Below are 57,671 nucleotides of genomic sequence, written 5' to 3' on the forward strand. Positions count from 1 at the left end.
TGTCATCAACTTATGGTAATGGAAAATGGTCAAATTGTTGAAACTTCAATGGTAAAAACGCCTTTAACCTTACATTCGAAGACCGGCAAGGCACTACAGAATGCTGTTTTGCCAGCGTTTCCTGTACGTCATATCAATTCCACAGCAGAGCTACCTTTTTAATTTAATCACAACCTGTCCAGGTAAACTTTCAGCAAATCCATAATGATTTGCTGAAAAATCTTTTTTTAATTTCCCTTCTTTATTGATTTTCCTTACTGACAAATAACAAGCTAATTTATTTAATAATGGACTTTGACAAAAATTAGCATATTATTAAATAATAATACTTAACACTTTATTAACCGTTAAGGATAAAAAATATGGCTTATTATGGCTGGGTTCTTATCAAATTTATCATTGGATTTGTCATTGTTATTACGCATTTAAACCTTTCAGGTAAAACACAATTATCACAAATGACGCCGATTGATTTTATAGGTAATTTTGTTTTAGGAGGCATAATTGGTGGGGTAATTTACACAGATTCAATTCCTCTGTATCAATACATTATGGTGTTGCTGATTGGGGTTTCATTGGTTTCCTTATTGAATTTTATTAGCAAACATATCCACTGTATTCGTTCTGTCACCATTGGTGATCCAATTCCAATTATTAAACATGGCAAATTTTTAATGGAAAACATTCTGCAAAACAAAAATAAAATTGATATTTTAAAAATCTCCTCACAACTAAGAGCACAAGGAATACATTCTTTTCAAGAAGTTGTTTATGCGCAAATAGAGCCAGACGGACAGATGACCGCTGTTTGTGAAGGCGCAAAAATGCCATCGGTGATCTTAATGAAAGAGGGTGAAATAAGAAAAGCCGGTCTTAACGAAATTGAAAAAGATAAAGATTGGCTATTAAAAAAAATAAAAAAATTCAAAATCCAAGAAAAAAATGTATTTATTGCTGAATTCTGGCAAGGTAATTTACAATTTATATTAAAAAATGGTGATATTAAAAAACTACCTGCTGACTTACTTAAAAAATAGCTAAAATAATTTATTGGCACGACAATAAGCAACCAGATTCTATTTTTAATCTTCTAAAAAAAATTTTCTAAAAAATCAATCGTGCAAGCATCAAAAATACTTTTTAATTAACCGACTGATTAAAATTTTTTAGCTTACAATTAAGCTAACTTAAAAATAGTTATAAAGGATACGGCTATTTTAATATTTTCATTAATTAAAATTTATATCATGATTATAAAACTTAAATTCATCAAAATCTTGTTAATAGAAAATAGCAAATCAGATTAAATGATGAATTTTATTTCATAAAATGTATGTTTAAAGAACAAAAATAACAATAAATTAAATTAATTAACCTCAAAACATTAAACACTAAACAAAAAAATAATGTTCTACTCTACTAATTACAACTGATGAATTTATTCAAAAAAAATGAAATATTCTATTTTTCAAACAAGTAAATAAAGAATAAATATAATATAAAATATATAATATAATTTTTTAAATTATTTTTATTATACATATATCATTCTCTCTGTTAAATATATCTAGTAAATATATAGCCTATCATTATTTATATTAAATATTTGCATATATAAAAAATTAAATAGCAATAGATATATTTATCTTAATAAGATTATTTATTAAATAAATATTTATTATAAAAAAGGATAAGTTTGATTATGTTTAATTTAGATATTTCTATTATGAGTGTAACACCAGACAAATATGCACCCATTGGCGATCCTACCGTCGGCTACCCTCAATTATGTATACGCACAAATCGCACAGCAGAGCGAACAAATTTAGATGAAGTGATAAAAATTTTAGACGCAGCGGCAGACCAATACCCTATTCATGAAAAAGAAAAACGCGCTAAAGTGGTAATGGAAGCATTAGTGACAATATTTAGTAGTGGAAATTTAGGCCACGCTTGAATAATTATTTTTAACAGTGATCAAAAAGGAGATTACACCAGCTACGCATATCATGGTGATCATGGATTTGTTAAGAACGCAGACTCAGAAGAAATTAATGATAGCCCTGAACGTAAATTTTATATTCAACGTTGCATCCGGTTAACAAATCCAGAGCATTGCCCTGATAAACTAGAACAAACCATCATTCCCAGTTTAAATAGAAAAAGTTATCTAATGGCCAAGCTGATGGGGATGACAGTAAAAAATCCTGCTAATGGCGCTTATACTCCAATTAACAACTGTACCTGGTTTGCCGGAGAGCTATGGAATAGTATTACTGACGAACAGCTAATCTATGAACAAGCGTTTAATGGTGCAGCACATGCTGAAAAATGGGGAATTGATTATCTTGCACTAATTACAAAAATTGCTGACCCTGGCATGTTAGCCGAAAGTCTTAGTAAAATAAAATAGACAGACTAAAAAACAAGTAGAGAAAATATCATTAATCATATATAGCTTATTCTTAATGCCATCTTTCGGGTGGCATTTATCGCTATCAAATGAATAAGTTATTGTGAGAAATGAGCTATAGTAAAAAATTTATTTAACAACTAAGTCTCAAAAACATCCAGCTTGTTAATATCGTTTAAATAGCGTCACTTTTCCCTTAAATTTATTTTAATAATATTTATCAATAGATTAGCACTATTTTACTAACGCTGTTTTGCTAACTCATTAAATTCATTGACATAGCTCACTTTAAATCAACAACCAGCAATTAATCTTTTTCATTACCATTAAAATATTATGCTCATAAGCCGATAACGACACCGCTGTCTATTTAGGCGTCACTTTTCTTAAGAGCAAAAAAAGCCAGCATTCAAGCTGGCCAACACCAGGGAAAACAACAACTTCGACAATAAGTTAGCTAATTATAATACAGAAAAAAAATATTAAATATAACCAACATAAGGTTTAATGTTCAATTAATAACCATTACTTTAACTACTTTGATGTTAATCAAAATGTAATATGTGGTTAGCCAAAAGTGAACAATAAATAATTTAATTTAAAATGACAAACCGACATTAGGATCACAGGGCTCTACTCTAGTTGCGATAAGAAATTTAACTGAATATTGCGACAAATTGCCAGATATATGCCACTCGCGCTGGAATGTTATATTAGGTAAAGTAAAACACTTTACCTCGGGTACATCTTGAGAAATTTTTTGGCTAAAATATGTTCTAAACTATAGCTAAGGGAAAAATAATTACATTTAAAAAATTTTTTGCTATAAAAAACAGCCTAACATATAACTAAAAGAATAATAGTTATACTTAAAGTAATAATGCGCAAATAAGGTTCTCACATAACAATAAATAGCTATTTAACAATCGATTTGTTAACAATAGAATCAAAATAAAGATTTACAAGTAAAACTTGAATAACGTACGATGATAAATCGAGGTAGGCTATGTCACAAGAACAAGAAAAAAATAAGAGAGCTCCTAAAACTATTAAGCGTTCTGCTGAATATAAAAAGGCTAAGTCTAATGCCTTTAAAATAGCAGCAAAGGAAAGGGAAAAAGTGAGATAGGAATTGATGGCAGTAAAAATAACTCGAAGCTTTCATGAAAAAAAATTTCTCAGATCTCGTTGTTAATTTAGGCTCTATAGCAGAATCATTTATCCCTGAATTCGAAGAATATAAACAAAAGTATATTGAGTTTACTGATATTCCTAGCCCCACGTATCATGTCTAACTGGAACATCCTTCACATAATGAAATTATTGGCAGAGATAAACCAATGGAAAGGCCTCACCCTGCCAGGCACGAAGAGTCACATCATACTCATCTATGGCAAAAACTGTATCAGGGAAGATGGCGGCAGTTAGCTAGTGCCATCGAATAGCACAAGTGATTTGCTCATGGTTTATTGCTACTTTATTGACAAAATTGGTGCCCATCACTTTTATATAATTGATTTAGGGTATGACAAAGCACATACCCTAATAGAAAATAACTGCCAAGCTCTAAAATGGGTCACTACTACTAAACAATTTCGGCTGCAAAATATCTGATATAGTGTTAAGAATACCAAAATCTCTTGCTTACCTTGATCTATTGGACGATAAAAGGGCCTAGATTTTGCTATACTAATTGAAATAAAATTACTCCAATCCGTTATTGACTATCGTATCAGTGCTCAAATCGGGCAATACGGTTATCTATTTTAATAAGAATAAATTCATGCGCACATCCAGTTTGTCAAAGTCTGAACGTATACTCTTTCCGTTAAGTTTAACCTTATTTGAATTTAGCGTGTATATTGCTAATGATATGATCCAACCCGCCATGTTAGAAGTGGTAGCAAATTTCAATGCTGGGGTAAAATGGATCCCCACTTCCATGACCGCTTATCTGGCTGGAGGCGTCTTCTTACAATGGTTGTTTGGCCCGTTATCAGATAAACGTGGTCGACGTCCCATTATGCTTATTGGCGTCTTGTTCTTTACTATTAGTTGCTTAACCATTTTGCTGGTTTCAAACATCGAGCAGTTTATTGCTATGCGATTCTTACAAGGTATCGGGCTATGCTTTATCGGTTCGGTTGGCTATGCAACTATTCAAGAAGCATTTAACGAAACAGTGTGCGTTAAAATTATTGCACTAATGGCCAATGTGGCTTTGATCGCGCCCTTATTGGGGCCATTGGCCGGTGCTACATTAATTAATATCCTTCCCTGGCAAGGCATATTTATTATTTTTGCGGTTTTAGCGTTGATCTCCTTTGTCGGTTTGTTCTTCTTTATGCCGGAAACAGTAAAGCAAAAAGGGGAAACATTATCTTTTCCCCATCTATGGTGTGATTATAAACAAGTGTTAAAAAACCGACGTTTTATCAGCGGCGCACTTGCGATAGGATTTGCCGCCGTACCGCTCCTTGCCTGGATAGCGCTCTCCCCTGTTATTCTTATAAGTGGAGAACAACTGTCAATGCTCACCTATGCGTTGTTACAAATACCGGTTTTTGGTGGATTAATTATTGGTAACCTAACACTAAGCCATTTAACTGGGAAAAAAACTTTAGTTCAACTGATTAAATTTGGTGGTAAACCGTTAATCATTGGTTTAATTGTGGCGGCTAGTTCAGCATTTTTCTCATCGGGCACTTACCTATGGATAACAGTAGGTTTATCTATATATGCCTTCGGGCTTGGTATGACTAACGCCTGTCTAATCCGACTCACTTTATTTTCCAGTGATGTTAGCAAAGGCACTGTCTCTGCCGCTATGGGCATCATTAACATGGTAATATTTATTTTAGGCATAGAGCTTGCCAAAATAGTTTATCTATGGAGAGATGAAAGTGCTTTTAATCTGCTAAATTTATTTTGCGGCTTATGCTGGTTGCTGCTAGTCATGTTTTTTACTTACAAACTCCCCCAACAAGAAGAAGCATCCACAATTAAACAACTCTGACGATTTTCTCTTATTCGGATAGCCACAACTGCATGCTGCTGTGGCTAATGATATTTTTATAACCAACGATTTCGCTAACTTATTTTTCAATCAACTAGATAACCAACATAATTTTTTTAGCACTAAAAAATATAACAGCAAAATTTAAAACTAATAAAAATACTATAAATTTAGACATTGATTGAATGAATTCAATAATAAACCCTAACGAATACAGAGTAACCTCTCAAAAATTAGGCATCATATCCCTACAATTAATCGCCGCTATTAAATTTAATTAGGCAGGGGCAAAAATCACCAATAATTTACATATGAATCATAATCATATATCAATTTAAGCAATATTAATTAATAAATTAAACAATTTTTTTCATAAAAAACATCTGTTATGATTAGTTTCTATTAAAGACCAGATAACAATATTATCGGTGAATATATGTTCAATAAAGTATTAAATATTTTCCATCATAATAAATTCAGTATGTCTGTTGCATTATTGGAAAAAAATGATATAGAAAATAAAAATATTAAACTAGGCAAGTTAATTGGAAGTGGTACAGAGGGAAAAGTATATCAAGATGCCAATAATAAACATTTTTATATAAAAAAACCCTATATTAATGATAGCTATATAAAATCCAAAATGAGAGAACAGGTAGACTGTTTTAATAAATATTATGGAGAAAGAGCAGCGGCTTTCATAGAAAATGATGGTATATTTTATATTAGAATGTATAAAGTACCTGGAGTACCAATTAGTAACATTGATGATAAAATATTTCCACCTAGTGCGCAGGAGCGCTTTCAGCATATGATTTGCGATTTAGGGGATGCAGGCATTATGCATGTTGATTTAAACTTTAAAAATATTCTTTATGATAAAGAAACAAATACATTTTATCCAATAGATTTTTCTAATGGACACGAAACATACCACAATGGAAGCAAAAACATCAAAAACTCAATAAATAGTGTTTCAGAAATGATGTATGATTGGGCACTTAAGTATATTATCAAACATACATACTAACCTGCCAAAAATCGAAAAAAACCACTATCAATCTCGCTGAAGATAAGCAATAATAAAATTGATTTCTCAGCGTTTTTACTATATCAATTCAACCAACTTTTATACTAAAGTGTTAGATTAACAACAGCAATAAAACTTAATAATACCTCAATCATTAGTATCCCTCAAAAATTAGGTGTCACAGCCTGCGGTCTCCACCAATAGGTTGGGTTAAACTCTTGCTTTTATTTTACAGTCATTGCTAATCATTTTCTTTTCAATCACTACATTAATGCGGGTAACTTCTCCCACCGTATGTGATAACCGCGTTGATGATGACTTTTAGCTTATGAATGGGTTTTCCTGCCCGCTTTAGTTTGCCTCACAATCACCACTGCATTCGGCAGTTGTCTTAGTGCAAGCGTGTTTACCTCAGTTAGTGCGGATATGAGGTGATAAAAGACTTATCATTTATTTTATATTTAGCATTAAGAAAAATTTTGTTTAATATTCAGCCGATAAGTTTTAACCTTAACTGAGTGAAAACTTATATAAAAAATACAATACTTACATCTCGACACAATTTTATTGCCTTTACACTAATGCTATTGAGTTACTACATAAATCGGCTATTGTTAGTAATTGTTATTTATATTTGGAAAATAAAATATGAAATCATTATGTAAAATTGTTACTATTATGGTTTTTCTATCATTTAGTTATTTATCATCAGCAGAAAATAACAATATAACGACTGATACAAATAAAAAACCAACCAATAAATGTTTTATACGTTTTGACGCCCCTAGTAAATGTGCTCCTATAAACTCCATCATCTATGGTTTACCTGATAATGAGTGATTTTCATTTTCAACCGTAGCAAACTGGCAAAAAGTATTTTGTAATTAATTTTAAATATTTTTTATTTAATAATGAAAGGATAAATGATGAAATTGATATTCAAGGCATTAACTATCATCTCACTTTTAGTACTTAGCTTTCTTTCTTTAGCAGATAATAATGATGAGACTATACCGAGATATGAGTTATGAAGGTTTGATTGAAGCACATTTACCTGAAGCACATTTTCCTGAAACCAATTTAATTAAAGCTTATTTACCTGAAGCATATTGACCATGAGCCAATTTGCATAGCTACGAAATGATGTTACACCAGTAACGATAATCCTACACACTTTGTATCGACCAATAGAAATTACGAAACAAGTTTTCGTCTTTCGTTCTTAGCACAACAGCTAAATAAACATACCTCTTCACATTAGGAAGAGGTAAATAATAAACCGCAGCTATTTTACCAAATATAAATCTATTTAGTTTCTTACTACGTTTAGGTAATTATTTTTTATAAACCTCTCTCACCCTTTTTCTCAATTACAAAAAATCAGACTGCTAAATATTTTTAAGAGAACTTTGGCTTAATATCTAGTCGATAATTTTTAACTTTAACGGTCTGATGAATTATATAAAAAATCAAAAATATTTTATTTATAATATTTTATCGCATTTACATTAATGCTATTGAATTGTTAATTATTAAGATTAATATTGATAATGATTTTCATTAACAGTTAAGGGATAAATTATGAATAAACTATTTAAAATATTTACTACGGCATTTATTCTAGGGTTAAGTTCTTATTCGTTCGCTCAGGATGGAAATTCATCTGATGATAAAACTGATTTCGGAAAAGTAGACTTTCCAAGCGGAATCAAATCAGAACCCCTAATAACCGACTATTCTGTAGACGAAAATGATCAACTTATATCTGTAGCGCCAAGAAGGTAAAATTATTGCTGTTTTTTATAAAGCATATATTAAGGTTACTTCTTCATAATAGAAGAGGTAACCTTAAAATTACTTCTTAACCAATACCACTCTATTTACCAATCTCTTTAAAACAAATAGATAATTATTTTTTTGCTGATATACCTCCCCCCTAACAACCGTACCTTTAAAATTCAGAACTGAGTTCTGAGACGAAAATAATTTCGTTCAACAACAGGCGCCAATCGATTGAGTCTTGTCTCATCCGCAGCGACGTTATATCGCTGACCTTTTCATGCGCACCGAAGACAAGCAACCGGATGAAACATTTTTTGGTTGGCGACAAAACATATAGCATGAATAGGTGAAAAGTGAAAAACTCAGCCAGTCACTTGACTTGCGGCGTTAATAAACAATTTATTTATTTTTTAATATGATCCATGAATTAACTGGCATGCCAGACAGGATTGGAAGCTGTGCTCTACAGCTGAGAAATGAGCTGATTTATCTTATAATTGATAGAAATATGGCATCTTTTCTCACTCACATGTTAATAGGTGCTTGCATAAATCAATATATAGTACATCATACTGGCGACTATTTGTTTCTAGTTTTTCCCACCATAATATACTAACCCTGGTAAAAAGTTATTAGTCAGCTTCGATAAAATTAGTTATTTAATCTTTATTAAATCTTTTTGCTATGTCTTATCTTAGTTTTTAATGCTTAAATTGACTACGCCAAAACCACTCTATGCATTCTTTAACTAAAGCGTATTTTTTATTATTAAAATCGACTAAGAAAAAACGCTGTCGCTATAATCAATTTCATATAGCGACAGGCTCAGTTCATATTACTTTTAGCTAGTAACTGTTAGGGGAATTTATAGGTTAGTTATTTTTACATCTAAAACACGATATGAAAAAAAATTTTCATCATTTGAATATTGAAATTTTATTATAGTTTCCCAGTTATTATCTTTTAACTCAAAAACTTTGATTTTTTCGCCATAATTATCATGGTAACAGTATTCAATGAAACGGTTTTTATGTTCTTCAGATGCTAGATCTTTTAATGTCAAAAAATGTTTTTTTGCTTCTTTAGAATTTAATTCTGTTAGAGCGTTATTTAATTTTGCTATACAAGAATATGCTTTTTCTTTGCCAGTAGAAAAAAAGAAATCTTTTATTTTTTCCCATAAGGTTAATTGAATAGGTGAATTACTTTTCTGTATTTTTTTAATATCTTCAATATTGATCTTTTGTCTTATAAAAAAACTATTTCCAATAGATAAACTCATGATTAAATACCTACTAATTCTCTGATGTTAAACTTGTATTCTTTATAATTTAAAACAAATTAATTTTAATTAAATAAACTGTTTTATTTATACAGTATTACCCTATCTATATTCTATGTGGTGTTCAACCAAAATTGGTTTTTATTGGCTTACCTGTTGCATCAATCATGCCAGTGCCATCTTGTTTTCAATAAACCAATCAGAAAAATCTACTGCTTTTAGCCGACTGAAAACCGGTTCATCATTTTTTAGCCCAGGTTTACCTGGATTGCCTGCCAGCTTTTTTTGACTATCAGTTTTGGGCGACGACTCGATTTTCCCGGCGTGCCTGCCATAGTGATAGCTTTTCCATCCTTAATTTCGATTTACTTCAAAATAGCTACTGCGTTCGGTGGTTGTCTGTCTTAGCCTAGCCGCTTTTTATAGCATGGGGCGTGGGTGTAGCATGAGATCTATCCTCAGTTTTACTTTATCTGCTAATTGTATTAATAAATTAGCGATATTTTTTGCTACCTATTTATATAAAATTCTATTAATTAAGCTTTGGGGGAAATTTTTTATTTACACAAACGTTACTTAAATGTTAAAAATAAAAGATGTTATAAGTAGTACTTTTCACTTACACATGAAAAATAAACTATGAATAAATTACTCAAAATATTTATTATATTTTTTCTGAATGTTGGCTTTGTCAGTATTTGCCATGCTATGGCTTCATCTACCCCTATATATGTTTGTCAGAATATCGTTATCCAAAAGGAAGATGGTAAACGCCACTGCTATACATTTGACACTAAAGGCCAACTCTATGACATTATTTTGCAAGATGATAATTGATTTATTTTTTACCAGATACCATACCGCCCACTTCTTAGCGACCTCAAGGCAGTTAGCCATCAATTTACCTTGTTATATTGTGTTGATCTGATTTCCGGTAATACCTGATGATTTGACTCAAAGCTTTACTGCTATCGATGAAGAAATGTCCTCACCAACACCTATTGGATGGCTCTTGTGCCCTGCATGACGGCACTAATATATTGATTTAAAAATAAAAATTATAATTTATTATTATGTTATTGAAATGTTAAATTTATTGTCTATTATTAATCATTCTTATATATCTTTGGAGAATAAATTATGAAATCATTACTTAAAACAGCTATTGTTATATCGTTTTTTGGGTTTAGCTCATTTTCTATTGCTGATACCAATAGACCCTGGCAATGTGATGTACATACTTTACAAGTAAGAAATGCTGAAGAAATGAAAGCTGATGCACAATGGTACAAAGAAAACTGTCTGCCACCATCAAACAAATCTACATCCCAAACTTCAAATGAAATAAATACATTCAATACGTATGGATAAATTTACTTTTTCAAATTCGTTTATCGATCTATAAATTTCTTTTTACCCTTTTTCGAAACGCAAAAACTGCGGCTCTAAGGTTTCAAGCTGACGTCTGAGACGGCGATTATTTCACTCAGCGTCAGCCGCCAATTAGGTGGTCTTACATCACCCACATTAATATCTATTAATATCGATTAAGTCCAATTAGTTTGAATACTTATATAAAAAATTAAAAAAAATCTATTTTTTGATATTTTGTTGCATTTACAAAAATTTCATTTCATTTTTAATAATAATTTTTAATATTGTTACTGCTTTTATTGTTTACATTTTTTATATTTGAAGGATAAATAATGAAACCATTATTCAAAACTCTTGCTATCACCTTTCTATTTGGATGCAGCTTTCAATCCATTGCCAATGGAACAGTTTAACCTAAATATATATTTATACCAAGCGAAGGCAATGTATTTTTAAACTGCAAATGGAATGGAGGTCAATATATATCCTGTCCCAGTCTTGAGACTCCCTTAAAAGTGAATGATTAAACTTGAATAATTAATATTTATAGTTAACTCTATACTTATTATTAACTATTAAAATACAACTCATATAAACAAGCTCTTAAGGCCAAATACTGCGCCTCTAAAGTTTAAAGCTGACGTCTGAGACGGAGATAATTTCGCTCAGCGTCAGGCGCCTATCGAGTAGTCTTACATCATCCACATTGATATTTATTGATACCGATTAAGTCTAATTAGTGTAAAAACTTATATAAAAAATTAAAAAAATTCCATTTGAGATATTTTGTTGTATTTACATAAATGTTATTGAATTGTCATCAATAAGTATAAATACTAGAAATGATTATTATTTACTTCCGGAGAAACAATTATGAAATCATTATGCAAAGTATTGACTATTACGTCGCTTTTAGGATTTAGCTCAATTTCTATCGCGCAATTTGAATGCACTTTAGTAAATGATTTGGTTGGGAGGACTGCTGAAGAGTATAATGCTGAAAAACAATGGCTAAAAGAAAACTGTGAATTGCAAAAAATTTGTCGTAACATATCCCACGCAGGAAGATAATTTGAGGTATGTGGTTCAGACCTTGTAAAAAAAACCTCTACCGATAAAAGACAATAGTATGCATTTTTCAGATTAATTTTTTGCTTATAAATCTCGCCCAGCCTTTCCCTTAACCAAAATACTGGGTTTCTAAAGTTTTGAGCTGACGTCTAAGACGGAAATAATTTCGCCAAGCGTCAGGCCGCCAATTGGGTGAGTCTTGCATCATCCAGGCTGGGGCGGTGGCGATAATATTGTCGGACTTTGCACATAACACTTTGACCGACAACTGCTTAGTACCATTGTCTAAATCGTCAGCAAGCTTGGTAATTTCAGCTTTCGCATGATTAAGTTCCTGTCTCCGTTTAGTATCCAATTGATGTAGTAATTTGATTTCTTTTAAATAGCTGTTTTTAAATTCGGTCTGCTTGTCTAATTCATCCACCAGCTGGTTATATTGATATTTACGTTGGACATAATGGTTATATAAAATAGCCACTAACACTGAGACTAATAAACAATTAGCCATAGTCAGGTATTTAATTTTATATGCTGCCTGCACACAATTGATTTAATATCTCGACGAGTCATTAAACCCTGCCACTTTTAACCATCAGCATATACTCAACGTTTCATTTGACACAGACACTATTTAAACAACCGGGATTAAGTTTTTTCAGTCGTGTTGAACGAGAAAAATTACCTACATCAAAGTTATCAACAAATCAATAGATCGCCGCCTAAATTAGCTCTGTTGTTTCTATTTTGATAAGCTGATTAACTTGCTTTTTAACTCTATTAAGATCTTTTCAAGCAATGCTTCACACTTTTCTTTTAAGTAGCAAACTATATATTACCATTCTGGCACATAGCAATTTAACCTAAAATCTCATCCATTATGTTAAATTTTGCAAAATGCAAATTATTTTTCTGCCAATTTTCTTCTATTTTTATACCTCTGCCATAACACATCTGGCTTGAGCAATCGCATATTCTGTTCTCAAATGGTCACAAATTGACATGCAAAGAAAAGTTGCCTGGATAGAGCCTGAAGAGAGTAAAGCGGGAAAAGCGATAGGCGTCGCACTAAACGATACTGCTTGCTGTATTTTAAAGCGACAATTAGGTAATCATCAAAAAAGGGTATTTGTTCATACAGAAGCAGTTAAACGAGCTGATGGCGCGAAAAAAAACTATCAGAAAGATGTGTATTGATTCTAATACTGCCTGGAGAGCCGCACTAAACCGAGCCGGTATTGAAAATTTCCGCTTTCACGATCTGAGACACACTTGGGCTAGCTGGTTAATTCAGTCAGGTGTCCCGCTTTCCGTATTACAAGAGATGGGAAGTTGGGAATCTATTGAAATGCTACGCAGGTACGCTCACCTAGCACCTAACCATCTCACTGAACATGCAAAACAAATCGACAATGCTTTCAATAAATTCAAAAATCGTGTCCCAAATTTGTCCCACTTAAAAAAGCTGAAAAGTTAGATCTGATGTAACCCCTTGAAATAACTGGCACGCCCTACAGGATTCGAACCTGTGACCTACGGCTTAGAAGGCCGTTGCTCTATCCAGCTGAGCTAAGGGCGCATATAAAGATGCTGATCCAATAATAAAATAATGTCGTTGGATTATACGGTTGCTGAGCACTGAGTCAACGTCTTTTCAGTGACAAATGATCTATCTGCTCATTTTCTGGCTACTAATAAAACTGACAGCATCGCTTTCTTCTGACAAAATAGCAATATCGCAATGTTTTTATGGATTAACTAAATAAATGTCAGCAAAAATTATTGATGGAAAAATGATTTCCGAAACAATCAGACAGGAAGTTGCCGAAAAAGTTAAATTGAGACTTTCACTAGGCAAGCGAGCTCCCGGGCTTGCAGTCATTTTAGTCGGTAATGATCCGGCTTCACAGATCTACGTCAACAGTAAACGTCGTACCTGTGAAGCAGTTGGTTTTGTCTCGCGCTCATATGATTTAGCGGAAAAAACCACCGAGTCTGAACTATTACAATTAATTGATCAACTTAATAACGATAAGGCAATTGATGGGATCCTGGTTCAATTACCGCTACCTAAGACTATTGACTATATCAAGATATTAGAGCATATCCATCCAGATAAAGATGTTGACGGTTTTCATCCTTATAACATAGGCCGCCTTTGTCAGCGTGCCCCAAGATTACGGCCTTGTACACCTCGCGGTATTATTACCTTACTTGAGCGCTATCAGATTACTTTACTTGGTTTAAATGCGGTTATTGTTGGTGCTTCAAATATTGTAGGCCGTCCTATGAGTCTGGAATTGCTTCTGGCCGGTTGTACAACTACCGTTGCCCACCGTTTTACCACTAATTTACGTCATCATGTAGAGCAGGCTGATTTGCTAGTCGTGGCTATTGGTAAAGCAAATTTTATTCCAGGTGAATGGATAAAACCTGGCGCCATTGTTATGGATGTGGGTATTAATCGGCTTGAAAATGGCAAAGTCACTGGCGATGTTTGTTATCAAGAAGCACAACAACGTGCTAGTTGGATCACCCCTGTGCCTGGTGGTGTTGGGCCAATGACAGTGGCTACACTAATGCAAAATACCTTACAAGCTTGTGAGGAATATCATGATATTCAGAATACTAACTAATAGGCAATAAAATGGAAATTTTTCATCTTGAGGGCCACCCCTATATTAAATTATGTGATTTATTAAAATTGCAAGGTTGGGTCGAAAGTGGAGCCGCAGCCAAAGCGCTTATCGCCCAAGGTGAGGTAAAAGTTGATGGTGAAGTTGAAACCCGCAAACGCTGTAAAATTAGCAAAAATAATATTGTCACTTTAGCTAATAACTGCGTCATAGTTAAAGAGTAATCATCAATTATAAAAAACATCTAACAATGCCCCTAGTAACGGGGCTAAATTTTTGCTCAATTTTCACTCGTTTTTAAATGATAACTTGCTGCTTTATTAAGCTAATAAATGAATATTTTATAATTTTATTCTTATTAGGTAACAATAGTAATATTCTCTTCTGTCTCTGGAGCAGAAATTATTCTGGCTAAACTTTCTAATGTTTTAAAGGTACAAGAACATCTTATGTTTTGACATTGATAATAAGATTCCTTCGTTTTGTTAGTTAAGTAACGGCTCGTTCTAGTATGAGCGTTATTTTTACGAACTGGGCAACGCATCATATACACCTCCTAAAACTTAAGATTGAATAATTTATATAGAGGTAAAATGATCTGTTTTCTTTATAACTCCCTACCTTTTACTTCAGTATTAACATTATTCAAACCAATATCCATTGAAAAATGGAACATCAGTTCGTTATACCAAGGTTAGTTAACAAGAACCATCTATTTTTTGTTATTTTTTGTTGATTATTTGATATTTCAAAATATTTACCACTACCTACATCACTACTCACTTTTCTTCCTTTAAGCAATAAACGGGCGTTTTTATCCCTTCTTGTTGTGTGGTTGACGACAGATTTTTTTAACGTTAAATATTTATTTCTTTATTGTTAAATTAAAGACTCCTATAAAGAAAGGAGATTAACTTAAATTATGGACATATTAAGAGACAGGGTTATTACTAGTTGTTGGACTCGAGCTGAGGCACTTAAGGTTCATTTCGATGATCCCACTACAACGCAACCCAAGGTTAGTATTGACTTTCCCGTTATGAGTGAAAAGTTGTTTATCTGGGATACCATGCCATTACGAGATCTTGACGGCAATGTTGTTTCAGTTAATGGTTGGTCGATTATTTTTCTCTTACGGCAGTCAAACAACCCGACCGATTTAAAGACAAAAATGGTAATTACGATATTGTAAAAGACTGGAATGATCGACATGGTCGAGCTCGCATGTGCTTTTGGTATGCCAAAGATAGCAAGAGTTGGCAATACGGTGGACGAGTAATGAACGATGGTGTTTCACCAACAGAGCGTGAATGGGCTGGTACTCCTATTTTACTAGACGAAAACGGGGATATTGATCTTTATTATACTTGTGTCACCCCTGGCGCCACTATTGCGAAAGTGAGTGGTAAAGTGCAAACTGACAAAAATAGTGTAAAACTAAGTGGCTTTGACAAGGTTATTTCGCTTTTCTCTGCCGATGGTGTTTATTACCAGACAGAAGAACAAAATGAGTATTGGAATTTCCGCGACCCCTGTCCTTTTATCGATCCCAATGATGGCAATCTATATATGGTCTTTGAAGGTAATGTTGCTGGCGACAGAGGCTCTCACATTATTTCTAGCGATGATATGGGCGATGTGCCACCAGGTTTTCAGGATGTGGGTGGTGCTAAGTATCAGGTTGGTTGCATTGGGTTTGCGGCTGCAAAAGACAGCGCGGGAAATAATTGGGAAATACTTCCTCCGTTAATTACTGCTGTGGGTGTGAATGATCAAACTGAGCGCCCACATTTTGTGTTTAAAGATGGAAAATATTATCTTTTTACAATTAGTCATCAATACACCTATGCCGATGGTTTGAAAGGCCCGGATGGTGTTTATGGTTTTGTTAGCGATTCATTATTTGGCCCCTACATACCCCTTAACGGCTCTGGTTTAGTGTTAGGTAACCCATCTTCCCAACCATTTCAAACTTACTCACATTATGTTATGCCTAATGGTCTTGTCACTTCATTTATTGATAATGTTCCTGGTCGTGGTGACAAATTTCGTGTAGGTGGTACCGAAGCGCCGACTGTTCAAATTAAAATTGTCGGAAATAGAACTTTTGTCGTCAAACAGTTTGATTATGGCTTTATTCCACCCCTAAAAAATGTGGTGGTAAGGTAGATCAAATGTACCTATATTAAGCAATATTTAGCTCTGTTTTTTATTATAAAATATCAAGAAAGTAATAAATATTGCTACATTGCTTTAAAGTAATTAAATCTCATTAATATACTTAACCACCTATTTCGATGGTGGTTTTAATTTCACGATAAAACAGATAAAAACTTATTGCTCTAATTATTAACAATGTAAAAAGCAGATATTAGAACCATTATTTTTATCATGTTAAGCATCAAAAAATAGCAACATTATTATCCATCAATTGTTAATTACAGTTTAAATTAATAATAGTATGATTATCTATTGAATAATAAATACAAATGCGCTAGTTACTTACGACGCCATACAGTTCCTTGCGCGCTATCTTCTAATATAATGCCCATTCTCGTCAGTTCATCGCGCGCTGAATCAGCTTGTGCCCAGAGTTTGTTTTTGCGAGCATCATTACGTTGCTTAATTAATGCCTCAATTTTTTCTATTTCAGCACTGTGAGAAACTTGTGCGCGACTTTGTAAGAATTGTTCAGGATTTTGCGTTAACAACCCTAATATATTTGCTAATTGACGTAATTGTACGGCTAATCCATTCGCCATTACCATATCATCGACTTTCAATCGGTTAATTTCTCTTGCCAAATCAAATAGCACAGAATAGGCCTCTGGCGTATTAAAATCATCGTTCATGGCTGCCATAAAACGCTGCTTAAATATTTCATTATCAGCAGATTTTGTATTATTAGAATCGGTATCGCGTAAAGCGGTATAAAGACGCTCAAGTGATGTGCGAGCTTGCTTTAAATTTTCTTCGGTATAATTTAATTGACTACGATAGTGTCCTGATAATAAGAAATAACGCACCGTTTCGGCATCATAATGCGCCAATACATCACGGATGGTAAAGAAATTATTCAATGATTTTGACATTTTCTCCCGATCAACCATAACCATTCCAGTATGCATCCAATAGTTTACATATGGCCCATCATGAGCACAGGTTGATTGCGCTATTTCATTTTCATGATGAGGAAACATCAAATCTGCCCCTCCGCCATGAATATCAAAATGTTCACCCAGTTGTTTACCATTCATGGCAGAGCATTCAATATGCCAACCTGGTCGCCCATCACCCCAGGGAGAAGACCAACTTGGCTCATTGGGTTTGGACATTTTCCATAATACAAAATCCAATGGGTTACGCTTGGCATCAGCGACTTCAACACGCGCTCCTGCTTGTAATTGCTCAAGATCTTGGCGGGATAACAGGCCGTAATCTGGATCGCTATTAATAGCGAACATGACATCACCGTTATCAGCAATATAAGCATGGCCGCGTTTAAGTAGTCGCTCGGTCAAAGCAATAATTTCTTTAATATGGTGCGTTGCACTTGGTTCAAAATCGGGCCGCAAAATATTTAAGGCATCAAAATCTTTATACATTTCAACCAACATGCGTGATGTTAAAGCGTCACATGTCTCATTATTTTCTGCGGCCCGTTTGATAATCTTATCATCCACATCAGTGATATTACGTACATAGGTCAAATCATAACCTAGATAACGTAAATAACGGCTAATCACATCAAAAGCAACAAAGGTTCTGCCATGGCCGATATGACATAAATCATAAATAGTAACACCACACACATACATACCAATTTTGCCTGGCGTAATCGGTCTAAACTCTTCTTTTTGACGACTTAGTGTATTATAAATTTTCAACATTGGGACTTTTTCCATCATCAGCGCTACATGCAGTAAATGGTTTACTTTGATTACAAGGCGATACAAGATGCCATTGCTACCAATAAACACGGCTATTGGCGCCCTATATTCTGAGTTAAGCAACTATGGGGCGCAAGGAAATTATTCAATATTCCACAAATACTGACGTAATCAGCCTAATATGGTATAAAATAGTTGATCTACTTTAAATTGTGATTACTTTACTTTTTGATTTTTACATTATATATAACAATTTATCAGGATAGTGATTATGGTAACTTTTCACACTATTTTTGGCGATATTGTCATTAAAACTTTTGATGAAAAATCGCCAATAACGGTAAAAAATTTTTTAGACTATTGTCGTGATGGATTTTACGATAATACGATTTTTCATCGCGTTATTAATGGATTTATGATCCAAGGTGGCGGTTTTGAACCTGGAATGCAGCAAAAAACGACTAAGGATCCTATTAAAAATGAAGCGAATAACGAATTAAAAAATAAACGTGGCACGCTCGCGATGGCCAGAACCAATGATCCGCATTCAGCAACAGCACAATTCTTTATTAATGTTGTCGACAACGACTTTCTAAATTTCCGTTCAGAACAACATGATGGTTGGGGTTACTGTGTCTTTGGCGAGGTAGTTGACGGAATGGATATTGTTAATAAAATTAAAGAAGTAAAAACAGGTCGTAGTGGCTTACATCAAGATGTACCCATTGAAGATGTTATTATTGAACGCGTAACAGTTAACGAATAATTAAACTATGGCAATCTTATTTATTGCTGACTTGCATTTAAGTGAAAAAGAACCGGCTATTACTGCCGGTTTTCTGAATTTCTTACGCGAACAAGCGAGTCAAGCTAAAGCTTTATATATTTTAGGTGATTTTTTTGATTATTGGATTGGTGATGATGATCCCAGTCTACTACACGAAGCAATAGCGCACGAACTCAAGGAATTGCAAAGTAAAGGCGTCCCTTGCTACTTTATTCATGGTAATCGTGATTTTTTACTGGGGAAAAAGTTCGCCAAAGAAAGTGGCATGACCTTACTACCAGCAGAGAAAGTGTTAACGCTACATGGCCATAATATCCTCATTTTACACGGTGATACACTTTGTACTGATGATATTTCCTATCAGCGTTATAGAAAACGAGTACATAATCGCTGGTTGCAACGGCTATTTCTAGCGCTTCCCTTATCTACCCGCCACCGTATCGCTGAAAGAATGCGTAAGAATAGCCAATCTGCCACTCGACTTAAGCCAGAATATATTACAGATGTCAATGAACAAGCGGTAATTGAAAAATTTCGTAAATATCAAGTCGATTGGATGATCCACGGTCATACGCATCGACCTGCGATCCATGAAATTAATGTTAATGGTAAAATATTACACCGAGCAGTGTTGGGTGCCTGGGATCAAAATGGCTCGGTAATCAAAATAACGCCTAAAACCATCGAGTTGCTTCATTTCCCTTTTTATTAACATTTCCCATCTCAGCTTAATCCTGCGATGAAAAAACTAGGCAAACGTTTTCCTTATTTATTAGCCATGATATGATCTCACTTAATTTGCCATCAATAAATGACTTAAAGCAGGAGCAACAAATTAATGAGCGCTCAATTTGATGCACAAAAATCGTCACATTCTAATCCCAAAATTGCCATCGTAATGGGTTCCAAAAGCGACTGGAGCACGATGAAATATGCTGCCGATATACTCTGTGAACTCACACTACCTCATCACGTAGAAATTGTTTCTGCTCATCGCACACCTGATAAACTCTTCACATTCGCTGCAGAAGCAAAAGAAAAAGGATTTCAGGTTATCATTGCTGGTGCTGGCGGGGCCGCACATTTACCCGGTATGTTAGCAGCCAAAACGTTGGTTCCTGTTTTTGGCGTCCCGGTGGTAACAGCGACGCTAAATGGTATTGATAGCCTTTATTCCATTGTGCAAATGCCAAAGGGAATTCCGGTGGCTACTTTTGCAATAGGTAAAGCGGGGGCAGCGAATGCGGCATTATTGGCAGCTCAATTCCTAGCTGGCACAGATAGCGAGCTTTATGAGCGTTTATCAATCTGGCGTTTAAAACAAACTAATGATGTCTTAAGCCATCCCGATCCACGGGAGGGGGAATGAAACCGATTTGCGTCCTTGGTAATGGCCAGTTAGGCCGCATGTTGCGTCAAGCGGGAGAGCCGTTAGGTATTAGCGTCTTTCCTATCGGTATCGATGATAAATTAGAGACTATTCCTTATCAAGACAGCATCATAACAGCCGAAATTGAACGCTGGCCAGAAACGCCGCTTACATGTGAATTAGCTCGCCAGCCTAGCTTTATTAATCGCGATATCTTCCCGCAACTGGCCGATCGATTGCCACAAAAAAAACTATTAGATTCTTTATCGTTAACGACAGCTCCCTGGCAGCTTCTTAGCAATCAAACACAATGGCCACAATTATTTGCTAAGCTAGGCGATTTTGTTATTGTTAAATGTCGTACTGGTGGTTATGACGGCCGTGGGCAATGGCGTATCACACCTGACAATCTATCACTACTGCCCGCTGAAATTTATGGCCAGGCGATTGTTGAAAAAGCTATTCCCTTTTCAGGCGAAGTTTCACTTGTTGCTGCACGTAATATACATGGCCAATGTGTCTTTTACCCGCTAACATACAATCTGCATCAAGAGGGCATGCTACGAGCCAGTATTGCTTTGCCTCAGCCCGATAAAAAATTGCAAACTGAAGCAGAATTGATGCTGTCGACCATTATGACAAGATTAAATTATGTGGGTGTGATGGCAATGGAATGTTTTATTTTAAATGATAAACTACTCATTAACGAATTAGCGCCACGAGTTCATAATAGTGGTCATTGGACGCAAAATGGCGCGTCTATTAGTCAATTTGAACTCCACCTGCGAGCCATTTCAAATCTGCCAATACCTACTCCTAACATAGAAACTACGTCAGTTATGATTAATTTGATAGGTACAGTATTAAATCCTGCATGGTTGTCATTACCTTTAGTTCATCTACATTGGTATGAAAAAGATGTTCGTCCTGGGCGTAAAGTAGGTCATCTAAATTTGTGTAGTAATAACTGGCAAGCGATAAATAACTCACTAAATACAATACAACCCTTACTTCCTAATGAATATAAGGATAGTATTGCATGGCTAAACACAAAATTAATGCATTTTCCACGACATAATAAGTGTAAATAAAACAACTAGCATATTGAATAAACCAGTATATTGTTAAGCTTACTGTTTTCATGCGATAGTTGTCTGCTTTGGAGTCATAATGCCTGCACAACAACAAATGTTTGGTCCTGTTTATCCATGGTATATGTTACTTTTATTGGGATTAATTTATTTCTTATCAACAGCAACCACTTTTACTTCACTTGGCGTCGTGCTACCTAGCATTATCAATGAATTCAATTGGAACTGGGCAGAAGCAGGACTGGGATTCACGATTTTAGGATTAACCTGTGGTTTATCAAGCTATCTGCCAACCTTAATGATCCGTGGGCTCGGGCTTAGAATGACACTATTATTTGGCCTTGCTATTTTTACCCTTGGCTTTTATTACCTCTATTCTATAACCAGTTTATTTGATTATTTTTCCGGTACTGCTCTGTTAGGTATTGGCTTTACATTTTTAGCAACGGTACCCGGTACTTATGTTATTTCTCGATTGTTTGAAAAGCAATCGCTCGCTTTTGGCTTCTACTTTACCATTGGTGGTTTAGGCGGTGTGGTCGGCCCTTGGATCTATTTTCTGGCAACACGTGTCTGGGGTTCATGGCGCATCCACTGGGTTATTTCAGCGCTTTGTTTGGCCATTATTGTCTTTATCACACTATTAACTTTACGCGAAGGCCAGCGTGAAATTTCACATGCCAAAGCGATCGCTAACAAGTTGACACAACACTCATCAGAAACAATCTACAAAACCAAAGAAATATGGTCTACCAGTGGAGCTTTACGCACCTGGCAATTTTATATCATAGCCGCTAGCTATACCGCCTTCCTTTGGTGTGGTATTACCGTTAATAGCTTTGCCGTTGCCCACATCATAGAACAAGGTTTTAGCGAAACAATTGCCGCAGGCTCTTTAAGTGTAATGGCTTTTATCAATGCTTTCTCGCGCCTGGCTGGCGGCGCAGTTGGTGAGCAGCTAGAACCAAAAAAATTATTAATAATCAGCCTAATAATTATTATCTGTGGGCTTATTGCCCTCAGTATGGCGACAACTTGGCTATGGCTAATTTTATTTACTCTGGGTATTGGGATCGGTTATGGCATGACCTTTCTAGCCTCAAGTGTTTTACTCGCTAATTATTTTGGCCGAGGCCCATACCTAGAACTTTTTTCTGTTATGAATTTACTCTCTACTTGCGCCTGTTTTGCCCCCTTTTTCGGCGGAATAATAAAGGATTATACAGCCAGTTTTACCCCTACATTTTTAATTATTGCGCTTCCTGTTTTCATCATTTTATTGTTAACACTATTAATGAAACCGCCAGTACAACGAGTCGCTCAAAATTACAAATTGTAATTAAAAACATTCTTATTTTACTTATTTAGCGCTTTATCTGTTGGCATTAAGAATCAATACTAATAGCTAGCATAATAATTTTATTGGGATCGAGAACCATGAAAAGAGTGATTTTTATTACTGGAACTTCAAGTGGTATTGGATTATGCGCGGCCAAAATTTTGCTAAGCAAAGGCATCGAATATTAGCGGGTTGTCGGAAAGAAGCGGATTTAATCGCTATGAAAACACTAGGCTTTGAACCAATCAAAATCGATATGGATAATGTAGAAAGTGTAAAACATGCCGCTCAACAAGTTATCGAATTAACTAATGGCCGATTATATGCCTTATTTAACAATGCCGGTTATGGGGTCTATGGCTCACTTAATACCATTAGTCGACAACAACTTGAACAGCAGTTTTCTACTAATTTTTTTAGTATCCATCAGCTTACCACTTTATTGTTACCAGCGATGCTTGCTCATGGTGAAGGACGTATTATTCAGACTAGTTCGGTATTAGGGATTGTCTCTTCTCCTGGTCGTGGTGCCTATGCAGCAAGTAAACATGCTTTAGAGGCTTGGTCAGATGCACTTCGGCTTGAATTAAAAGGGTCAGGAGTACAAGTTTGTATTATCGAACCTGGGCCAATTGAGACGCGTTTTACTGATAACGTCGAGCAAACCAACAAAGATAGTCCAGTAAAAAACCCGACTATTGCTGCAAAGCTAGCATTAAGGCCAGAACACGTTGTCAAACGACTACTCCATGCATTAGAGAGCCCTAAACCAAAAATTCGCTATCCAGTGACACTATTAACTTACGCTATTGCCTTTATGAAACGTCTTTTACCTGATCGATTGATGGATAAATTTTTAACGTAACAAATCCCTTTTCCCCCTTGAAATAACCAATTTTGATCTTATTTTATAGGGTTCACAGAACACAATTTAAGAGAACCATCATGCTTGCAACTGCTTATGCCATCGACGTAAATGAATCTAATCTACAACAAGTCATCGAACAATCAATGATGCAACCGGTTGTTTTCTATTTTTGGTCACCACAAAGTCCGCATTGCCAAGCACTTGGTGCCACACTGGATAAATTAGCGGCTGAGTACGCAGGCCAATTCACCCTGGCCAAGGTCAACTGTGATACAGAGCAAATGGTTGCCGCTCAATTCGGATTAAGAGCAATTCCAACCGTTTATTTATTACAACAAGGCCAACCGATTGATGGTTTTCAAGGACCTCAATCTGAAGAATTTATCCGCGATATGTTAACGCATGTCCTGCCGACGCCAGAAGAATTAAAAACTGCTCAAGCAATTGAGTTAATGGCCGCTGGAAAAACCGCGGAAGCTTTGCCATTGTTAAAAGAAGCCCATCAACTAGCACCTAATAATAGTGATATTAGCCTAACCTATGCAGAAGCATTGATTAGCCTCAACCAATTAGATGAAAGCCAGAAAATTTTGAACACCGTTGCTATTCAAGATCAAGATAGCCGTTATCAAGGTTTATTAGCGCAAATTGAACTACAAAAAAAAGCAGCAGATACACCGGAAATTCAGCAATTACAAGAGACATTCGCTCAACAGCCTGAAAACACGGAATTAGCTATACAGTTAACACTTAAACTACATGAAGTTAATAGAAATGAAGAAGCATTAGAAATTTTGCTAACATTTCTTAAGAAAGATTTATCGGCAGGAAATGTTTCGGTGAAAAAAACGATGATGGATATTTTATCTGCCTTAGGGCCTAGTGATCCTTTAACAAATCGCTACCGTCATCAGATTTACTCACTACTTTATTAACATCAAGCAGGAAAAACGCGATGGACTTATTTTCTTTTGGTGCCATACCTATCATTATTTTTGTCGCTATTGTCATTGTCTTAACTTGTGTCAAAACCGTACCACAAGGTTTTCAATGGACGGTTGAACGTTTTGGCCGCTATACCCGTACTCTACTACCGGGATTACATTTCATTGTCCCATTTATGGATAAAATTGGACGAAAAATCAATATGATGGAACGTGTTTTCGACATTCCATCGCAAGAAGTCATTTCTAAAGATAATGCCAATGTCACGATTGATGCCGTCTGTTTTATTCAAGTCGTTGATCCTGTTCGTGCCGCATACGAAGTAAATAACCTTGAATTATCAGTGATTAATCTCACCATGACCAATATTCGTACGGTATTAGGTGCCATGGAACTCGATGAAATTTTGTCTCAACGGGATGTCATCAATAGTCGTTTATTACATATTGTTGATGAAGCAACTAATACCTGGGGACTAAAAATTACTCGGATAGAAATCCGTGATGTTCGGCCGCCGAAAGAATTAATTAATGCCATGAATGCCCAAATGAAAGCCGAAAGAACCAAGCGCGCCGATATTCTTGAAGCCGAAGGGGTACGCCAGGCAGCGATACTCAAGGCAGAAGGTGAAAAACAGTCACAAATTTTAAAAGCTGAAGGTGAACGTCAATCAGCATTTCTACATGCTGAAGCACGAGAGCGCGCCGCAGAAGCCGAAGCCAAAGCAACCCAAATGGTCTCTAACGCCATTGCCAATGGTGACATGCAGGCAATAAACTATTTTATCGCACAAAAATATACCGAAGCATTAACCAATATTGGTAAAGCGGAAAATAGCAAAGTGATTATGATGCCACTTGAAGCAAGTAATTTAATGGGCGCTATTGGCGGCATTAGTGAACTATTTCAAGAAAACAAAAAACGCTATAGCCAAAAAAGTAATCAAACATAAATAGAGGTGTTAAACGATGCCTGAGCAAATAATTGCGCAACCGGCCTGGTTTTGGCTCTGCTTAGGTGGATTACTGCTGGTTGCTGAACTACTCGGTGCCGGCGGTTATCTACTCTGGTCTGGCGTTGCCGCTGTTATCACGGCGTTTATAACCTGGCTTATACCTGAGATGAGTTGGGATTGGCAAGGTCTATTATTTGCCATTATGATCATTCTTTCTGTATTGGGTTGGCGCAAATGGCTTAGCATACGTAACAAATCATTGCCCGATGAACCTAACCAAAAGCAACATCAATTAATTGGCACAAAAGCACGTTTAATCTCAGATACTAATAATGGCTATAGCAGAATACGGCTGGCTGATGGTAGTTGGCGTGTTTATTGTTCTGAGCAATTATCAGCTAATAGTGAAGTCGAAGTGATCGCTGTCGATGGTATTACACTAAAAGTCAAACCAGTTTGGTCTAATCAACATGATGACCAACTAGATGATCAATAATCGGGCATTTTGCATTGTTGTCCCCTGGACACGATGCAACCAATGTAAGTAAGCTATCTCGCATGACATTAAGAGCGGTAATGTTTTTTTCAATTTCACTAATTTTATTTAACGTCGCCGCTTTTATATCCGCACTATGGCGACGTGGGTTACGGAAAAGTTCAAGTAATTGCCGACACTCTTTTAACGTAAATCCAACCTCCCTAGCCTGCTTTAATAAGGTTAATTCATCCAAATGAGGTGGTTGATAATGACGATAGCCATTTTCACTTCTCATAGGTGGAGTAATTAATGACTTTTCTTCATAAAAGCGAATTGTTTTGGCACTTAATCCCGTTTTCTCTGCGACTTGAGTAATATTCATCATTTCACCTTGACCTTACCCTTACTAGAAGGTTTAACCTTTATAATATTCCAGGTTATTTCAGCCATAATGTTAGGAAGTAATTAGCATTATACCAATTAATTTATTGTATGCATTAGGAGAGTCAATTATGCCTAATATTACCATTCTAGCGCTACAAGGACTGACTTGCTCCCATTGTATTAACAAGCTAACAACAGCGCTGAAAGCACGGCCAGACATACAACAAGTTGCCGTTACACTTAATTATGCCAAAATCACCGGTTCTGCCTCCGTACAAGACATTATCAAAACCATTGAACAAGCCGGTTACCAAGGCAAAGTAGCGACACAGCCTGACATCAAACTACAACTTACAGGGCTTAATTGCCGCAATTGTGTCAATAAAACACAAAAAATACTGGAAAATATCAGCGGTGTTAGCGCCGCAATAGTGACTACTCAAACAGCCCAAATTTTTGGTACCGCCGATCCAGCAACGCTAATGGCTGCAATTAAGGCGATTGGCTACCAAGCGACATTGGAAACCAAAATCGCCCCTTCAATTCACCAACAATCAGCCATATCTTCGCCTGAGATAGCCCAAACCGCTAGTAAGCAAACTGCAGCGAATCAGCTTGAGAAACCGAATATTGATAGTGATACGATACAATTACTCATTAATGGTATGAGTTGCGCCAGTTGCGTTAACAAAGTACAAAAAGCGTTACTTAGTACGCCAGGTGTACAAAATGCTCAGGTTAATTTAGCCGAACGCAGTGCCTTGATCACTGGACAAGCTCAACATCAGGCATTAATTCAAGCGGTACAAAAAGCCGGTTACGATGCCGAAGTCATTGATAATGAAATGGAACATCGAGAAAAACAACAACAGTTCACTAAGGACTCTATACGCAAATTTCGTTGGCAAGCAGCTTTAGCGCTACTAGTTGGTATTGCCTTGATGATTTGGGGCATGATTGGCAACAATATGATGTTAAATGAAAAAAATCAGTATAGCTGGCTGCTTATTGGTCTGCTAACTCTGATTATTATGATTTTAACTGGTGGTCATTTTTATTACAACGCCTGGAGAAGTCTAATCAATGGCAGTGCCACAATGGATACTCTCGTTGCCCTGGGAACAAGCACCGCCTGGCTATATTCAATTAGCGTTAATTTGTGGCCAGATAAATTTCCTATCCCAGCCCGTCATCTTTACTATGAAGCTAGTCTAATGATTATTGGCTTAATTAATCTTGGACATGCATTAGAACAAGGGGCACGTCAACGTTCATCAAACGCCTTAAGGCGATTACTTGATCTCACACCACCCACTGCTCTGGTTATTAGTGAAAAGGGTGAAAATAGAGTGCCACTGTCTCAAGTTGAACAAGGTATGCTATTACGTCTGACTAGCGGTGATCGTATTCCTGTTGACGGTGAGTTGACTTATGGTGAAATTTGGCTAGATGAATCAATGTTAACTGGCGAAGCTGTTGCACAATATAAGACCGTAGGTGAAAAAGTACATGCAGGAACGGTGGTACAAGATGGTACCGCATTATTATGCGTCTCGGCAGTCGGTCAACATACGACCTTAGCGCGTATCATTAAATTAGTGCGCCAAGCTCAAAGCAGCAAGCCAGCAATAGGACAATTGGCCGATAAAATTGCCGCTATTTTCGTCCCTGGCGTGATCATAATAGCCTTAACTGCCGGGGCTATCTGGTATTTCTTTGGTCCATCACCACAAATCAGTTATGCATTAATTGTTACCACCAGTGTACTCATAATCGCTTGCCCTTGTGCGCTGGGTCTGGCAACACCAATGTCAATTATTGCTGGCGTCGCACGTGCCGCGGAATACGGTGCTTTGATACGCGATGCTGAAGCTTTACAACAAGCTAGCAACCTAGATACCCTGGTTTTCGATAAAACCGGAACCTTGACGATGGGCAAACCTGAAGTTATAGAAATTCATACTTTTAATCAATTTGAGCAATCCCAAGTACTAACCATTGCAGGCGCACTGGAAAAAGGTGCTAATCATCCATTAGCCAATGCGATTTTAGCGCAGAGCGTCGGGTTATCGCTACCAGAGGTAAATCAGTTCCGGACTTTAGCCGGCGCCGGAGTAAAAGGAGAAATCGACAATAAAACGATTTTGTTAGGTACTCAAGCCCTGATGTCACAATATTCGATTAACAGCCAACAAGTCGAGCAATTAATTGCTAAACAGGCTAACAAAGGGATCACGCCCGTCTTACTGGCGGTTGATAATCAATTAGCGGCCCTATTTTCTATTCGCGATCCACTAAGAGAAACTGCCATTAATGCGCTACAGCGATTACATAAGCAAAAATATCAATTGATTATGTTGACCGGTGATAATCCAATTACTGCCAGTGCGATTGCCAAAGAATTGGGAATCGACCAGGTGATTGCCGGTGTCTTACCTGATGAAAAAGCTGCTGTCATCGCTCAACTGCAAAAAATTGGTCATAAAGTTGCCATGATTGGGGATGGCATAAATGACGCCCCTGCTTTAGCCCAGGCTAATGTTGGTATTGCCATGGGAAGTGGTAGCGATATTGCAATTGAAACAGCCGCTATTACTTTAATCAATCATAACTTACATAGTGTTGCTGATACTGTGCAAATTGCCCAAGGAACGCTGCGTAATATGAAACAAAATCTGGTTGGTGCCTTTATTTATAACGCGCTAGGCATACCAATCGCAGCAGGTCTGTTTTATCCATTTACTGGAACCTTACTTAATCCGGTTATTGCCAGTGTTGCTATGGCCTTGTCATCAATTACTGTCGTTAGTAATGCAAATCGTTTATTACGTTTTAAACCTAAGCAATAAATTATCATTGGCGGATAACAAAATGGTGACTAAAAATCAGTTACCTTTTTTTACCAAACCATAGAAAGTCTTGTACTCGATGATTAAAAACAGCTAACCTATTAAACTGGCAATGAGGAATTTTTGCGTTAAGGGGAAGTGAAGAATGGTAGCGCCTATATTATCTAGGCTAAAAAAATATTTGATTGCCAATAAGACTAAACATTATCCATATCCTGCTTATGATATTAGCTTGGCTGGAAATATTCACCTGCATCTCATTGGCAGTATTCATATGGCCAGCAAAAATATGTTTCCGCTACCTCAAATTCTTATAAACAAACTCAATCAGTGCGACGCTTTAATTGTTGAAGCTGATATTACCGACACAGTGCCTCCCTTGACTAACAATCCCGTCATCCCTTATCCACCGGTCAAACAGCGACTTTCACCCACACTTTACCTGAAATTTAAATATTATTGCCAAGAAATTAAACTATACGTTGAGCAATTAGATAGGCTTGCTGCCTGGCAAATTGCTTTGATCTTACAAGCCAATCAAGCACAAAATTTAGGATTACTTCCTCAATACGGGATAGATTATCAACTACTGCTAGCTGCCAGGCAACAGCAAAAACCGATCATTGAACTAGAAGGCGCCACCTCTCAAATCGAGCTACTCATGAATTTACCTAACAATGGGCAGTCTTTATTGGAAGATACTTTGACTTATTGGCACTCCAACGCCCGTTCTTTACAAATAATGTTAAGTTGGTGGATGAACTTTAAACCTGAGGTTGATTTAAAATTACCAAGAACTTTTCGTGATGATGTTTATCAGTTATTGATGCAAGAACGTAATTTATTATGGTGTCAAAAGTTAAAAAAATTGTCAGCGGGTCATTATGTCGTGGCCGTTGGCGCCTTACATTTATACGGCGACAATAATCTTGCTAGCTTATTTAAACAGCAAATCGACTAATTCAATCCCATTTTTATTTAAACAATATTGCCAAGCAAAATAATAAAGTGTCTATTGAACTGTTCACTATAACATTATATAAAATAAGGTTTTGTATGACTCCCGCTATTAATTTATTAGAAAAAAACAAAATCAAATATGTGCTACATAGCTATAAGCATGATGCACATATATATCACTTTGGCCAAGAGGCAGTAGAAAAATTGGGGCTTGATGCCAGACAAGTATTTAAAACGTTGCTGGTGGTGTTAAATGGAGATAGCAAACATCTGGTGGTTGCTATCACACCAGTATCAGGACAACTTAATTTGAAACAGGTTGCCAGCACATTTAACGCAAAAAAAGCAGAAATGGCCGATCCGCAAATCGCCCAAAAAACAACGGGCTATTTATTAGGCGGAATAAGCCCATTAGGGCAAAAAAAATGTCTACCAACAATTATTGATGAACAAGCCAAGCAATTTGCAACTATCTATATTTCAGGCGGAAAAAGAGGGCTAGATATAGAACTTGATCCTAACGACTTGGCTAATTTATTAAATGCAATATTTGCCAATATAAAAAAGTGATAAATAATTCCGCTTTATTTAATGACTAATAATTTCTCTGCTAGGCGCATAATCAATAACTTTTAATGGTGCATGTTTTTCAATAAAATTCTTTAATACCTCAGCATCCACTAATCCTGTATTAACATAATTTGGATGATGATTGATTTTCGGGTAACCATCACCACCAAAAGCAATAAAATCTAATGTTGCCATACGATAATGCTTTTTATCATCTAATGGTTGACCGGCTATTTTAATATCTGTAATTGTACCATCTTTATGACGAATTAAACTGATATTATAGAATTGGGCATAAGCCCCCGAACCTGACGTCATACTAGCGACGGCTGCTAAATAGTTTTTCACTTCCTGAGCATTAAAATCAACATAGGCTATGTGATTAGCAAACGGTAAAACCTTAAGTACTTGTCGATAACTGATCTGACCTCGATCAATAGAATTACGGATCATGCCACTGCTCATAATGGCAAAATCGGCATTTACACGTTCCACTTGCGACGCTAAGATGAGACGCGCTAAATTAGTTTGGCCAAAACGAACCTTGTTGCGATCACCTTGTAATCTTCCATCAACAAAACCCAAATGGATATCTAATTGTTGACGACCTTTTGCTTGAAAAGGCGAGAGTAATTTCACCATATCAACATCAGGCGGAATTTCTTGCGTATAAAAAGTTAACTCTGTCGAACCATCTTGGTTAAGTCGTTTTTTCTTTAAATTGATAGGTATAAGTCGATAGCGTTTTAACATAAATTCGCCATTTTTAAATTCAAAATCAGCCCGCCCGACATATTTACCCCACTCATGAGCCTGCACAATCCAAGTCCCATTTTGGCGATCTGGTCTACATAATGTCCCAGGCACATAATCTACTTGTTTATAATTTTTCCGGTTAACGGACATACAAACTGGATCTTGTGAATGACCGCCCACTATCATATCCAGATAGCCTGTTGGTAAACTTCGCGCCATTTTAACATCGCCAGGCGCATTAGAACCATGTTCGCCATTGTTATAATGCCCCATATGGGTAGCAGCAATAATGATATCAGGCTTTTCATTAGCACGTAGAGATTGGATCACCATTTTCGCCTCATTGACAGGCGAACGAAATTCTATATCGGAAATTACCCTTGGGTTAGCTAACTTAACAGTATCGTCGGTAGTTAAACCAATAACGGCAATCTTGATGCCCTGTTGATTAAAAATTTGATAGGGTTTGAATAATCTCTGTCCGGTACTGGTTTGATAAATATTAGCTGACAAAAAAGGAAAAGTTGCCCATTGCTGTTGCTTGCGTAAAATCGTTAACGGCTTATCAAATTCATGATTACCAAGTACCATTGCATCATAACCAATCATATTCATGCCTTTAATATCTGGTTCAGCATCTTGCAAGTCGGATTCAGGCACACCAGTATTAATATCACCACCAGAAAGCAGTAAAACAATTCCCCCTCTTTTTGCCGCATCATGACGAATTTTTGCAACTAATGTTTTTTGCGCCGCTAAACCATATTCTCCGTTTTTGTTATGCCAAAAATGACCATGATGATCATTAGTGTGTAATATCGTGATGGAATAGATTTTTTTTTTGCCATGCAATTGCGGTTGAACTTAATAACAACCATAAAAATAGAATTAACCCACTCAGGGAAGTCTTAAGTGACAATCGCATATCAATCTCCAGTATTCAAATCTATACCCAATGTATTTCATCGAGCAATTTTTTTTATATCCCTAACTATTTTATTATTCTTTCAATATTTTATTTGATTATTACCACATAAATTGTCCTAGTTATTACGCAAGATTAAAAATATTGCTATTCATACTCTCAATTGGATAACAATATAGAGACTGAATCGCGATTATAAAAGAAATAGTGGCTATTGATTATTTTAATTCCATTAATCTACTGAAAAACATAATAAAATCACATAAAGCTTATTTTATAATTAATTTTATTTTTGCCAAAAATGATGATAAGAGCGACCATCGGAGCGATAAGTAATCAATTTATTTTGATTTTTACAATTTTTTTTATCTTATTAGCATAAATAACTACTATACTTGTTATTTAATACACCATTTTGCTATTTATATCCAAAATACAAAAGTATCAAGCTTGTAATGCATAATGTAGCAATGCTTGATAAATACGCTTTGGCATTAACCTTTGGAGACAATTGCAATCAATCCAACATTAACAATGTATATTACAAATAAAGCGTATTGAATTAATTAGTTCAATCTGAATTTTTCATCATTATCATTTTGTTTTATCCTATCATTACCAAATATGAATAAAAAAAAGAATAATAGTTTATATTATAATATATTATAAAATAATAAATTATAGTTATAATGGTTAATATGATTATTTGCTGGGTATTTTTATTAAAAAAACAACCTGTTCTTTTCTTTTTTTATCGTTAACCGCTTTTTTATTATTTTAACGTGATTTTTTTAGCGCTTTTTTAGTTTATAGCAGATAAAATAAGCTTGAATTTTACATGACGTATTTTGTCATTCAAAAAAGAGGAGATTTAATGGATCATTCAGCATCATCCCTCATCACAACAATTGTTGGTGGTTTAGCTCTTGCCTATCTGTTTGGTATGATTGCACAACGGCTAAGAATATCACCGTTAGTCGGCTATTTGCTGGCCGGTGTTCTTATTGGTCCATTTACACCAGGCTTTGTTGCAAATACAAATTTAGCCAGCGAACTTGCTGAAATTGGTGTTATATTATTGATGTTTGGTGTTGGTTTACATTTTTCCTTAAAAGATCTTTTAGCCGTAAAATCGATTGCTATTCCTGGTGCTATCGCTCAAATAATTACCGCGACCTTATTAGGTCTTGGTTTAGCCATACTATTTGGCTGGGGATTATTTGCTGGAATTGTTTTTGGTCTTTGTCTCTCGACAGCTAGTACAGTAGTACTGTTGAGGACATTAGAAGAACGTCAACTTATCGATAGTAAACGAGGACGCATTGCCATCGGCTGGTTGATTGTCGAAGATTTAGTCATGGTATTGACACTAGTATTGCTCCCCGCAATTGCCGGTATTGTCGATAGCAATAATGCCAGTTTTAATGAGCTAGCTATTAAATTAACCTTTACCGTTGGTAAAGTCGCTATTTTTATTATCATTACTCTTTTCATGGGCCGCCAACTTATTCCATGGATGCTAGCCCGTACTGCGGCAACCGGTTCTCGAGAATTATTTACACTAGCAGTTTTAGTATTAGCGCTCGGTATTGCCTATGCTGCAGTAACGCTATTTAATGCTTCTTTTGCCCTAGGTGCATTTTTCGCTGGCATGATCTTAAATGAATCTGAATTAAGCCATCGAGCCGCCCAAGATACACTCCCCTTGCGAGATGCCTTTGCGGTTCTGTTCTTTGTATCAGTTGGTATGCTTCTCGATCCTATCATATTGATAGAACAGTCACTCGCTATATTGGCGGTTTTAGCGATCATTACTATTGGTAAATCACTCGCCGCATTACTGTTAGTGAGACTATTTGGTCATAGCCGTCGTACCGCCTTAACTATCGCGATAAGTCTGGCACAAATTGGTGAATTCTCTTTCATCCTAGCCGGAATGGGGATTGCACTCAATGTATTTGATAGTCAAGCACCAAACCTGGTTTTGGCTGGTGCAATCGCCTCTATTATGATTAATCCATTGCTCTTTAGCTTACTTGACCGTTATCTGAAGAAAACAGAAACAACAGAAGAAGAATTATTAGCAGAAACACAAGAAGAAGTTGCCCAAATTCCTGTCGATATTTGCGGTCATGCCATTATTGTTGGTTATGGTCGTGTTGGCACCATTCTGGCGGAAAAATTACGTCAAAAAGATATCCCGCTAGTCGTTATTGAAAATACCCGTGCCCGATTTGAAGAATTAGCCAAAAATGGCTTCCGCTCATTAATTGGCAATGCTGTAAACAAAGCATTAATGAAACTGGCTCGCATAGATTGTGCGCAAACACTGTTACTAACCATTCCAAATGGTTATGAAGCAGGACAAATTGTCGAGAAAGCTAGATTATTAAACCCTGACATTACAATTATCGTGCGTGCCCATTATGATGATGAAGTTAGATATATTCGTGAACGTGGTGCAAATCATATCGTTGTTGGTGAACATGAAATTGCCAAAACCATGGCGCATTTCCTAGCTAAAAAGAAAACAAGCGACTGTGTCATTGACAATCATGAAGATAATTTATTATCAGGCACTAAAGATTTAGATAAATACTTAAAACCTGATGCTTCTAACTAGCCGATAAAAATAAATCAGGGGGAAATATAAGCTTTCTCCCGATTTTAATTAAATTACCGTTCCCAATAAGATTCCTCTAAACTATCCTCTTTTTCAGGCAAACTGCGCGTTAAACGCGGTGAATGCTGAATAAGCACCTGATAACTCACTCTATTAGCATATTTACACACCTGTGCTAAGGAAGAATATGTCAGAAAGGGCAGAAAATGTTTTTTTGAATTGGGAATATTTAAGCGATGAAAACGATTGGCGGTAATATCGTGTAATAATGCTGACAGAGCACCATCCCCGGCTCCATTGGTATTCATAATTTTGTCTGGCCCACCCATATAAGGCTCAATATGTGAGTAGATCTTAAAAGGAAGTTGACAATCTTTTTTTCTCATTGCCCGGCTAAATTCATAACGATTGAATTGCTTAATAGCACCAGATAACAGAGGATGTTGAGTTTTTCTTTTATAAGTCGATTCGGTAAAGCCTGCCATGTACAGTCCGTCAACACCGGCGGTACAAAGAGCCAGATCAACCCAATCAAGCACCTTGTCGGCAGCTAATAAGGGATCGTTAAACCCTGTCAACTCAAACGCTTCTTCTTCATTCATTGCCACAACAGAAACATATTTAGCGATAAAATCCTGCCAAAAGGCAGGATCATCGGCAATAACAAATTTAGTACCCATGGTTAGCACCACTGGCACATCATGTTTTTTGGCATATTCTATTGCTTGAATGGTTGCTGCTGGCATCGGTTCACCTGACCGACAACGGACAAGATAAGCAGTAATAACCAGAGCTGATGCTCCTGCAATAATTTGCTCAGGGATGCTCTCAGGACGCAATTGGTTCATTAACCCAGGACTAATTGCAAATGTCCGCTCACCATTTTCCGTAATTAAGGTAAAACAGCGACCAATCGGACCATTAACACCTTGTAAATAATTTAAATCCATCCGGCTGGAAGTATGGCATAGATAACGATAGGCATAACTGCCAATTTGAATGTTATTGCACATCGTACCCAGCAACACAGATCTATTATCAGCTAATAAAGAGTAATTATGTAAAGTATTCCCTATCGTACCACCAGCAAACTCATGGCTAATAAGATTTTTCTCTGTTAACTCACGATAAAGTTTTTCAGCCATCGCATCTTCAATAACTAAAGAGTGCCCCTGGCTGAGTTGATAACGCTGAATGAAATCATCATCAACTTTCGCTTCAATATCAACCAGAGTTTGGTCAATACCAACAATATAAGCATGATCGCCTGCGCTATTGATTAACTCTTGACTGGATAATAAGGGATCTCGAAGACTAACAGGAAAATAGTGCTTGGACTTACGTTGACCAGGGAATTTCATAATAGGTATGATTAGTATTAACGAAAGAAGCAAGTCTAACATAATTAACATCATTGAGCAGCAGGAAAATCGCCTGCTGCTTATTTAAAATTATCACCTCAGACTTTTTGCTTGCGGTTATTTACCATATGGCGTAACAAAACATAAATACAACCGAAAATTAAACCAGCTATTCCAGCTAATACTAGCATATACGTTCGGTTGGGTGCCTGTTTAGCAATGGGTAGAGTTGGCTTTTGCATATATTTTACCGGTTGGAACCAAATATCTTTCGTATCTAATGCCTGTAATTGTTGGATATATTGTTGACTACTTAACAAGTCAGGATTCGATAATGACAGATCATTAGCCTTTTCAATAATAGCCAATTTTTTAGCTAATGCTTCTGAACCTAATGCAATAGGATAATCTGGATCATCTTGAATAAAGTTATGCGTAGTTGAAACCGGTTTTTTCAAACCAACCGATTGTGCTATAGCTAATGAATTTTTCAGCCGCTGAATCGCAACCCGATTCGCATTTTCCAAAGTTGCCAGCTCGATAGCATATTTACCTTTAGCATAAACAAGTTGTTGCGCTATTTTTTCATTTAACTCCGCTTTAATTTCTTGCCGTACATTCGATCCAATATAACGCAGATAATCAGACAATAAATTCTGTGCATCTTGAGCCGTTGCGGCAGTAAATCCTATGCTTGCTTCTATCAACTGCTCTTGCATATTAGTAATATTATTAACTGCACTATTACTAAAAGTGATTTTGCCAACCGTAATATCATTTTTCATATCACGTAAAAGCTGATGTTCCCTTTCTAACGAATGTGACTCTGTGGATTTAACTAACCGTTGAAAATAGTCGCTACTTTTTAGAAAATTTTCCTGTAACAACTGAGAACGATAAGCGTCAAGAAATTTTGTATAAATTTGCTGAGCATCAATATTTGTTTCAACATCCAGTACTTTTAACTGACTAAGGAATTCATTCAGCTTAAACATTTCTTGAGCAGTAGGTTGAACAACTATGGCTTCACTTTTCCATTTTTGCGGAGAAAATAGCGTCCAGCAAAAAATGGCAGCGGTAAAAACCACAACAAACATAATAAGCAACAATTTAGATTTATAGAGAATAGAAAATAGTTCAAATAAATCGATTTCATCATCTTGTTTTATCTTAGCCGAATAAAAAGATGGATCGATCTCAGAGGTTGCATCCAATAATTGTCTATTTGTCATAATTTAAAGTTTCTAACCGTCATATTGTTAACAATTAATCACAAATATTCATCTATCTCTATCTTATACAGACTTGAATAGTTAAATAATCAAATAATTCTCATTAATCAAGAAAAGTTTAGCCATAATATTCTACATTTCCAACCTTAATAAAACACACAAATCACATTTATCAACAATATTCTCATTTTTACAACTATGATATTTAAAGCCAGTAAAATGCCACAAACTATTTAACAAAAACCAATAACATATTAATCTTTCTAAAAAATAAGAATAAATAATAAAAAATATTTAAACAATACAAATATCACATAAATCATTTACCACCTTAGACAGCAATAATAATCTATATTACCAGTTTAAATATATAATTTTACAATTATTAGATAAAATTAACGATCTCAAACAAGTTATTACAGTGAAATTTCAAATTTATGATAGTGTTATAATCACTAAAGTAACTTTTAATTTTATCTAGATTCCCTTCAAATAATTACTAATCTTAATTCCACTACTCACATAAAATAGTTAGAAATTATTTTAGTTTTATATTAATTAAACATAATATGCTTATTTAGAGTGTTTTAATAAAAATAGTTTTTATTTAAAAACTTAAAATTGATAAATGAGTCTATAACCTATCTGTGATTAATTCGGCCATTAACTGAATATGATTATTTGAAGCATTAAGTGCAGGTATGTATTGATACTTTTCGCCACCAGCAGCATAAAATAATTTTTTATTTTGCACCGCGATCTCCTCTAGAGTTTCCAGACAATCGACTGAAAAACCCGGACATAACAGTTGAACATGCTTAACACCACTCTTTGCTAAGCTTGCTAAGGTAACGTCTGTGTAAGGTGTAAGCCAGGGTTCACGCCCAAAACGTGACTGATAAGTCATGATAATTTTATCAGCCGGAAAATCAATTAATTCACTAAATAAACGGGTTGTCAACTCGCATTGTTGCGGATAAATATCACCTGTTTCTGCATAACGTTGAGGGATACCATGATAAGAAAGTAATAACCGATCAGGTTTCCCATACTGTGCAAAACTTAATTCAACCGACTTTTTTAATGCCTCAATATAATAAGGATGATCGGCATAACTACGAATAAAGTGAAGCCCGGGTATGGTTCGATATTTTTTTAATGCTCGACTAATCGCATCAAACACTGACGCAGTGGTTGAACAAGAATATTGCGGATAAAGCGGCAATACAATAATATTTTCAACCTGCTGAATTAATAGTTTGTCAATCGCATCTGCAACAGAAGGTGAACCATAACTCATACCTAATTCCACAGGAATAGTGGGTAGTTGTTTTGCCAGTGCAGCCTGCTGTTGCAAACTATAACTTAGCAATGGAGAACCCGCTTCTGTCCAAATTGATTGATATAATCTAGCAACTTTTGGCGAGCGTAATGGTAAAATCACTAAATGTAATAACGGTTTCCAAATTATCCTCGAAATATCAATAACTCTTACATCACTAAGAAACTCTGCCAAAAAACGTTTCACCGCCGCTGGCGTCGGTGCATCAGGCGTCCCTAAGTTAACTAATAAAACACCATACTTCTTAATGCGCATGCCAATTGGCTCCATTTTATTTACTGCTAACTATTTATAACCTTATCATAACTTATCAAATATATTTACTCCTATTAATTAGCAATAAATAAAAAATAGGCACCCAAATCGGATGCCTATTTAATCAACTAACAATTAACCTAAAATTTTAGCCAACTCTTCACTGACTTCAGTCACTTTACGGGTACCATCCAATTTAAAGTACTTGGTATGAGCGGCGGCAGCTTCTTGCCGATAATAAGCAATCAAAGGCTCAGTTAACTGATGATACTCCACTAACCGTTTACGGACAGTTTCTTCTTGATCATCTTTGCGAATACTTAATTCTTCACCGGTAACATCATCTTTGTTGGCTATTTTGGGTGGATTAAATTTAATATGATAAACACGCCCCGAAGCCGTATGAACGCGACGACCAACAATGCGTTCAACAATAATTTCATCCGGTACATCAAATTCCAATACATAATCCACCACAATACCCGCATTTTTCATTGCGTCTGCTTGTGGAATAGTGCGGGGAAACCCATCCAGTAAGAAGCCGTTTCGGCAATCATCCTGTGCAATACGCTGTTTAACTAAAGCAATAACTAATTCATCAGTAACAAGCTTACCACTATCCATTAATTCTTTCGCTTTTAAACCCAACTCTGTACCTGCCTTTACAGCAGCACGTAGCATATCACCGGTAGAAATTTGTGGAATACCATACTTTTCCATGATGAATTGTGCCTGAGTCCCCTTACCTGCGCCTGGCGCGCCGAGCAGAATAATACGCATTGCGTAAACCCCTTGCTATTTCATTTTTATATTTTGAAAGAAAAGTTACCTTATCATTAGGCATATATATAACTTAAGAAAACAGATAACCAATGAATAATCAAATTATTTTCGTTAAAAAAACAAACCACGTCTTGAAATAACTAAAACGTGGTTTTATAAACAACCTGGTTAATTAAATAAATTTTAGCCCAAAAGTAACTTATTAATACGACGAATAAATTGATTAGGATCTTCCAGGCTACCCTGTTCAACAAACAATGCCTGATCTAATAATACTTCTATCCACTCAGAAAATAAGCCATCATCTGTTAGTTCTGTCGCTTTTTTAACTAATGGATGCTCAGGATTAAGTTCAAAATTATATTTTATTTCCGGTGCTGATTGACCCACCGCGGCAAAAAGTTTTGCCATCTGCGTACTCATATCATTCGCATCCGTCGTCACGATTGCCGGCGTATCGGTTAAACGATGTGTTAACTTCACCTCCTTCACCCGCTCGCCTAATAATTTTTTTACTCGCTCAACGAAAGGCTCCAGTTTTTTATCTGTCTCTTCTTGCTCTTTCTTATCTTCATCAGCCAGTTTTTCAAGTGACTCATCTGTCTTACTAACAGATTGAAAAGATTTGCCTGCAAATTCTGGCAAATAGTTCATCATCCACTCATCAATCCGATCAGATAATAATAAAACCTCAATTCCTTTTTTACGGAATAGTTCTAAATGTGGGCTATTTTTCGCAGCAGCATAACTATCTGCGGTAATGTAATAAATTTTTTCCTGCCCCTCAATCATTCGACTAACATAATCTTCTAAAGAAACATTCTGTAAATTACTCTCATTATGCGTTGATGCAAAGCGTAATAATTTAGTGATCCCTTCTTTATTGGTGGTATCTTCCGCAGGACCCTCTTTCAGCACTAGTCCAAATTCCTGCCAGAATTGTTGATACTGTTCAGGTTCATTTTTGGCTAATTTTTCTAACATCTGTAATGCGCGTTTAGTTAATGCACTACGCAAACTACGAGTGATATCACTATCTTGTAAAATTTCACGTGAAACATTTAATGGTAAGTCATTGGAATCAACTAACCCACGGACGAAACGTAGGTAATTGGGCATAAACTGTTCAGCTTCATCCATGATAAAAACACGATGAACATAAAGCTTTAAACCATGTTTATTATCACGATTCCATAAATCAAAAGGCGCTTTAGTTGGTATATAAAGTAGGCTAGTATACTCTTGCTTACCCTCTACCCGATTATGGCTCCATATTAGAGGATCCGCATAATCATGGGAAACATGCTTATAAAACTCTTTATATTCTTCAGCCGTAATATCGTTTTTGTTACGTGTCCATAGTGCCTGGGCTTTATTAATTTTTTCCCAAATAACCGTATCATCTTCTTCGTTCTTGGCTTCAATTTCCACTGGCAAGGCAATATGATCTGAATATTTGCTAATCACCGAACGTAAACGCCAGTTATCTAAGAATTCCGTTTGGTCTTCACGTAAATGTAAGGTAATTTCAGTACCCCGCTCTGCTTTTTCAATATCAGCAACGGTATATTCACCCTCACCCTGAGATTGCCAGAAAACCCCTTTATCGGCGGCCATACCCGCTGCTCGCGAACGCACGGTCACTTTATCTGCAACAATAAAAGCTGAATAGAAACCAACACCAAACTGACCGATTAATGGGCTATCTTTCGCTTGTTCGTTACCTAAAGACTGTAAAAAAGCCTTCGTACCAGATTTAGCAATAGTACCTAAATTATCAATAACCTCTTCGCGCGTCATGCCAATACCGTTATCACTAATGGTTAAGTTTTTTTTGTCTTTATCAACAGCAATTCTAACTCTTAAGTCACCATCATTTTCATAAAGATCTGATTGTGAAAGTGCCTTAAAGCGTAATTTATCCGCTGCATCAGATGCGTTTGAAATCAGCTCGCGTAAAAAGATTTCTTTATTGGAATAAAGAGAATGGATCATCAATTGCAATAACTGTTTTACTTCTGATTGAAATCCACGAGTTTCTTGTCCTTTCATACTCATTAAATAGCCTCAATTTTAGAATAATTTTATTGGGTTGAATGGTTATGAAACTCAGATGGGGATATAAATTGAAAATTTCAAGTTCACCGCCGTCAAAACAGTATTGACAGCCGATACAGTTAACTTTTTCATAAAAAATAAGCAGAGTTTTTAACCTCTGCATAGGTTTATTGATATTAGATTTATACTATCAATAATTAATTTTCTGACGGCCAATGATTGAATGTGACAAAGTTGTTCCGTCAACCATTTCAAGCTCACCACCAACCGGAATACCATGAGCAATACGGCTGGCCATCACCTCATATTGAGCACATATACCAGCAATATAGTTGGCCGTTGCTTCCCCTTCAATTGTTGGGTTGGTCGCCAAGATCACTTCTGATACCGTCTCAGTCGCTAGTTTATCGGCTAAGCTATCAAGGCCAATATCCTTAGGTCCAATACCATCTAATGGCGACAGATGGCCCATCAAAACAAAATAACGCCCAGCAAACTGCCCTGTTTGTTCAATGGCATAAATATCGGCCGGACTTTCAACCACACATATTTGGCCCGTTTGTTGACGCCTCGGATTAGTACAAATAGAACAGTAATCTTTTTCAGTAAATGTTCGACAACCCTGACAATGGCCGATCTCAGACATTGCACGTGTCAACGCCTGAGCCAATTGCATGCCACCACTACGATCACGTTGCAGAAGATGAAAAGCCATACGTTGCGCCGATTTTGGCCCTACACCAGGTAAACAGCGTAGCGCTTCCATTAAAGATTCAAGCAGGGGACTCGTTTGCATCAAGATGGCATCTTAAAGCCTGGAGGTAATTGCATGCCATTGGAGATATTGGCCATTTTTTCTTTTTGTGCTTCTTCTATACGGCGCGCAGCATCATTAAATGCGGCCGCAATAAGATCTTCTAACATATCTTTATCATCTGCCATCAAACTAGGATCAATTTCAACCCGGCGGCAATTATGTGCACCATTAATAGTTACTTTAACAAGTCCTGCACCAGATTCGCCGGTAACTTCCATGTTAGCAATCTCTTCTTGTACTTTCTGCATCTTTTCTTGCATTTGCTGAGCCTGCTTCATCAGGTTACCCAGCCCACCTTTACCAAACATAATATTTCTCTCTTTCTGATCTGTTACCAGGATATACGTTAACTTTGCTTCATTATACTTAACGATATGTATTTGACTATACAGGCCGTATACTTTCTTCATCTAACTGTGCATCAAACAGCGTACGCAAAGTCTGAATGGTTTTATCCACAATGATGGATTGACGAGCCTGTGCTAGCTTCTCTTCATAAATTAGCTGCCGCCATTCCAAAGGTGTCTTGACGGCCGGATTATCATCTTCGATGATAACCAGTTTTATCGGCTGGCCATATAACTCACATAAGGCTTTTGTTAATGCTTTATGCGCAGGCTCAGTATTCAAATGCCGTTGCGTTGATCGTAAGTGTAAACAGATTTCCGTTTCATTTAACGATTCCTTATACGCATTCAACGCAAGTTGTTCTATCAATTTTGGTATTTTTAACTGAGAAATTTCAGCCGACCAGTGGTCACGCTCTCGAGCTTCAAGTGCGATTTTATTGGCAAGTTCAGGTGTTCTTTCATATTCTAATGCTTGTTTAATATTGCCAGGCGTTGTTACTCGCTCTATCTTTTGTTCAGAAATATTTTGCGGCCGCCACTGATAAGATTTATCTTTTTGATTTTTCTCATCCTTCTTAATCTGTTTCGGCTGATTTGCAACAGATCGCTGATGCTGCGCAGAAACAGTTGCTAACCGTTCTAGCGCTGACATTGCCGACGGCGTTTTCGTCTTCGACAATGCGGTGTCAGACTTTTTTAGCGGTGTTTTCTCTTGCTCTTGTTTTAGTGACGCTTTTGCTTTTAGCAATTGCAAGGTAGGCGTATTAATTAACTTTTCAGCTGATGAACTTATCGCTTGATCAATGACTTTTTTTTTATCTTTTATATTAGAAGAAATATCAATATCATTACCTGCGGTAACCGATTCCATTCTATTTGGCGAAGATACCAATGAAATTTCAGTATCATTAACACACTTAGGATGAAATGCTAAGGCACGTAATAAAGTCATCTCAACCCCCATGCGCTTTTCTGGCGCATAGGGAAGCTCTTTGCGTCCGACAAATAGGATTTGATAATAGAGCTGTAAATCCGTTGGCGTAATCGAACGCGCAAGTAAACGTAAACGCTCTTCTAGCGGCGATGCAGTATCTTGCATCTCCACAGGTAAAAGCTGGATCATCGCAATGCGATGAACTAATGATAACATTTCAATCAATACGTTTTCCCAGTCACTGCCCCGCAACGCAATATCTTCGACTAGAGCCATCATTTTTTGACCATCGGCATGTACAATCGCTTCAATGATCGCTAGTGGCTGTTCATCATCCAATATTCCTAGCATTTGACTAACTGAATCGGCCGATACCTGCCCCTGACCCATGGCAATAGCTTGATCGGTCAAACTTAATGCATCACGTAAACTACCTTCGGCCGCTCTGGCAATTAATTGGCGGGCACGTTTATCACTCGATATTTGCTCAGCCACTAAAATGCGTTCAAGTTGACGGCTGATTTGGTCGATATCAAGTGTTCTTAAATGAAATTGAAGGCAGCGAGATAAAACCGTTATCGGTAATTTCTGTGGATCGGTCGTTGCTAAGAGAAATTTTACATGTTCTGGCGGTTCTTCCAACGTCTTAAGCAAAGCATTGAAGCTATGACGAGAAAGCATATGAACTTCGTCGATTAAGTAGACTTTAAATCGACCACGTGTTGGTGCATACTGGACATTATCTAGCAGTTCGCGCGTATCCTCAACTTTAGTGCGCGAAGCGGCATCTATTTCAATCAGATCAACAAATCGGCCCTGCGCTATCTCAAGACAGTTGACACACTGACCACAAGGATTCTGGCTTATCCCTACCTCACAGTTAAGCCCTTTCGCAAACAGTCGTGCAATAGTTGTTTTTCCAACCCCTCGTGTCCCAGAGAATAGGTAGGCATGATGGAGCCGCTGCTGTTGCAAACCATTTGCCAGCGCAGTCAAAACGTGTTGTTGCCCAACAACATCGGTAAATGTTTGTGGGCGCCATTTACGGGCAAGTACCTGGTAGCTCATGATTCCTATTAGACGTTAAGTATATAGTTTGTTACACCAACATAGCGCTATTTGCCTAGTTAGCACATTTCGCCAGAAAATTTTACTGATTAATGTCCTGAGAATTCAACCAAATTAAAACAATTGACACCTTGTTTTTTTAAACGTTCGATACCACCTAAATCGGGCAAACAGATAATAAATGCCGCTTCATTAACTCTGCCTCCAAGCTGCCGGATCAAGCGTACAGTTGCCTCAATCGTACCACCTGTAGCGAGTAAATCATCAACCACTAATACATTGTCTTTCGCTGAAATACTATCTTTATGGATCTCGAGTGTATCGCTACCATATTCTAGCTCATAATTTTGCCGTAAAGTGGCTCGCGGTAATTTTCCCTCTTTACGTACTGGCACAAATCCTATACCTAAACCCAAAGCAACCGGTGCCCCAAACAAAAAGCCTCTCGCTTCAGTACCAACAATTTTAGTGATACCTTTATTTTTATAATGTTCCACAAGTAGATCAATAGTGGCCTGATAAGCAGCAGGATTATCCAATAAGGTTGTAATATCACGAAACAATACACCTGGTATCGGATAATCAGGAATTGTTTCAATACTGTCTTTTATAAATTGTATTTTTCTTTCATTAACCATCATAATTATCATCATAGATAAAATAATCAAACACTACAATCTATGAAAAGTACTATAAAAATGCAATAACTTACTTACCAATATCCGCATTTTTACAGTAATAAGTCAAATCGCAATCACATATTTTATATTATTATGGCTTACTATATGAAAACACAAAAGTTACTAAACACGCTTGAAGAGCAAATTGAAGCATTAGCAGAGCAAATAAAGCCTATTGCACACTCTTCTTTTATAAAATCACGTTTTGATCAAAAATTATTTTATCGAAAAAGCCATCAATTAAGTGAATGTTTATTTGAAATTAAGCAACATTTTAGTCAATTAAAAATTGCAGTTATTACCTCACGCCCAGAACAGGTTACTTTTTTGACAGAAAAAATTATTGCCCAAATTGGTGCAATGACGCGAGAATCTGCAACTCAAATTTTAAGAGAGCAAGAAAATCAGCATAGTCAAAAAGAAAAAACCGTCGATCGCTATGAACGATTAGTTCAACATCAAGACTATGAACGTCGCCTAATCGCCATGATAAATGATCGAGAACAACAATTAGCTAAGCAACAATCATATGTTGCTTGCCAGAAACTGCAACAAGAAATAGCTGCATTAACAGGAAGATTAGTGAGATGCCGTCAGGCTCTTTCACGCATAGAAAGGGCGATTGAGCGCGATGAGAATCAAAATATCGAATAAAAAATAATATAGGTATATTTAATGAATTTAGAGAATGCGCCATTAGAAATCCAAGTTGCCATTGATTTAATTTATATTCTAGAAATTAATCAAATAGAACCAGCTACAGCACTCAAAGCGCTTGATATTGTGAAAAAAGATTATGAGAATAAAAACGCTATCTCATTACTTGCCAATGCAACTAAAAAGCGTTGATATAAATAATTCAATTATTATTCGGCAGTATTATTAATCCCGATCGTTTCTATCAGGGTGCTTCGATCCCTTTTCTGCACCAATAGTACGATCAACTTCTTGCACAAAATCACCTTTGTTATTATGAAGGTGAACTTCTAACTGATTAAAAGCAATATCGATATTTTGTTCCCGACATAAGCGATCAATCATTCGATTAACTTCATCCAATGTTGTGCTTCTATCCGCTATCTGTCGAACATAAAAACGTAATTCATGATTAAGAGTACTTTCACCAAAATCAGTAAAAAATACTAACGGAGCCGGATCCGACATGATCTTATTATTACTTTGCGCCGCCTGTAACAAAATCGTTTTGACTTTATCAAGATCAGAACCATAAGCAACACCTAGCTTGATAATTATACGGGTAATCGTATCTGATAACGACCAATTTATTAAACGTTCAGTCACAAATGCTTTATTGGGAATAATGACTTCTTTACGATCAAAATCCGTTATGGTGGTTGCTCGAATACGAATTTTACTTACTGTGCCTGAGAAATTACCAATCGTAACGGTATCACCAATTCTGACCGGTCGTTCAAACAAAATAATAATACCGGAAACAAAGTTAGCAAAAATTTCTTGTAGACCAAAACCTAAACCAAAGGTTAATGCTGCCGCTAGCCACTGTAACTTATTCCAGGTAACACCTAACATTGCCAATACGATAATTGTACCAATACCGATAATAATATAGGTCAGCATCGTTGTGATGGCATAGCTTGATCCCTGCCTAAGCTTCAACCGAGACAGCACTAAAACCTCTAATAGACCGGGCAGATTTCGCGTCATTACTAAAGCGACAATAAAAATAATAATCGCTAGAATTAAATCAGCCAAGGTAACCGCTTGTAAAGCGTGACCAGCCTCATTTTGTACATTAGTATGCCAAAGCTGAACGCCGTCTAAGAATGAGAAAATAGTAATGAAATCTGACCAAATCCAATAAAAAGCGACGATAAAGATCAGAAACAGTACCATACTAGTTAAACGGAGAGATTGTTGACTAATCAATTCTATTGACATTGGCGGTTCGGTGATAGGTTCGTTTTCTTGCTCTTCGCGCGTCATATTATGACGACGCTCTAATGCTCTCTTATAAGCAAGCTTGCGCGCTGCAATAGATAATCCACGAATACAACTATGATAAATAATATACCAAAGGAGTAATAAGTAGAGGCTATCAATCCAGCGACTGGAAAGTCGAAGAGTCGTGTAATAATAACCGACCATCATTAAACCAATTAATACCAGTGGAGAAAAAGCCAGTATGGTAATAATAATAGTGCGGGTTAAATGGCCACCCTTTTGTTGCCAGATCCGACGGCAAAATGGCAAAGTAAATAAAAAAACTAAAAACAGGGATATTAAGACAATCAATTGTCCGATGACATCATCCGCCAAACGCAAAGGATACATGACGCCATAACTGGACCAATAAATCAAAACAATCAACGGCAACATCAGATTCATCAAATGTTGGCGTAACCAGGTCGTGTCTTTTTTAGCAATTAAAAAATGATTTTCTGCAATGCCATCAGGTTTAAGTATATAAATGCACCATCTAAATAACATCCAAAATAGAGCCAATTGCAGGGCAAAACTCCAAACAAAATCACCATGGGGATTACCGGTTTTTAAAAACCAGTAACCGACTGCAAGTGCAATAAAAGCGCCAGGAAACGCCATCATTAGGGTTAAAATCAACGCTACCGGTGTATGCAATTGGTTATCTTTTTTGAATACTTTAACTTCTGAATTAATTTCTTTTAAACGTTGTTTAAACTTGCGATTCATCCAAAAAAAGAACAGACAGGCCAACAAAAGGGGAATAGTGACAACAGAAGAGTTAATTAATCCTTTATATATGCTAATTAATGATAATTTAAAATTAAAAGAGGTAATTTTTGCTTTCGCTGCTTCAGGAAAAGAAGTTAACCATGCCAGATCAATCGGTTTATTACTATTTACCCAAAAAATTTGCTGGGCTAATGTCTGTTCTAAAGACTCAATGACACCCAGTAATTGTTGTTGATCTAACTGTAAATTAATTGCCTGAGAAATCTGATTACCCAATTGAACATTTAATTGATCTAAAAGATCACGTCGTATATCAATTAGTAGCTCTAATGCCCGCCAGACTTCCTTCGATAGTGGCATTGTCTTACTCTTATCTACCATTGAATCACTTATTGTATCAGCCAACTTATTAATATAATTAGAAGATTGATATAACTGATCACGCTCTTGGTTAATATCAAACTGCTCCAACCGTAAATCGGCAATTAATGTTGGCAGATTTTTTGTCAGTATATTTGGTGGCAAATTAATTTGTTTTTGAAAAAGGATACGTGAAAGTAATAAACTTCCACGTAAGACTGTTATTTGTTCTTTTAAATTACTCTCTACTTGAATGGCTCTTTCTAACCAAGATTTAACCCTTATGCTCTTTTGTACTAATTGGTTACTATCTTGGGTTATTGTAATCAAACGCTCACTTAGTGCCTTATTAATCGCTTTTTCATGTTTAATTATCGGATATTCTTCCACTTCCTGACTATTTATCGTTGAGCGTTGAGCTTCTTTAGACGTTTCTTCAGAATAATTTAAGCGTTTATTATTAATAGCAGCCTGAACATACTGTATATCACTTTGAATTAACGCAATATAAGTTGCGGTATAATCACGTTGCTTCTGTAGCACATCTTGTAACTGAGTGTTCGCTTCTAATGCGTGTTGTTGAAATTTATTTTGCTGTTGCAGATAAAATTGTTCGACTTGTAATAATATTTGTAGAGAAGGCCGAATATCTTCATTGGAAGAGAAGTCATTATTTAGTCGGTAACGAATATCTTGTAGCCGGCGAGCGTTTTCTAACATAATATTCATCGCTCGCTCTGGCTGAGTTTGTAAGGCAACTAAGTTGCTATTAATATTGGCCAGATTTTCCTGCTGGTTTTGCAATATTTCTAATTTATTTTTTAATTGGCTCTCGAGTTGTGATAATGTTAAATGCTGATATTCAGTTTTAGTCTGCTCACTTTGTTGTTGCTCTTGTTTAATTTTAGCTAACTTCTCAAGTGCATTTCGCGCCTCTTTCGGCGCTTGTATAACTCTTTTCTGCATTAGCGCAGCTTGTTTTTCTAATTCAGTTAATTCATCATAAAATTGAATTGCTTTTTTATAGTCAGCTAAAGCTAGCGTTTCAGCTGCCGTTAAATTGCTACGATGACTTAAGGCATTTAATTCGTTTTGGATAGTTTGCCGTGAAGTTATATTGGTTAAGGTAGCACTCTCAACTAACGTTGCTGTAAAAAGAAAGAATAAACCACAAGACAAGGACAATAAAGAAACTAACCGTTGGTAATATGCTCTGTTTTGCAACCTTCGACTAAATGAAAACATAGTAGTATCCACTGAGTAAGATTAAAAATAAGAAAACAGTTAAAAATCTCTCCTTAAAATTTATTTCCTTGTCTCAAATAGTATTATATCTAAAAAGTTAAAACTTTATTGGATGCTAATGTCCACTGTGCTAAATCAACCAAAGTGCCGATGGAGATGCCTTTAATTAACGGCAATTCAGTGATACCACGGGCATCCGTACATGTCTTACATAATTTTATTTCTACTTGCTGCGCAAGTAAGATTTCCAACATCTGTTTTAAATTATAACCTTCAATTGGCTTTTGATTAATAAGACCGGCAACAACCGCATCAGACATTAAAAAAATCTTTATTTCCGTTGTAGCAGCCTGTTCCTTAACTGCAATCGCTAGACGTAGTGCATTAAAAAGATTTTCATCTCCATAGGCGGCACCGTTAGCAATAATCAAAAATAGGTTTTTTTCTTGCATCCAATCCTCCTTAATTATGTAATAAAACGTTTCAACTGTTTCTTAATGATGGACTATATTTCATCATATCAATCATCGTATCCACGTAACGAACCGCATTTTCTTTGATATTAAAACTATCTGGTACACATAACCAATTTTCAAACAGGCCGGTAATTTCTGCTCGTATCATAATTGCTGCGCACTCAACATTGATATTGACCGGTAACTGTTGTTTTTCCACACAGGCGCTTAACAGAGTGACTAATCTCTGATAGTTAATCATATAAATTTCACGCCGTAATTCAGCAAACTGTGCCATTTCACCTATCAATTCACATTTATGAAAAAAAATCTCAGTTAGCGCCTTGTTTTTAGTATCGTCAAAAAAGGTAAATAAAATATAATGTAATAATTTTCTCAATACAAAAAGTGGATCATTAGGGTATTTTAACTGATACTTTTCCTGAGTTTCAGCTATTTGTTTATCCGTAAATTTACAAGCTTCAGAGAAAAGATCGACTTTATTTTTAAAATGCCAATAAATAGCACCACGAGTTACACCTGCAACCTCTGCTATATTAGACAAAGAGGTAGATGAAACACCATACTTAGAAAATGTTCTAATTGCTGCATCAATTATTTCTTGGCGAGTTATTTTCGCTTGTTGCTTAGTTTTTCGTGCCATTTTAACTTACTTTCTTCTTATTGAAGTAAATTTACATACATTCATGTATGTTTTTGCAATAACATAAGAGACTTATAACATAATAATTCACCAGGTTTCAGATTTGAAATTGATATTTGAATATTGAGGTTTATTTATGCAAAAAAACAGAGGGGTTTTACCTCTGGTAATATTACTACTCTCAAGCTGTTTGATCTTGACAGCATGTGGCGATAATTCCCAGCAAGGTAATATTGCACCTCCAACACCGGAAGTTGGTGTCGTAACTTTACAAGTTAAGCCATTGACAGTAACAACTGAACTGCCTGGCCGTACTACTGCTTTTCGTATTGCCGAGGTAAGACCTCAAGTAGGAGGTATTATATTAAAAAGAAATTATAAAGAAGGGAGTGATGTTGAAGCCGGAACTTCTTTATATCAAATAGATCCTGCTACCTATAAAGCAAATTATGACAGCGCAAAAGCCAATTTAGCAAAAGCCAAAGCCAATGCCGAAATTACTCGTTTAACGGTAAGTCGTTATAAACCTCTATTAGGAACAAATTATATCAGTAAACAAGAGTATGATACCGCAAACGCTAACTATGCTCAGGCGTTAGCTTCCCTTAAAGCCGCTGAAGCGGCAGTTGAAACTGCGCGTATCAATCTTGAATATACTAAAGTAAAAGCGCCTATTTCCGGCCGCTCCGGTAAATCCAACGTCACAGAAGGCGCGCTGGTTTCGACTGGACAAACTAGTGCGCTAACAACCATTCAACAATTAGATCCTATTTATGTTGATGTTACCCAATCCAGCGACGATTATCTGCGTTTAAAAAATGAAATCGCTAGCGGCAATTTATTTAAAGAATCGCAGCAAGCACCTGTTAGCTTAAAAATGAATAATGGTGACGTTTACCCACAAAAAGGTGTTCTTCAATTTTCCGATGTAACCGTTGATGAAAGTACTGGGTCTATCACGATGCGGGCTATTTTCCCCAATCCAGAAAAAAAACTACTGCCTGGTATGTTTGTTCGTGCCGTTTTAGAAGAAGGCGTGCAAAAAAATGCCATCCTCGTGCCACAACAAGGTGTAAGTCGGACCCCTCGTGGTGAGGCTCAAGTGATGGTTGTTAATACCAACAATGAAGTTGAAGTCCGTACGGTAATTACTGCGCAAGCAATTGGTAATCAATGGTTAATAACTAAAGGACTTGAAGCCGGAGAGCGTGTCATTGTTATTGGGTTACAGAAAATCAAGCCAGGCATGAAAGTGACAGCTAAAGAAACATCGCCCAATCCAAATACAACAGAAAAATAGATTTTCTCCGCAAAAATCTTAAATTAAGGGAGTCGATAATTAATGCCTCAGTTTTTTATAGAACGGCCAATATTTGCGTGGGTAATAGCCATTATTACCATGCTCGCTGGTCTATTGGCAATTATCAAATTACCGGTGGCACAATATCCAACCATTGCGCCACCGTCTATCTCAATTGTAGCAACCTATCCTGGAGCAGACGCCACAACAGTCCAAAATACTGTTACTCAGGTTATCGAACAGAACATGAATGGAATTGATAATCTGGTTTATATGTCTTCAACAAGTGATGCAATGGGTAACATGTCGCTGACACTTACCTTTGAAGCAGGGACAGATCCTGATATTGCACAAGTACAGGTACAAAATAAATTACAATTGGCCATGCCATTACTACCGCAAGAGGTGCAGCAACAAGGTATACAAGTTAATAAATCTACTGGTTCTTTCTTAATGGTGGTCGCTTTTATTTCCAAAGATGGCTCAATGAATCAAGAAGATATTGCTGATTATGTTAACTCTCACATTAAAGATCCTATTAGCCGAGTAAAAGGCGTTGGTGAAACGCAATTATTTGGTACCCAGTACGCTATGCGGATCTGGTTAGATCCAGATAAACTAGTTAAATACAATATGGCTACTCAAGATGTTATCAATGCCATAAAAATTCAAAACAACCAAGTTGCTGCCGGCCAGCTAGGTGGAACACCACCGATCCCAGGCCAACGACTGAATGTTTCTATTATTGCTCAAACGCGGCTAAATAATGCTGAACAGTTTGCCAATATCCTGTTACGAGTTAATCCAGATGGCTCTCAGGTTCGCTTAAAAGACGTTGCTGTAGTTGAATTAGGTGCGGAAAATTATAGTATCAAAGCCAAATATAATGGTACTGCGTCAGCCGGTATCGGTATCAAATTGGCAACCGGGGCTAATGCCTTAGATACTGCTAAAGCCGTACGTGCTACGCTTGCTGAAATGGAGCTTTTTTTCCCTAATGGATTAGAGATTGTTTACCCTTATGACACTACACCGTTTGTAAAAATCTCAATTAACGAAGTAGTGAAAACACTGATCGAAGCTATCATGCTCGTCGTTGTTGTAATGTACTTATTCTTGCAAAACCTCCGCGCAACTTTGATCCCGACGATCGCAGTTCCTGTTGTCTTGCTTGGAACTTTTGCTATTTTGTCTGCAATGGGGTACTCAATTAACACGCTTACCATGTTCGCAATGGTGCTCGCTATCGGACTCTTAGTCGATGATGCGATTGTGGTAGTAGAAAACGTCGAGCGTGTTATGCAAGAAGAGGGAATATCGCCAAAAGAAGCCACCAAAAAGTCGATGGGACAAATCCAAGGCGCACTTGTCGGTATAGCCTTAGTCTTATCCGCGGTATTTATACCTATGGCTTTTTTTGGTGGCTCAACGGGCGCAATCTATCGTCAATTTTCGGTTACCATTGTCGCATCAATGGTGCTATCTGTTCTAGTCGCGCTGATCTTAACTCCAGCTCTTTGTGCCACAATATTAAAACCTATACCTAAAGGTAGCCACGGAAAACAGACAGGCTTTTTCGGCTGGTTTAACCGTACATTTGAAAAAAGCGCACATCACTATACCAATAGTATTGGCCATATGCTTAGAGGCACAGGTCGTTACCTAGTGATTTATGTTATATTGGTTGCTGGTATGGCATTTCTGTTCCTAAAATTGCCTTCTTCGTTTCTTCCCGAGGAAGATCAAGGAGTACTCTTGACGATGGTTCAGCTACCACCAGGCTCTACCCAAGAACAAACTGTAGCTGTGCTTAATGATATTGACCAATATTATCGAACAAAAGAAAAAGAAAATGTTAAATCTGTCTTTACCGTAAGTGGCTTTGGCTTCGCAGGGCAAGGACAAAACATGGGGCTTGCTTTTGTCGTACTACAAGATTGGAAAACACGCCATAGCGATCAAAATCACGTTTCTCAAATTATCAATCGCGCCAATCTTGCCTTTTCAAAAATACAAGAGGCTATCATTTTCTCTTTCAATATTCCGGCCATACCAGAGTTAGGTACAGCCAGTGGTTTTGATTATGAACTTGTTGATCAAGGTAATTTAGGTCATGAGAAATTAATGGCTGCTCGTAATCAACTACTTGGACTTATTGCTCAACATCCTGATATATTGCAAAATGTTCGTCCTAACGGACAAGATGATACCTCTCAGTATCGTTTTTATCTCGATCAACAAAAGGCTGAGGCATTAGGTGTATCTATCAATGATATTAATGCAACCTTAAGTACTATGTTTGGTGGAGTCTATGTAAATGACTTTATTGATCGTGAACGCGTTAAAAAAGTTTACGTGCAAGCCAATGCCCCATTTCGGATGTTGCCCGCTGATATTGAAAAACTTTATGTCCGCAATAATCAAGGAAAAATGGTACCTTTCTCCGCATTAATTGATCATAGCAAAGATCCATGGCTATATGGTTCGCCACGTTTGGAACGCTATAATGGTTTACCTGCAATGGAAATCCAAGGTTCTGCGGCTCCAGGGAAAAGTACTGGTGATGCCATGTTATTAATGGAGCAACTTACTGAAAAATTACCTGAGGGTATTGGTTATGAATGGACCGGTATGTCTTACCAAGAACGTCTTTCTGGCAATCAAGCACCTGCTTTATATGTAATTTCTCTTATTGTGGTTTTTCTTTGTTTAGCCGCTTTATATGAAAGTTGGTCAATTCCTTTTTCTGTTATGTTAGTTCTACCATTAGGGGTTATTGGAGCATTACTCTTCACTTCATTTCGTGGATTAGAAAATGATGTTTACTTTAAGGTAGGCTTATTAACGACCATTGGCCTATCAGCCAAAAACGCCATATTAATTGTTGAGTTTGCTAAAGACTTAATGGAAAAAGAAGGAAAAGGATTGATTGAAGCAACGCTAGATGCTGTCAGAATGCGGTTACGACCTATTTTAATGACATCACTAGCATTCATGCTTGGCGTTTTACCTCTCGTTATTAGTAACGGTGCAGGTTCAGGTGCGCAAAACTCTGTTGGTACAGGCGTGCTTGGAGGAATGATTGCAGCAACTACATTAGCTATCTATTTCGTTCCAGTATTTTTTGTCGTCATACGTAGACGTTTCACAAATAAATATTAGCTTAGCTAGGTTATTAGTAATATTTCCATTAAAAGGCCAGAATATCTGGCCTTTTATGTAAAAATATTTTTTAATAAATGAAAAATAATTCTAAATATATGACTAAAACTTATTTTTTAATAAAAAAATAAATAATAATAAAATAACACAGTAATACTGTAACTTTTTGTATATCTTTGATATTTTGTACTAGATTAGTTCTTTGATTAACATCATATAACAAAAAACTTTATACAGAGATAGTGACTTATGCGATAATAGTGCTATATTAATATCCAGTAGGTTGTTTGCATTACTTTTGCTATACTCACACAAGTATAAATTTTATAAATTATCTACATTCTTCTGATTGTTTACCGACAACCATTTATAATTTTGGCAACAATCATAATTAATTAGTGTTTTTGATTTTACAAAAAATAAAACAATATATTAATTCAATGGTAAATTCTTCATCTTTAGCGGTATTATGCAATAAAAATGAGTAATAACCCGTAATCTGTGGTTTGAATGGAGGTGATTATGGATGAGTACTCACCAAGGAGTTATGACATCTTAGTGCTAAAGTATTTATGTGATGCTCTACATCGTGAAGCGATGTTAACTTTGCATAGGACAAAAACTCATTGGAAAAATGATCTTTGTTCCGACCAAAACGTTAAATTTAATGTATTAATTGATCATATCACAGATTTTATTGGTCAATTTAAATTAAAATATCCGAATAACGTAAACCTTTTTATTTTTATTGACGAATATTTGGATGAAACTTATAACCTATTTGGTAAACCTGTAATGAGCCTAACAGATATTTCTGATTGGCAAAAAATGAATGAGCATTTGGCTGAAATATTAACAAATGATATAAAGTATTCATTAAGTAACACTTGACGCAACAGCCAATAACATTCATATTTTATACATCTATAATTTAAAGAAAGGAAATTATGACTAAAATTGACTATCTGATGCGCTTAAGAAAATGTACGACTATCGAAACATTGGAGCGCGTAATCGAAAAAAACAAATATGAATTATCTGAAGACGAACTTGAGTTATTTTATTCTGCTGCCGACCATAGGTTAGCTGAGCTCACAATGAATAAACTTTATGACAAAATTCCTTCGTCCGTTTGGAAATATGTTCGCTAATAAGTCTTTCCTTTATCAGATAGGATATGGTTATAATTTTAGCCGATAGCCCTTATCGGCTTTTATTAGTAACTATATAACTTAAAATATTCATTCATAACACGGATAATTATATCGTGGTGTTGCTTACATTATTAGATTAAACAATGAACCATATTTATATTTTCGCTTAATCAAAAAAATAAGCCTATAATTATCCTCTCTCAACTGTTACTCTTTTTTATTAATCACGACCATACTTAGTCAATAACTATTCAGCAAAATAATCAATATATTGCTATTTATTTTTTAATTAATAATTTAATTACTTCGTTATATGAAATTCGTAATTTTACATAATCTTATTTTTCTATAAAAACTAAACCAAAAA

At 36.3% G+C, this 57,671-nt stretch carries 50 protein-coding genes, 1 tRNA gene and 3 pseudogenes (1 of these 54 cut by a window edge); 35 read left to right on the plus strand and 19 right to left on the minus strand.

Annotation, left to right across the window (positions count from 1 at the left end; translation table 11 throughout):
• From nikE to LDL57_RS12405, 8 genes are all read left to right on the plus strand, one after another.
• Positions 1-162: the final stretch of a nickel import ATP-binding protein NikE gene (gene nikE / locus LDL57_RS12380; RefSeq protein WP_180559707.1), read on the plus strand. The gene continues 630 nt to the left of window position 1, outside the view; the window shows 162 of its 792 coding nt (coding positions 631-792); its start codon lies beyond the left edge, outside the window; its stop codon occupies positions 160-162.
• A gap of 200 nt (positions 163-362) precedes the next feature.
• Positions 363-1,037: a DUF421 domain-containing protein gene (locus LDL57_RS12385; protein ID WP_180559706.1), complete on the plus strand. Its 675-nt coding sequence runs from the start codon at positions 363-365 to the stop codon at positions 1,035-1,037.
• Between the two features lie 665 nt (positions 1,038-1,702).
• Entirely contained in the window at positions 1,703-1,957 is a 255-nt protein-coding gene (locus LDL57_RS12390; protein WP_225505846.1) for a hypothetical protein, read from the plus strand.
• A 216-nt stretch (positions 1,958-2,173) separates the two neighbouring features.
• Positions 2,174-2,413, plus strand: a complete 240-nt coding sequence (locus tag LDL57_RS12395; RefSeq protein WP_225505847.1) for a hypothetical protein — start codon at positions 2,174-2,176, stop codon at positions 2,411-2,413.
• A 1,006-nt stretch (positions 2,414-3,419) separates the two neighbouring features.
• Positions 3,420-3,542, plus strand: coding sequence for a hypothetical protein (locus LDL57_RS17825; RefSeq protein WP_255498988.1), 123 nt, complete (start codon positions 3,420-3,422; stop codon positions 3,540-3,542).
• A 332-nt stretch (positions 3,543-3,874) separates the two neighbouring features.
• A complete protein-coding gene (locus LDL57_RS18365) occupies positions 3,875-4,027 on the plus strand; it encodes a hypothetical protein (protein ID WP_510516318.1) in 153 nt (50 codons plus the stop codon).
• A gap of 169 nt (positions 4,028-4,196) precedes the next feature.
• On the plus strand, positions 4,197-5,429 hold the full coding sequence (locus LDL57_RS12400) for an MFS transporter (RefSeq protein WP_225505849.1): 1,233 nt from the start codon (positions 4,197-4,199) through the stop codon (positions 5,427-5,429).
• Positions 5,430-5,865: 436 nt separating this feature from the next.
• Entirely contained in the window at positions 5,866-6,459 is a 594-nt protein-coding gene (locus LDL57_RS12405; protein ID WP_180559703.1) for an OspG family effector kinase, read from the plus strand.
• Positions 6,460-9,106: 2,647 nt separating this feature from the next.
• On the opposite strand, the gene LDL57_RS12410 is transcribed toward LDL57_RS12405, so the two are convergent.
• Positions 9,107-9,523, minus strand: a complete 417-nt coding sequence (locus LDL57_RS12410; RefSeq protein WP_180559702.1) for a hypothetical protein — start codon at positions 9,521-9,523, stop codon at positions 9,107-9,109.
• A 639-nt stretch (positions 9,524-10,162) separates the two neighbouring features.
• Here LDL57_RS12410 and LDL57_RS12415 point away from each other — a divergent pair.
• From LDL57_RS12415 to LDL57_RS12425, 3 genes are all read left to right on the plus strand, one after another.
• Positions 10,163-10,360, plus strand: coding sequence for a hypothetical protein (locus tag LDL57_RS12415; protein WP_225505850.1), 198 nt, complete (start codon positions 10,163-10,165; stop codon positions 10,358-10,360).
• Between the two features lie 303 nt (positions 10,361-10,663).
• Positions 10,664-10,894 carry a hypothetical protein gene (locus tag LDL57_RS12420; RefSeq protein ID WP_180559701.1) on the plus strand — a complete coding sequence of 77 codons (231 nt, stop codon included), beginning with the start codon at positions 10,664-10,666 and terminating at the stop codon, positions 10,892-10,894.
• A gap of 876 nt (positions 10,895-11,770) precedes the next feature.
• Positions 11,771-11,968 (plus strand): hypothetical protein, encoded by a 198-nt coding sequence (locus LDL57_RS12425; protein WP_180559700.1) that lies wholly within the window; start codon positions 11,771-11,773, stop codon positions 11,966-11,968.
• 109 nt (positions 11,969-12,077) lie between these two features.
• On the opposite strand, the gene LDL57_RS12430 is transcribed toward LDL57_RS12425, so the two are convergent.
• Entirely contained in the window at positions 12,078-12,476 is a 399-nt protein-coding gene (locus LDL57_RS12430; protein ID WP_180559699.1) for a lysis system i-spanin subunit Rz, read from the minus strand.
• A 470-nt stretch (positions 12,477-12,946) separates the two neighbouring features.
• Here LDL57_RS12430 and LDL57_RS12435 point away from each other — a divergent pair.
• A pseudogene (locus tag LDL57_RS12435) lies at positions 12,947-13,442 on the plus strand (site-specific integrase); the annotation flags it as partial.
• Positions 13,443-13,467: 25 nt separating this feature from the next.
• Here the strand turns inward: LDL57_RS12435 and LDL57_RS12440 are convergent.
• Positions 13,468-13,544 (minus strand) — tRNA-Arg (locus LDL57_RS12440).
• A gap of 187 nt (positions 13,545-13,731) precedes the next feature.
• Between LDL57_RS12440 and folD the strand changes: the two genes are divergently transcribed.
• Positions 13,732-14,601: a bifunctional methylenetetrahydrofolate dehydrogenase/methenyltetrahydrofolate cyclohydrolase FolD gene (folD, locus tag LDL57_RS12445; protein ID WP_180559698.1), complete on the plus strand. Its 870-nt coding sequence runs from the start codon at positions 13,732-13,734 to the stop codon at positions 14,599-14,601.
• Positions 14,602-14,612: 11 nt separating this feature from the next.
• Positions 14,613-14,825 carry a ribosome-associated protein YbcJ gene (gene ybcJ / locus LDL57_RS12450; RefSeq protein ID WP_180559697.1) on the plus strand — a complete coding sequence of 71 codons (213 nt, stop codon included), beginning with the start codon at positions 14,613-14,615 and terminating at the stop codon, positions 14,823-14,825.
• A gap of 134 nt (positions 14,826-14,959) precedes the next feature.
• Here ybcJ and LDL57_RS12455 read toward each other — a convergent pair whose 3' ends face one another.
• Positions 14,960-15,148, minus strand: coding sequence for an ogr/Delta-like zinc finger family protein (locus LDL57_RS12455; protein ID WP_225505853.1), 189 nt, complete (start codon positions 15,146-15,148; stop codon positions 14,960-14,962).
• A gap of 375 nt (positions 15,149-15,523) precedes the next feature.
• On the opposite strand from LDL57_RS12455, the gene LDL57_RS18370 reads away from it, so the two are divergent.
• Together LDL57_RS18370 and LDL57_RS12460 are read left to right on the plus strand one after the other, a co-directional pair.
• The gene (locus LDL57_RS18370; RefSeq protein ID WP_304488594.1) at positions 15,524-15,793 is read left to right on the plus strand and encodes a glycoside hydrolase family 68 protein; all 270 of its coding nucleotides are present in this window, start codon (positions 15,524-15,526) and stop codon (positions 15,791-15,793) included.
• The gene (locus tag LDL57_RS12460; RefSeq protein WP_304488593.1) at positions 15,715-16,770 is read left to right on the plus strand and encodes a glycoside hydrolase family 68 protein; all 1,056 of its coding nucleotides are present in this window, start codon (positions 15,715-15,717) and stop codon (positions 16,768-16,770) included. The genes LDL57_RS18370 and LDL57_RS12460 overlap by 79 nt, the downstream gene beginning before the upstream one ends.
• Positions 16,771-17,099: 329 nt before the next feature.
• Here LDL57_RS12460 and cysS read toward each other — a convergent pair whose 3' ends face one another.
• Positions 17,100-18,491, minus strand: a complete 1,392-nt coding sequence (gene cysS / locus LDL57_RS12465; protein ID WP_180559695.1) for a cysteine--tRNA ligase — start codon at positions 18,489-18,491, stop codon at positions 17,100-17,102.
• 271 nt (positions 18,492-18,762) lie between these two features.
• On the opposite strand from cysS, the gene ppiB reads away from it, so the two are divergent.
• From ppiB to LDL57_RS12510, 9 genes and pseudogenes are all read left to right on the plus strand, one after another.
• The gene (ppiB, locus tag LDL57_RS12470) at positions 18,763-19,257 is read left to right on the plus strand and encodes a peptidylprolyl isomerase B (protein ID WP_180559694.1); all 495 of its coding nucleotides are present in this window, start codon (positions 18,763-18,765) and stop codon (positions 19,255-19,257) included.
• Between the two features lie 7 nt (positions 19,258-19,264).
• Positions 19,265-19,990: a UDP-2,3-diacylglucosamine diphosphatase gene (lpxH, locus tag LDL57_RS12475; protein ID WP_225505855.1), complete on the plus strand. Its 726-nt coding sequence runs from the start codon at positions 19,265-19,267 to the stop codon at positions 19,988-19,990.
• A 126-nt stretch (positions 19,991-20,116) separates the two neighbouring features.
• Entirely contained in the window at positions 20,117-20,647 is a 531-nt protein-coding gene (purE, locus tag LDL57_RS12480) for a 5-(carboxyamino)imidazole ribonucleotide mutase (protein WP_180559692.1), read from the plus strand.
• Entirely contained in the window at positions 20,644-21,738 is a 1,095-nt protein-coding gene (gene purK / locus LDL57_RS12485; RefSeq protein ID WP_180559691.1) for a 5-(carboxyamino)imidazole ribonucleotide synthase, read from the plus strand. The genes purE and purK overlap by 4 nt, the downstream gene beginning before the upstream one ends.
• Positions 21,739-21,817: 79 nt before the next feature.
• Complete coding sequence (locus LDL57_RS12490; RefSeq protein WP_180559690.1) at positions 21,818-23,077, plus strand: MFS transporter; 1,260 nt, start codon at positions 21,818-21,820, stop codon at positions 23,075-23,077.
• A 98-nt stretch (positions 23,078-23,175) separates the two neighbouring features.
• Positions 23,176-23,942 (plus strand): annotated as a pseudogene (locus LDL57_RS12495) (SDR family oxidoreductase).
• A gap of 80 nt (positions 23,943-24,022) precedes the next feature.
• Entirely contained in the window at positions 24,023-24,880 is an 858-nt protein-coding gene (locus tag LDL57_RS12500) for a co-chaperone YbbN (RefSeq protein ID WP_180559689.1), read from the plus strand.
• A gap of 20 nt (positions 24,881-24,900) precedes the next feature.
• The gene (locus LDL57_RS12505) at positions 24,901-25,842 is read left to right on the plus strand and encodes an SPFH domain-containing protein (RefSeq protein WP_180559688.1); all 942 of its coding nucleotides are present in this window, start codon (positions 24,901-24,903) and stop codon (positions 25,840-25,842) included.
• A 16-nt stretch (positions 25,843-25,858) separates the two neighbouring features.
• Positions 25,859-26,341, plus strand: a complete 483-nt coding sequence (locus LDL57_RS12510) for an NfeD family protein (RefSeq protein ID WP_180559687.1) — start codon at positions 25,859-25,861, stop codon at positions 26,339-26,341.
• Here LDL57_RS12510 and cueR read toward each other — a convergent pair.
• Positions 26,307-26,705, minus strand: a complete 399-nt coding sequence (cueR, locus tag LDL57_RS12515) for a Cu(I)-responsive transcriptional regulator (protein WP_180559721.1) — start codon at positions 26,703-26,705, stop codon at positions 26,307-26,309. The two genes, LDL57_RS12510 and cueR, sit on opposite strands and share 35 nt — an antisense overlap.
• 130 nt (positions 26,706-26,835) lie before the next feature.
• On the opposite strand from cueR, the gene copA reads away from it, so the two are divergent.
• The 3 genes from copA (at position 26,836) to ybaK (ending at position 31,086) form a co-directional block, all read left to right on the plus strand.
• Positions 26,836-29,556 carry a copper-exporting P-type ATPase CopA gene (copA, locus tag LDL57_RS12520; protein WP_180559686.1) on the plus strand — a complete coding sequence of 907 codons (2,721 nt, stop codon included), beginning with the start codon at positions 26,836-26,838 and terminating at the stop codon, positions 29,554-29,556.
• 145 nt (positions 29,557-29,701) lie between these two features.
• A complete protein-coding gene (locus LDL57_RS12525) occupies positions 29,702-30,517 on the plus strand; it encodes a TraB/GumN family protein (protein WP_180559685.1) in 816 nt (271 codons plus the stop codon).
• 95 nt (positions 30,518-30,612) lie between these two features.
• Positions 30,613-31,086: a Cys-tRNA(Pro)/Cys-tRNA(Cys) deacylase YbaK gene (ybaK, locus tag LDL57_RS12530; protein ID WP_180559684.1), complete on the plus strand. Its 474-nt coding sequence runs from the start codon at positions 30,613-30,615 to the stop codon at positions 31,084-31,086.
• Positions 31,087-31,104: 18 nt separating this feature from the next.
• On the opposite strand, the pseudogene ushA reads toward ybaK, so the two are convergent.
• A pseudogene (gene ushA, locus LDL57_RS12535) lies at positions 31,105-32,767 on the minus strand (bifunctional UDP-sugar hydrolase/5'-nucleotidase UshA).
• Positions 32,768-33,641: 874 nt separating this feature from the next.
• Between ushA and ybaL the strand changes: the two are divergent.
• Positions 33,642-35,390 (plus strand): YbaL family putative K(+) efflux transporter, encoded by a 1,749-nt coding sequence (gene ybaL / locus LDL57_RS12540; protein ID WP_180559683.1) that lies wholly within the window; start codon positions 33,642-33,644, stop codon positions 35,388-35,390.
• Between the two features lie 53 nt (positions 35,391-35,443).
• On the opposite strand, the gene LDL57_RS12545 is transcribed toward ybaL, so the two are convergent.
• From LDL57_RS12545 to apt, 9 genes are all read right to left on the minus strand, one after another.
• Positions 35,444-36,751 (minus strand): inosine/guanosine kinase, encoded by a 1,308-nt coding sequence (locus LDL57_RS12545; RefSeq protein ID WP_180559720.1) that lies wholly within the window; start codon positions 36,749-36,751, stop codon positions 35,444-35,446.
• 98 nt (positions 36,752-36,849) lie between these two features.
• Entirely contained in the window at positions 36,850-37,983 is a 1,134-nt protein-coding gene (wzz(fepE), locus tag LDL57_RS12550) for an LPS O-antigen length regulator Wzz(fepE) (RefSeq protein WP_225505858.1), read from the minus strand.
• Positions 37,984-38,617: 634 nt separating this feature from the next.
• The gene (hemH, locus tag LDL57_RS12555; RefSeq protein WP_225507532.1) at positions 38,618-39,580 is read right to left on the minus strand and encodes a ferrochelatase; all 963 of its coding nucleotides are present in this window, start codon (positions 39,578-39,580) and stop codon (positions 38,618-38,620) included.
• A gap of 135 nt (positions 39,581-39,715) precedes the next feature.
• Positions 39,716-40,360: an adenylate kinase gene (adk, locus tag LDL57_RS12560; RefSeq protein ID WP_225505860.1), complete on the minus strand. Its 645-nt coding sequence runs from the start codon at positions 40,358-40,360 to the stop codon at positions 39,716-39,718.
• 186 nt (positions 40,361-40,546) lie between these two features.
• A complete protein-coding gene (htpG, locus tag LDL57_RS12565; protein WP_180559679.1) occupies positions 40,547-42,421 on the minus strand; it encodes a molecular chaperone HtpG in 1,875 nt (624 codons plus the stop codon).
• A 190-nt stretch (positions 42,422-42,611) separates the two neighbouring features.
• Complete coding sequence (gene recR, locus LDL57_RS12570; RefSeq protein ID WP_180559678.1) at positions 42,612-43,217, minus strand: recombination mediator RecR; 606 nt, start codon at positions 43,215-43,217, stop codon at positions 42,612-42,614.
• Entirely contained in the window at positions 43,217-43,546 is a 330-nt protein-coding gene (locus LDL57_RS12575) for a YbaB/EbfC family nucleoid-associated protein (RefSeq protein WP_180559719.1), read from the minus strand. Before LDL57_RS12575 ends, recR begins: the two co-directional genes overlap by 1 nt.
• Before the next feature lie 76 nt (positions 43,547-43,622).
• Entirely contained in the window at positions 43,623-45,590 is a 1,968-nt protein-coding gene (dnaX, locus tag LDL57_RS12580; protein ID WP_180559677.1) for a DNA polymerase III subunit gamma/tau, read from the minus strand.
• A gap of 89 nt (positions 45,591-45,679) precedes the next feature.
• Positions 45,680-46,243 carry an adenine phosphoribosyltransferase gene (gene apt / locus LDL57_RS12585; RefSeq protein WP_370520680.1) on the minus strand — a complete coding sequence of 188 codons (564 nt, stop codon included), beginning with the start codon at positions 46,241-46,243 and terminating at the stop codon, positions 45,680-45,682.
• A gap of 132 nt (positions 46,244-46,375) precedes the next feature.
• Here apt and priC point away from each other — a divergent pair, with 132 nt between their 5' ends.
• Together priC and LDL57_RS12595 are read left to right on the plus strand one after the other, a co-directional pair.
• Positions 46,376-46,924, plus strand: coding sequence for a primosomal replication protein PriC (priC, locus tag LDL57_RS12590; RefSeq protein WP_180559675.1), 549 nt, complete (start codon positions 46,376-46,378; stop codon positions 46,922-46,924).
• A 21-nt stretch (positions 46,925-46,945) separates the two neighbouring features.
• Positions 46,946-47,119 (plus strand): DUF2496 domain-containing protein, encoded by a 174-nt coding sequence (locus LDL57_RS12595; protein ID WP_180559674.1) that lies wholly within the window; start codon positions 46,946-46,948, stop codon positions 47,117-47,119.
• Between the two features lie 33 nt (positions 47,120-47,152).
• On the opposite strand, the gene mscK is transcribed toward LDL57_RS12595, so the two are convergent.
• The 3 genes from mscK to acrR all read right to left on the minus strand — a co-directional run bounded on the left by mscK (position 47,153) and on the right by acrR (position 51,688).
• Positions 47,153-50,569, minus strand: coding sequence for a mechanosensitive channel MscK (gene mscK / locus LDL57_RS12600; protein ID WP_225505862.1), 3,417 nt, complete (start codon positions 50,567-50,569; stop codon positions 47,153-47,155).
• Between the two features lie 89 nt (positions 50,570-50,658).
• Complete coding sequence (locus tag LDL57_RS12605) at positions 50,659-51,021, minus strand: DsrE/DsrF/TusD sulfur relay family protein (RefSeq protein WP_180559672.1); 363 nt, start codon at positions 51,019-51,021, stop codon at positions 50,659-50,661.
• 31 nt (positions 51,022-51,052) lie between these two features.
• On the minus strand, positions 51,053-51,688 hold the full coding sequence (acrR, locus tag LDL57_RS12610; protein WP_180559671.1) for a multidrug efflux transporter transcriptional repressor AcrR: 636 nt from the start codon (positions 51,686-51,688) through the stop codon (positions 51,053-51,055).
• Positions 51,689-51,824: 136 nt separating this feature from the next.
• On the opposite strand from acrR, the gene LDL57_RS12615 reads away from it, so the two are divergent.
• The 4 genes from LDL57_RS12615 (at position 51,825) to LDL57_RS12630 (ending at position 57,301) form a co-directional block, all read left to right on the plus strand.
• On the plus strand, positions 51,825-52,988 hold the full coding sequence (locus LDL57_RS12615) for an efflux RND transporter periplasmic adaptor subunit (RefSeq protein WP_225505865.1): 1,164 nt from the start codon (positions 51,825-51,827) through the stop codon (positions 52,986-52,988).
• A 42-nt stretch (positions 52,989-53,030) separates the two neighbouring features.
• Positions 53,031-56,150 carry an efflux RND transporter permease subunit gene (locus tag LDL57_RS12620; RefSeq protein ID WP_180559669.1) on the plus strand — a complete coding sequence of 1,040 codons (3,120 nt, stop codon included), beginning with the start codon at positions 53,031-53,033 and terminating at the stop codon, positions 56,148-56,150.
• A 522-nt stretch (positions 56,151-56,672) separates the two neighbouring features.
• A complete protein-coding gene (gene tomB, locus LDL57_RS12625) occupies positions 56,673-57,041 on the plus strand; it encodes an Hha toxicity modulator TomB (protein ID WP_180559668.1) in 369 nt (122 codons plus the stop codon).
• 56 nt (positions 57,042-57,097) lie between these two features.
• Positions 57,098-57,301 carry an HHA domain-containing protein gene (locus LDL57_RS12630; RefSeq protein ID WP_026821483.1) on the plus strand — a complete coding sequence of 68 codons (204 nt, stop codon included), beginning with the start codon at positions 57,098-57,100 and terminating at the stop codon, positions 57,299-57,301.
• Positions 57,302-57,671 lie beyond the last annotated feature (370 nt).

Source organism: Arsenophonus apicola (assembly GCF_020268605.1).
Taxonomy (GTDB): domain Bacteria; phylum Pseudomonadota; class Gammaproteobacteria; order Enterobacterales; family Enterobacteriaceae; genus Arsenophonus; species Arsenophonus apicola.

Coding starts and splice junctions, on each gene's coding strand:
- LDL57_RS12385 (WP_180559706.1), top strand. CDS start 363: ATGGCTTATTATGGCTGGGTTCTTATCAAATTTATCATTGGATTTGTC.
- LDL57_RS12390 (WP_225505846.1), top strand. CDS start 1,703: ATGTTTAATTTAGATATTTCTATTATGAGTGTAACACCAGACAAATAT.
- LDL57_RS12395 (WP_225505847.1), top strand. CDS start 2,174: ATGGCCAAGCTGATGGGGATGACAGTAAAAAATCCTGCTAATGGCGCT.
- LDL57_RS17825 (WP_255498988.1), top strand. CDS start 3,420: ATGTCACAAGAACAAGAAAAAAATAAGAGAGCTCCTAAAACTATTAAG.
- LDL57_RS18365 (WP_510516318.1), top strand. CDS start 3,875: ATGGTTTATTGCTACTTTATTGACAAAATTGGTGCCCATCACTTTTAT.
- LDL57_RS12400 (WP_225505849.1), top strand. CDS start 4,197: ATGCGCACATCCAGTTTGTCAAAGTCTGAACGTATACTCTTTCCGTTA.
- LDL57_RS12405 (WP_180559703.1), top strand. CDS start 5,866: ATGTTCAATAAAGTATTAAATATTTTCCATCATAATAAATTCAGTATG.
- LDL57_RS12410 (WP_180559702.1), bottom strand. CDS start 9,523: ATGAGTTTATCTATTGGAAATAGTTTTTTTATAAGACAAAAGATCAAT.
- LDL57_RS12415 (WP_225505850.1), top strand. CDS start 10,163: ATGAATAAATTACTCAAAATATTTATTATATTTTTTCTGAATGTTGGC.
- LDL57_RS12420 (WP_180559701.1), top strand. CDS start 10,664: ATGAAATCATTACTTAAAACAGCTATTGTTATATCGTTTTTTGGGTTT.
- LDL57_RS12425 (WP_180559700.1), top strand. CDS start 11,771: ATGAAATCATTATGCAAAGTATTGACTATTACGTCGCTTTTAGGATTT.
- LDL57_RS12430 (WP_180559699.1), bottom strand. CDS start 12,476: ATGGCTAATTGTTTATTAGTCTCAGTGTTAGTGGCTATTTTATATAAC.
- folD (WP_180559698.1), top strand. CDS start 13,732: ATGTCAGCAAAAATTATTGATGGAAAAATGATTTCCGAAACAATCAGA.
- ybcJ (WP_180559697.1), top strand. CDS start 14,613: ATGGAAATTTTTCATCTTGAGGGCCACCCCTATATTAAATTATGTGAT.
- LDL57_RS12455 (WP_225505853.1), bottom strand. CDS start 15,148: ATGATGCGTTGCCCAGTTCGTAAAAATAACGCTCATACTAGAACGAGC.
- LDL57_RS18370 (WP_304488594.1), top strand. CDS start 15,524: ATGGACATATTAAGAGACAGGGTTATTACTAGTTGTTGGACTCGAGCT.
- cysS (WP_180559695.1), bottom strand. CDS start 18,491: ATGTTGAAAATTTATAATACACTAAGTCGTCAAAAAGAAGAGTTTAGA.
- ppiB (WP_180559694.1), top strand. CDS start 18,763: ATGGTAACTTTTCACACTATTTTTGGCGATATTGTCATTAAAACTTTT.
- lpxH (WP_225505855.1), top strand. CDS start 19,265: ATGGCAATCTTATTTATTGCTGACTTGCATTTAAGTGAAAAAGAACCG.
- purE (WP_180559692.1), top strand. CDS start 20,117: ATGAGCGCTCAATTTGATGCACAAAAATCGTCACATTCTAATCCCAAA.
- purK (WP_180559691.1), top strand. CDS start 20,644: ATGAAACCGATTTGCGTCCTTGGTAATGGCCAGTTAGGCCGCATGTTG.
- LDL57_RS12490 (WP_180559690.1), top strand. CDS start 21,818: ATGCCTGCACAACAACAAATGTTTGGTCCTGTTTATCCATGGTATATG.
- LDL57_RS12500 (WP_180559689.1), top strand. CDS start 24,023: ATGCTTGCAACTGCTTATGCCATCGACGTAAATGAATCTAATCTACAA.
- LDL57_RS12505 (WP_180559688.1), top strand. CDS start 24,901: ATGGACTTATTTTCTTTTGGTGCCATACCTATCATTATTTTTGTCGCT.
- LDL57_RS12510 (WP_180559687.1), top strand. CDS start 25,859: ATGCCTGAGCAAATAATTGCGCAACCGGCCTGGTTTTGGCTCTGCTTA.
- cueR (WP_180559721.1), bottom strand. CDS start 26,705: ATGAATATTACTCAAGTCGCAGAGAAAACGGGATTAAGTGCCAAAACA.
- copA (WP_180559686.1), top strand. CDS start 26,836: ATGCCTAATATTACCATTCTAGCGCTACAAGGACTGACTTGCTCCCAT.
- LDL57_RS12525 (WP_180559685.1), top strand. CDS start 29,702: ATGGTAGCGCCTATATTATCTAGGCTAAAAAAATATTTGATTGCCAAT.
- ybaK (WP_180559684.1), top strand. CDS start 30,613: ATGACTCCCGCTATTAATTTATTAGAAAAAAACAAAATCAAATATGTG.
- ybaL (WP_180559683.1), top strand. CDS start 33,642: ATGGATCATTCAGCATCATCCCTCATCACAACAATTGTTGGTGGTTTA.
- LDL57_RS12545 (WP_180559720.1), bottom strand. CDS start 36,751: ATGAAATTCCCTGGTCAACGTAAGTCCAAGCACTATTTTCCTGTTAGT.
- hemH (WP_225507532.1), bottom strand. CDS start 39,580: ATGCGCATTAAGAAGTATGGTGTTTTATTAGTTAACTTAGGGACGCCT.
- adk (WP_225505860.1), bottom strand. CDS start 40,360: ATGCGTATTATTCTGCTCGGCGCGCCAGGCGCAGGTAAGGGGACTCAG.
- htpG (WP_180559679.1), bottom strand. CDS start 42,421: ATGAGTATGAAAGGACAAGAAACTCGTGGATTTCAATCAGAAGTAAAA.
- recR (WP_180559678.1), bottom strand. CDS start 43,217: ATGCAAACGAGTCCCCTGCTTGAATCTTTAATGGAAGCGCTACGCTGT.
- LDL57_RS12575 (WP_180559719.1), bottom strand. CDS start 43,546: ATGTTTGGTAAAGGTGGGCTGGGTAACCTGATGAAGCAGGCTCAGCAA.
- dnaX (WP_180559677.1), bottom strand. CDS start 45,590: ATGAGCTACCAGGTACTTGCCCGTAAATGGCGCCCACAAACATTTACC.
- apt (WP_370520680.1), bottom strand. CDS start 46,243: ATGATGATAATTATGATGGTTAATGAAAGAAAAATACAATTTATAAAA.
- priC (WP_180559675.1), top strand. CDS start 46,376: ATGAAAACACAAAAGTTACTAAACACGCTTGAAGAGCAAATTGAAGCA.
- LDL57_RS12595 (WP_180559674.1), top strand. CDS start 46,946: ATGAATTTAGAGAATGCGCCATTAGAAATCCAAGTTGCCATTGATTTA.
- mscK (WP_225505862.1), bottom strand. CDS start 50,569: ATGTTTTCATTTAGTCGAAGGTTGCAAAACAGAGCATATTACCAACGG.
- LDL57_RS12605 (WP_180559672.1), bottom strand. CDS start 51,021: ATGCAAGAAAAAAACCTATTTTTGATTATTGCTAACGGTGCCGCCTAT.
- acrR (WP_180559671.1), bottom strand. CDS start 51,688: ATGGCACGAAAAACTAAGCAACAAGCGAAAATAACTCGCCAAGAAATA.
- LDL57_RS12615 (WP_225505865.1), top strand. CDS start 51,825: ATGCAAAAAAACAGAGGGGTTTTACCTCTGGTAATATTACTACTCTCA.
- LDL57_RS12620 (WP_180559669.1), top strand. CDS start 53,031: ATGCCTCAGTTTTTTATAGAACGGCCAATATTTGCGTGGGTAATAGCC.
- tomB (WP_180559668.1), top strand. CDS start 56,673: ATGGATGAGTACTCACCAAGGAGTTATGACATCTTAGTGCTAAAGTAT.
- LDL57_RS12630 (WP_026821483.1), top strand. CDS start 57,098: ATGACTAAAATTGACTATCTGATGCGCTTAAGAAAATGTACGACTATC.